Source organism: Streptomyces sp. CNS606 (genome assembly GCF_000426325.1).
Genome location: NZ_AUFD01000021.1, coordinates 1 through 56,439 on the forward strand (window position 1 = coordinate 1; position 56,439 = coordinate 56,439).

The 56,439-nt window shown below is 72.3% G+C and carries 53 protein-coding genes (1 of these 53 only partly in view); 15 read left to right on the forward strand and 38 right to left on the reverse strand.

The features are described from left to right. The 7 genes from K304_RS0115700 to K304_RS29330 all read left to right on the forward strand — a co-directional run. Nucleotides 1-648: histidine kinase (locus K304_RS0115700; RefSeq protein WP_027764521.1), on the forward strand; the 648-nt coding region annotated here is incomplete at its 5' end. 150 nt (nucleotides 649-798) lie between these two features. After that, entirely contained in the window at nucleotides 799-1,494 is a 696-nt protein-coding gene (locus tag K304_RS0115705) for a response regulator transcription factor (protein ID WP_037790666.1), read from the forward strand. A 145-nt stretch (nucleotides 1,495-1,639) separates the two neighbouring features. Beyond that, nucleotides 1,640-3,589: a 2-oxoacid:acceptor oxidoreductase subunit alpha gene (locus tag K304_RS0115710; protein WP_027764523.1), complete on the forward strand. Its 1,950-nt coding sequence runs from the start codon at nucleotides 1,640-1,642 to the stop codon at nucleotides 3,587-3,589. Between the two features lie 103 nt (nucleotides 3,590-3,692). After that, on the forward strand, nucleotides 3,693-4,709 hold the full coding sequence (locus K304_RS0115715) for a 2-oxoacid:ferredoxin oxidoreductase subunit beta (RefSeq protein ID WP_486591692.1): 1,017 nt from the start codon (nucleotides 3,693-3,695) through the stop codon (nucleotides 4,707-4,709). A gap of 133 nt (nucleotides 4,710-4,842) precedes the next feature. Then, nucleotides 4,843-5,853, forward strand: a complete 1,011-nt coding sequence (rarD, locus tag K304_RS29325) for an EamA family transporter RarD (RefSeq protein ID WP_051308505.1) — start codon at nucleotides 4,843-4,845, stop codon at nucleotides 5,851-5,853. Between the two features lie 355 nt (nucleotides 5,854-6,208). After that, nucleotides 6,209-6,667 carry a MarR family winged helix-turn-helix transcriptional regulator gene (locus tag K304_RS0115725; RefSeq protein WP_027764525.1) on the forward strand — a complete coding sequence of 153 codons (459 nt, stop codon included), beginning with the start codon at nucleotides 6,209-6,211 and terminating at the stop codon, nucleotides 6,665-6,667. A 159-nt stretch (nucleotides 6,668-6,826) separates the two neighbouring features. Further along, nucleotides 6,827-8,311, forward strand: coding sequence for an FG-GAP-like repeat-containing protein (locus K304_RS29330; RefSeq protein WP_051308506.1), 1,485 nt, complete (start codon nucleotides 6,827-6,829; stop codon nucleotides 8,309-8,311). Nucleotides 8,312-8,382: 71 nt separating this feature from the next. Here K304_RS29330 and K304_RS0115735 read toward each other — a convergent pair whose 3' ends face one another. The 13 genes from K304_RS0115735 to K304_RS0115795 form a co-directional block, all read right to left on the reverse strand. After that, nucleotides 8,383-8,799 carry an SRPBCC family protein gene (locus tag K304_RS0115735; RefSeq protein ID WP_027764526.1) on the reverse strand — a complete coding sequence of 139 codons (417 nt, stop codon included), beginning with the start codon at nucleotides 8,797-8,799 and terminating at the stop codon, nucleotides 8,383-8,385. Between the two features lie 5 nt (nucleotides 8,800-8,804). Next, nucleotides 8,805-9,404, reverse strand: coding sequence for an ABATE domain-containing protein (locus K304_RS0115740; RefSeq protein ID WP_027764527.1), 600 nt, complete (start codon nucleotides 9,402-9,404; stop codon nucleotides 8,805-8,807). 47 nt (nucleotides 9,405-9,451) lie between these two features. Continuing rightward, nucleotides 9,452-9,925, reverse strand: coding sequence for a hypothetical protein (locus K304_RS0115745; RefSeq protein WP_027764528.1), 474 nt, complete (start codon nucleotides 9,923-9,925; stop codon nucleotides 9,452-9,454). Continuing rightward, nucleotides 9,922-10,806, reverse strand: a complete 885-nt coding sequence (locus K304_RS0115750; protein ID WP_027764529.1) for an STM4011 family radical SAM protein — start codon at nucleotides 10,804-10,806, stop codon at nucleotides 9,922-9,924. Before K304_RS0115750 ends, K304_RS0115745 begins: the two co-directional genes overlap by 4 nt. A 14-nt stretch (nucleotides 10,807-10,820) precedes the next feature. Further along, nucleotides 10,821-12,215, reverse strand: a complete 1,395-nt coding sequence (locus K304_RS0115755) for an STM4012 family radical SAM protein (RefSeq protein WP_037790669.1) — start codon at nucleotides 12,213-12,215, stop codon at nucleotides 10,821-10,823. Further along, nucleotides 12,215-13,015: an STM4013/SEN3800 family hydrolase gene (locus K304_RS0115760; protein WP_199779623.1), complete on the reverse strand. Its 801-nt coding sequence runs from the start codon at nucleotides 13,013-13,015 to the stop codon at nucleotides 12,215-12,217. The genes K304_RS0115755 and K304_RS0115760 overlap by 1 nt, the downstream gene beginning before the upstream one ends. Before the next feature lie 64 nt (nucleotides 13,016-13,079). Then, the gene (locus tag K304_RS0115765) at nucleotides 13,080-14,219 is read right to left on the reverse strand and encodes an STM4014 family protein (protein ID WP_027764532.1); all 1,140 of its coding nucleotides are present in this window, start codon (nucleotides 14,217-14,219) and stop codon (nucleotides 13,080-13,082) included. After that, nucleotides 14,200-15,150 (reverse strand): STM4015 family protein, encoded by a 951-nt coding sequence (locus K304_RS0115770; protein WP_027764533.1) that lies wholly within the window; start codon nucleotides 15,148-15,150, stop codon nucleotides 14,200-14,202. Before K304_RS0115770 ends, K304_RS0115765 begins: the two co-directional genes overlap by 20 nt. A gap of 220 nt (nucleotides 15,151-15,370) precedes the next feature. Continuing rightward, the gene (locus K304_RS0115775; RefSeq protein ID WP_027764534.1) at nucleotides 15,371-15,877 is read right to left on the reverse strand and encodes a phospholipase; all 507 of its coding nucleotides are present in this window, start codon (nucleotides 15,875-15,877) and stop codon (nucleotides 15,371-15,373) included. Between the two features lie 191 nt (nucleotides 15,878-16,068). Beyond that, nucleotides 16,069-16,971: an ABC transporter permease gene (locus K304_RS0115780; RefSeq protein WP_027764535.1), complete on the reverse strand. Its 903-nt coding sequence runs from the start codon at nucleotides 16,969-16,971 to the stop codon at nucleotides 16,069-16,071. Beyond that, the gene (locus K304_RS0115785; RefSeq protein WP_027764536.1) at nucleotides 16,958-18,001 is read right to left on the reverse strand and encodes an ABC transporter ATP-binding protein; all 1,044 of its coding nucleotides are present in this window, start codon (nucleotides 17,999-18,001) and stop codon (nucleotides 16,958-16,960) included. Before K304_RS0115785 ends, K304_RS0115780 begins: the two co-directional genes overlap by 14 nt. Before the next feature lie 104 nt (nucleotides 18,002-18,105). Continuing rightward, on the reverse strand, nucleotides 18,106-19,461 hold the full coding sequence (locus K304_RS0115790) for an outer membrane lipoprotein carrier protein LolA (protein ID WP_027764537.1): 1,356 nt from the start codon (nucleotides 19,459-19,461) through the stop codon (nucleotides 18,106-18,108). Between the two features lie 449 nt (nucleotides 19,462-19,910). Next, complete coding sequence (locus tag K304_RS0115795; protein ID WP_027764538.1) at nucleotides 19,911-20,921, reverse strand: polyprenyl synthetase family protein; 1,011 nt, start codon at nucleotides 20,919-20,921, stop codon at nucleotides 19,911-19,913. A 238-nt stretch (nucleotides 20,922-21,159) separates the two neighbouring features. On the opposite strand from K304_RS0115795, the gene fahA reads away from it, so the two are divergent. The 3 genes from fahA to K304_RS29340 all read left to right on the forward strand — a co-directional run bounded on the left by fahA (nucleotide 21,160) and on the right by K304_RS29340 (nucleotide 23,655). Then, a complete protein-coding gene (gene fahA / locus K304_RS0115800; protein WP_027764539.1) occupies nucleotides 21,160-22,356 on the forward strand; it encodes a fumarylacetoacetase in 1,197 nt (398 codons plus the stop codon). Between the two features lie 126 nt (nucleotides 22,357-22,482). Then, nucleotides 22,483-23,076 carry a hypothetical protein gene (locus tag K304_RS31740; protein WP_051308507.1) on the forward strand — a complete coding sequence of 198 codons (594 nt, stop codon included), beginning with the start codon at nucleotides 22,483-22,485 and terminating at the stop codon, nucleotides 23,074-23,076. Between the two features lie 72 nt (nucleotides 23,077-23,148). Beyond that, a complete protein-coding gene (locus K304_RS29340) occupies nucleotides 23,149-23,655 on the forward strand; it encodes a hypothetical protein (protein WP_037790671.1) in 507 nt (168 codons plus the stop codon). A gap of 90 nt (nucleotides 23,656-23,745) precedes the next feature. Here K304_RS29340 and nuoN read toward each other — a convergent pair whose 3' ends face one another. The 15 genes from nuoN to K304_RS33650 form a co-directional block, all read right to left on the reverse strand. Next, nucleotides 23,746-25,395 (reverse strand): NADH-quinone oxidoreductase subunit NuoN, encoded by a 1,650-nt coding sequence (gene nuoN, locus K304_RS0115815; RefSeq protein ID WP_027764540.1) that lies wholly within the window; start codon nucleotides 25,393-25,395, stop codon nucleotides 23,746-23,748. A 5-nt stretch (nucleotides 25,396-25,400) separates the two neighbouring features. Continuing rightward, a complete protein-coding gene (locus K304_RS0115820) occupies nucleotides 25,401-26,996 on the reverse strand; it encodes an NADH-quinone oxidoreductase subunit M (protein WP_027764541.1) in 1,596 nt (531 codons plus the stop codon). Nucleotide 26,997: 1 nt separating this feature from the next. Further along, a complete protein-coding gene (nuoL, locus tag K304_RS0115825) occupies nucleotides 26,998-28,890 on the reverse strand; it encodes an NADH-quinone oxidoreductase subunit L (protein WP_027764542.1) in 1,893 nt (630 codons plus the stop codon). A 12-nt stretch (nucleotides 28,891-28,902) separates the two neighbouring features. Beyond that, nucleotides 28,903-29,202, reverse strand: a complete 300-nt coding sequence (gene nuoK, locus K304_RS0115830) for an NADH-quinone oxidoreductase subunit NuoK (RefSeq protein ID WP_027764543.1) — start codon at nucleotides 29,200-29,202, stop codon at nucleotides 28,903-28,905. Then, nucleotides 29,199-30,098, reverse strand: a complete 900-nt coding sequence (locus tag K304_RS0115835; RefSeq protein ID WP_027764544.1) for an NADH-quinone oxidoreductase subunit J — start codon at nucleotides 30,096-30,098, stop codon at nucleotides 29,199-29,201. The genes nuoK and K304_RS0115835 overlap by 4 nt, the downstream gene beginning before the upstream one ends. Then, on the reverse strand, nucleotides 30,095-30,823 hold the full coding sequence (gene nuoI, locus K304_RS0115840; protein WP_037790673.1) for an NADH-quinone oxidoreductase subunit NuoI: 729 nt from the start codon (nucleotides 30,821-30,823) through the stop codon (nucleotides 30,095-30,097). Before nuoI ends, K304_RS0115835 begins: the two co-directional genes overlap by 4 nt. After that, nucleotides 30,798-32,213 carry an NADH-quinone oxidoreductase subunit NuoH gene (nuoH, locus tag K304_RS0115845; RefSeq protein WP_078529193.1) on the reverse strand — a complete coding sequence of 472 codons (1,416 nt, stop codon included), beginning with the start codon at nucleotides 32,211-32,213 and terminating at the stop codon, nucleotides 30,798-30,800. Before nuoH ends, nuoI begins: the two co-directional genes overlap by 26 nt. Next, on the reverse strand, nucleotides 32,210-34,717 hold the full coding sequence (locus tag K304_RS0115850; RefSeq protein ID WP_027764547.1) for an NADH-quinone oxidoreductase subunit G: 2,508 nt from the start codon (nucleotides 34,715-34,717) through the stop codon (nucleotides 32,210-32,212). The genes nuoH and K304_RS0115850 overlap by 4 nt, the downstream gene beginning before the upstream one ends. Beyond that, on the reverse strand, nucleotides 34,714-36,063 hold the full coding sequence (gene nuoF / locus K304_RS0115855; protein ID WP_027764548.1) for an NADH-quinone oxidoreductase subunit NuoF: 1,350 nt from the start codon (nucleotides 36,061-36,063) through the stop codon (nucleotides 34,714-34,716). Before nuoF ends, K304_RS0115850 begins: the two co-directional genes overlap by 4 nt. After that, nucleotides 36,063-36,953 (reverse strand): NADH-quinone oxidoreductase subunit NuoE, encoded by an 891-nt coding sequence (gene nuoE, locus K304_RS0115860; RefSeq protein ID WP_027764549.1) that lies wholly within the window; start codon nucleotides 36,951-36,953, stop codon nucleotides 36,063-36,065. Before nuoE ends, nuoF begins: the two co-directional genes overlap by 1 nt. Beyond that, nucleotides 36,950-38,278 (reverse strand): NADH-quinone oxidoreductase subunit D, encoded by a 1,329-nt coding sequence (locus K304_RS0115865; RefSeq protein ID WP_027764550.1) that lies wholly within the window; start codon nucleotides 38,276-38,278, stop codon nucleotides 36,950-36,952. The genes nuoE and K304_RS0115865 overlap by 4 nt, the downstream gene beginning before the upstream one ends. Next, complete coding sequence (locus K304_RS0115870) at nucleotides 38,278-39,060, reverse strand: NADH-quinone oxidoreductase subunit C (RefSeq protein ID WP_051308509.1); 783 nt, start codon at nucleotides 39,058-39,060, stop codon at nucleotides 38,278-38,280. Before K304_RS0115870 ends, K304_RS0115865 begins: the two co-directional genes overlap by 1 nt. Then, nucleotides 39,057-39,611, reverse strand: a complete 555-nt coding sequence (locus K304_RS0115875; RefSeq protein ID WP_027764552.1) for a NuoB/complex I 20 kDa subunit family protein — start codon at nucleotides 39,609-39,611, stop codon at nucleotides 39,057-39,059. The genes K304_RS0115870 and K304_RS0115875 overlap by 4 nt, the downstream gene beginning before the upstream one ends. Before the next feature lie 12 nt (nucleotides 39,612-39,623). Continuing rightward, nucleotides 39,624-39,983 carry an NADH-quinone oxidoreductase subunit A gene (locus K304_RS0115880; RefSeq protein ID WP_027764553.1) on the reverse strand — a complete coding sequence of 120 codons (360 nt, stop codon included), beginning with the start codon at nucleotides 39,981-39,983 and terminating at the stop codon, nucleotides 39,624-39,626. Between the two features lie 606 nt (nucleotides 39,984-40,589). Then, the gene (locus tag K304_RS33650) at nucleotides 40,590-41,828 is read right to left on the reverse strand and encodes a BtrH N-terminal domain-containing protein (RefSeq protein ID WP_027764554.1); all 1,239 of its coding nucleotides are present in this window, start codon (nucleotides 41,826-41,828) and stop codon (nucleotides 40,590-40,592) included. A 550-nt stretch (nucleotides 41,829-42,378) separates the two neighbouring features. Between K304_RS33650 and K304_RS0115890 the strand changes: the two genes are divergently transcribed. Further along, entirely contained in the window at nucleotides 42,379-43,179 is an 801-nt protein-coding gene (locus K304_RS0115890; RefSeq protein WP_037790675.1) for a C40 family peptidase, read from the forward strand. Between the two features lie 129 nt (nucleotides 43,180-43,308). Here K304_RS0115890 and K304_RS0115895 read toward each other — a convergent pair whose 3' ends face one another. Further along, complete coding sequence (locus K304_RS0115895; RefSeq protein WP_027764556.1) at nucleotides 43,309-44,235, reverse strand: PhzF family phenazine biosynthesis protein; 927 nt, start codon at nucleotides 44,233-44,235, stop codon at nucleotides 43,309-43,311. A 130-nt stretch (nucleotides 44,236-44,365) separates the two neighbouring features. Here K304_RS0115895 and K304_RS0115900 point away from each other — a divergent pair, with 130 nt between their 5' ends. Beyond that, nucleotides 44,366-44,821, forward strand: a complete 456-nt coding sequence (locus K304_RS0115900; RefSeq protein WP_027764557.1) for an Lrp/AsnC family transcriptional regulator — start codon at nucleotides 44,366-44,368, stop codon at nucleotides 44,819-44,821. A 28-nt stretch (nucleotides 44,822-44,849) separates the two neighbouring features. Here the strand turns inward: K304_RS0115900 and K304_RS0115905 are convergent, their stop codons facing one another. From K304_RS0115905 to K304_RS0115935, 7 genes are all read right to left on the reverse strand, one after another. Beyond that, complete coding sequence (locus K304_RS0115905; RefSeq protein WP_486591689.1) at nucleotides 44,850-46,205, reverse strand: geranylgeranyl reductase family protein; 1,356 nt, start codon at nucleotides 46,203-46,205, stop codon at nucleotides 44,850-44,852. A gap of 116 nt (nucleotides 46,206-46,321) precedes the next feature. Beyond that, the gene (locus K304_RS0115910) at nucleotides 46,322-47,023 is read right to left on the reverse strand and encodes a demethylmenaquinone methyltransferase (protein WP_027764559.1); all 702 of its coding nucleotides are present in this window, start codon (nucleotides 47,021-47,023) and stop codon (nucleotides 46,322-46,324) included. 61 nt (nucleotides 47,024-47,084) lie between these two features. Further along, nucleotides 47,085-47,687, reverse strand: coding sequence for a Uma2 family endonuclease (locus K304_RS0115915; protein ID WP_027764560.1), 603 nt, complete (start codon nucleotides 47,685-47,687; stop codon nucleotides 47,085-47,087). A 102-nt stretch (nucleotides 47,688-47,789) separates the two neighbouring features. Further along, nucleotides 47,790-48,437, reverse strand: a complete 648-nt coding sequence (locus K304_RS0115920; RefSeq protein ID WP_027764561.1) for an imidazolonepropionase-like domain-containing protein — start codon at nucleotides 48,435-48,437, stop codon at nucleotides 47,790-47,792. Nucleotides 48,438-48,451: 14 nt separating this feature from the next. Beyond that, nucleotides 48,452-49,648, reverse strand: coding sequence for a cyclic dehypoxanthinyl futalosine synthase (gene mqnC, locus K304_RS0115925; RefSeq protein ID WP_027764562.1), 1,197 nt, complete (start codon nucleotides 49,646-49,648; stop codon nucleotides 48,452-48,454). A gap of 95 nt (nucleotides 49,649-49,743) precedes the next feature. Continuing rightward, on the reverse strand, nucleotides 49,744-51,669 hold the full coding sequence (locus K304_RS0115930; RefSeq protein ID WP_027764563.1) for a serine/threonine protein kinase: 1,926 nt from the start codon (nucleotides 51,667-51,669) through the stop codon (nucleotides 49,744-49,746). 85 nt (nucleotides 51,670-51,754) lie between these two features. Beyond that, a complete protein-coding gene (locus tag K304_RS0115935) occupies nucleotides 51,755-52,606 on the reverse strand; it encodes a menaquinone biosynthesis protein (RefSeq protein WP_027764564.1) in 852 nt (283 codons plus the stop codon). Nucleotides 52,607-52,901: 295 nt separating this feature from the next. Here K304_RS0115935 and K304_RS0115940 point away from each other — a divergent pair, with 295 nt between their 5' ends. From K304_RS0115940 to K304_RS0115950, 3 genes are all read left to right on the forward strand, one after another. Then, entirely contained in the window at nucleotides 52,902-53,105 is a 204-nt protein-coding gene (locus K304_RS0115940) for a cold-shock protein (RefSeq protein ID WP_027764565.1), read from the forward strand. Nucleotides 53,106-53,676: 571 nt separating this feature from the next. After that, nucleotides 53,677-54,552, forward strand: coding sequence for a TauD/TfdA family dioxygenase (locus K304_RS0115945; RefSeq protein ID WP_078529209.1), 876 nt, complete (start codon nucleotides 53,677-53,679; stop codon nucleotides 54,550-54,552). Nucleotides 54,553-54,680: 128 nt separating this feature from the next. Continuing rightward, nucleotides 54,681-55,283, forward strand: a complete 603-nt coding sequence (locus K304_RS0115950) for a Uma2 family endonuclease (protein WP_027764567.1) — start codon at nucleotides 54,681-54,683, stop codon at nucleotides 55,281-55,283. Nucleotides 55,284-55,346: 63 nt separating this feature from the next. On the opposite strand, the gene K304_RS0115955 is transcribed toward K304_RS0115950, so the two are convergent. After that, nucleotides 55,347-56,153, reverse strand: a complete 807-nt coding sequence (locus K304_RS0115955) for an endonuclease (RefSeq protein WP_027764568.1) — start codon at nucleotides 56,151-56,153, stop codon at nucleotides 55,347-55,349. A 159-nt stretch (nucleotides 56,154-56,312) separates the two neighbouring features. After that, on the reverse strand, nucleotides 56,313-56,439 hold the 3' portion of the coding sequence (locus K304_RS0115960; RefSeq protein WP_027764569.1) for a DUF397 domain-containing protein. It continues 89 nt past the right edge of the window; 127 of the gene's 216 nt are visible here — the last part of the coding sequence; its start codon lies beyond the right edge, outside the window — the gene reads right to left on this strand; it ends in the stop codon at nucleotides 56,313-56,315.

Genomic DNA, 56,439 nt, shown 5'->3' on the forward strand with positions numbered 1-56,439 from the left:
GAACTGGAGTCGGACCGGGGGGTGGTGGTCGACACCGCCGCCGCCGACCTGCGCCGCATCGAACGCGACCTGCACGACGGCGCCCAGGCCCGCCTGGTCTCCCTCGCCATGGAACTCGGCCTCGCCAAGGAGAAACTCCTGGAGGACCCCGAAGCCGCGGCGAAAATGGTCGGCGACGCACACGGCGAAGTGAAACTCGCCCTCCAGGAGCTGCGCGACCTCGCCCGCGGCATCCACCCCGCCATCCTCACCGACCGCGGCCTCGGCCCCGCCCTCACCACCCTCTCCCGACGCTGCACCGTCCCCGTCACCCTCACGGTGGACCTCGGTACGGCCCGCCCCGCTCCGGCGATCGAGGGGATCACCTACTTCACAGTGTCGGAACTTCTGCAGAACATCGGAAAGCACGCCGGCGCCGAGCACGCGGTCGTCGACGTGTGGTGCACGGCGGACCGGCTGCTGCTCCAGGTGACCGACGACGGCAGGGGCGGCGCACAGGCGTCCCCCGGGTCGGGACTGGCGGGGCTGGCGGAACGGCTGGACGCCGTCGACGGACTGCTCGTCGTCGACTCCCCCGCGGGCGGACCGACCACCGTCACCGCCGAGCTGCCCTGGCGGGACCCGGACCCGGACCCGGCGCCCCGCTGAGGCGCCCTGCGGGAACGCGTGGTCCGCGCCCTCGTACGGCCCGCGTGCGCAACCCTTCCGGAGCACGACGGCGTCCCCCCGGCGAGGAGGCCCGCTGGGATACTGGAACCGCCGGGATGCGCCCGGCGCGGGTGGGGGCCGGGGAGCCATATGGAGGACAGGGTGCGTGTCGTCATCGCCGAGGACTCGGTGCTGCTGCGGGAGGGGCTGACCCGACTGCTCACCGACCGTGGCCACGAGGTGGTCGCGGGCGTCGGCGACGCGGAAGCGCTGGTCAAGACGATCGACGAGCTGGCCTCGGACGATTCGGGGGGCGGGAGCGGGTCCGGCGGGCTGCCGGACGTGGTGGTGGCGGACGTGCGGATGCCGCCGACGCACACCGACGAGGGGGTGCGGGCGGCGGTGGCGCTGCGCCGGGCGTACCCGGACCTGGGGGTGCTGGTGCTGTCGCAGTACGTGGAGGAGCAGTACGCGACCGAGCTGCTGGCCGGCTCCAGTCACGGGGTGGGCTATCTGCTGAAGGACCGGGTGGCGGACGTCCGCGAGTTCGTCGACGCGGTCGTCCGGGTGGCGCGGGGCGGCACGGCGCTGGACCCGGAGGTGGTGGCGCAGCTCCTGGGCCGCAGCCGCAAGCAGGACGCGCTGGCCGGGCTGACGCCGCGGGAGCGCGAGGTGCTGGGCCTGATGGCGGAGGGGCGGACGAACTCGGCGGTCGCCGCGCAGCTCGTCGTCAGCCACGGCGCGGTGGAGAAGCACGTCAGCAACATCTTCATGAAGCTCGGACTCTCCCCGAGTGACGGAGATCACCGGAGGGTGCTGGCGGTTCTCCGTTACCTGAATTCCTAGGTCAGAAAGGGCGCTGGGGAATCCCGTCCCCGGTGAATCTGTTGTTTGTCTCAGAATCCGTTCCACTATGTGGCCGGGGCAAGGAAGGCGAACCTTACCCACGTACGATGTCGACGAGCCGCAGCCTCGAGGGAGGTCCGAATCCGTGACCAGTCAGGTCAACAGTCCAGCCGGCGCAGAGACCGGCGCCGGACAGCCGTCCCCGGCCGGGGCGGAGACCGTGAAGGAGGTCCGCCGACTGGACCGGGTGATCATCCGGTTCGCGGGTGACTCCGGCGACGGCATGCAGCTCACGGGTGACCGGTTCACCTCGGAGACCGCCTCGTTCGGCAACGACCTCTCCACGCTCCCGAACTTCCCCGCCGAGATCCGCGCCCCCGCCGGCACCCTGCCGGGCGTCTCCAGCTTCCAGCTGCACTTCGCGGACCACGACATCCTCACCCCGGGCGACGCGCCGAACGTGCTGGTCGCGATGAACCCGGCGGCGCTGAAGGCGAACCTCGGCGACGTGCCGCGCGGCGCGGAGGTGATCGTCAACACCGACGAGTTCACCAAGCGCGCGATGGCCAAGGTCGGCTACGAGGCCTCGCCGCTGGAGGACGGCTCGATGGACGGGTACAGCGTGCACCCGGTGCCGCTGACCACGCTCACCGTCGAGGCGCTGAAGAGCTACGACCTGTCGCGCAAGGACGCCGGTCGCTCGAAGAACATGTTCGCGCTCGGGCTGCTGTCCTGGATGTACAACCGGCCGACGGAGTCGACCGAGAAGTTCCTGCGCACCAAGTTCGCCAAGCGGCCGGATCTGGCGGAGGCGAACGTCGCCGCCTTCCGCGCGGGCTGGAACTTCGGCGAGACCACCGAGGACTTCGCGGTCTCCTACGAGGTGGCCCCGGCCACCTCGGCGTTCCCCGCCGGCACCTACCGGAACATCTCCGGGAACCTGGCGCTGTCCTACGGACTGGTCGCCGCGTCTCAGCAGGCGGACCTCCCGCTGTTCCTGGGCTCGTACCCCATCACTCCGGCCTCGGACCTGCTGCACGAGCTGTCCAAGCACAAGAACTTCGGCGTGCGCACCTTCCAGGCCGAGGACGAGATCGCCGCGATCGGCGCGGCCCTGGGTGCGGCCTTCGGCGGTTCGCTGGGCGTGACCACCACCTCCGGCCCCGGCGTGGCGCTGAAGTCCGAGACGATCGGCCTCGCGGTGTCGCTGGAGCTGCCGCTGCTGATCGTGGACGTGCAGCGCGGCGGGCCCTCGACGGGTCTGCCGACCAAGACCGAGCAGGCCGACCTGCTCCAGGCGATGTACGGGCGGAACGGCGAGGCGCCGGTGCCGATCGTCGCCCCTGCGACCCCGGCCGACTGCTTCACCGCGGCGCTGGACGCGGCGCGCATCGCGCTGACCTACCGGACCCCGGTCTTCCTGCTGTCCGACGGCTACCTCGCCAACGGCTCCGAGCCGTGGCGGGTGCCGGAGCCGGACGAGCTCCCGGACCTGCGCACCCAGTTCGCCACCACGCCGAACCACGAACTGGCGGACGGCACCGAGGTGTTCTGGCCGTACAAGCGCGACCCGCACACGCTCGCCCGCCCCTGGGCGGTGCCCGGCACGCCCGGCCTGGAGCACCGGATCGGCGGCATCGAGAAGGCCGACGGCTCCGGCAACATCTCCTACGACCCCGAGAACCACGACCGCATGGTGCGCACCCGCCAGGCCAAGGTGGACGGCGTCGAGGTCCCCGACCTGGTCGTGGACGACCCGACGACCGACGCCACCGACGGCCCGGCGCGCGTGCTGGTGCTCGGCTGGGGCTCGACGTACGGCCCCATCACCGCCGGCGTGCGGCGCGTGCGGCGGGACGAGGGCCGGATCGCGCAGGCCCACCTGCGGTACCTCAACCCCTTCCCGAAGAACCTCGGCGAGGTCTTGCGCCGGTACGACAAGGTGATCGTCCCCGAGATGAACCTCGGCCAGCTCACCGCCCTGCTCCGCGCGAAGTACCTGGTCGACGCGCAGTCCTACACCCAGGTCCGCGGCCTGCCCTTCAAGGCCGAACAGCTGGCGGACGTCTTCAAGGAGGCCATCGGAAATGCCTGAGCAGCAGCTCACCGCGGCCCCGGAGGCCGGGGAGAACCACCAGGGGAGCCACCCCGGAAACCCCCTGCTCTCCCTGGTGCCGAAGGCCGAGGCCAAGCAGTCCATGAAGGACTTCAAGTCCGACCAGGAGGTCCGCTGGTGCCCCGGCTGCGGTGACTACGCCGTGCTCGCCGCCGTACAGGGATTCATGCCGGAGCTGGGGCTGGCGAAGGAGAACATCTGCTTCGTCTCCGGCATCGGCTGCTCCTCGCGCTTCCCGTACTACATGAACACCTACGGGATGCACTCCATCCACGGCCGCGCTCCGGCCATCGCCACCGGTCTCGCGGCCGCGCGGCGCGACCTGTCGGTCTGGGTCGTCACCGGTGACGGCGACGCGCTGTCCATCGGCGGCAACCACCTCATCCACGCGCTGCGCCGCAACGTGAACCTCAAGATCCTGCTGTTCAACAACCGGATCTACGGTCTGACCAAGGGGCAGTACAGCCCGACCTCCGAGGCCGGGAAGATCACCAAGTCCACCCCTATGGGCTCGCTCGAGGCGCCGTTCAACCCGGTGTCGCTGGCGATCGGCGCCGAGGCGTCGTTCGTGGCCCGCACGGTCGACTCAGACCGCAAGCACCTCACCGAGGTGCTGCGGCAGGCCGCCGACCACCCGGGCACCGCACTGGTGGAGATCTACCAGAACTGCAACATCTTCAACGACGGCGCCTTCGAGGTACTGAAGGACAAGAAGCAGGCCCTGGAGGCGGTGGTCCGGCTCGAGCACGGACAGCCGATCCGTTTCGGCACCCCGGCGGAGGACGGCCTCGGCGCGAAGGGCGTCGTGCGCGACCCGGCGACCGGCGACCTGCGGATCGTGGACGTCACCGAGGCGGGAACGGACGGCGTGCTGGTGCACGACGCGCACGCCGAGTCGCCCACCACGGCCTTCGCCCTCTCCCGGCTGGCCGATCCGGACACGCTGCACCACACACCGATCGGCGTGCTCCGCAACGTGCGCCGGCCGGTCTACGAACAGGAGATGGAGGAGCAGTTGGAGGCCGCCGTCGAGCAGAACGGCAAGGGCGACCTCGGTGCGCTGCTCTCCGGCAGGGACACCTGGACGGTCGTCGGCTGACCCGGCCGGCGGGCCGCAGCTCCGCAGTCTCGACGGGACCCCGCGTGTCATGACCGTTACGCGAAAACGGGAATGACAGGCGGGGTCCCTCGGCGTTACCTTCGACGAATCGTTTCTCCCGGAGGTGTGCCCCATGTCGTCGTCGAGCGAGACCCGCGGCGGTCTGGTCTACGGAATCGCCGCGTACGGCCTGTGGGGGCTCCTTCCGCTCTACTGGCACCTCCTCAAGTCCACCGGCGCGACGGAAGTGCTCGCGCACCGCATGGTGTGGTCGCTGCCCACCGCGCTGCTGCTGCTCGCCGCGCTGCGCCGCTGGACGTGGATACGCGCCCTGGTGCGGCAGCCCCGCACGCTGGGACTGCTGCTGCTCGCCGCGATCTTCATCTCCCTGAACTGGGGCATGTTCATCTGGTCGGTCACCCAGGAGCGCGTCCTGGAGGCCTCGCTGGGCTACTTCATCAACCCGCTGGTCTCCATCGCCTTCGGCGTCCTCCTGCTCCGTGAACGCCTGCGTCCCGCGCAGTGGACGGCCGTCGGCATCGGCGCGATCGCCGTGGGCGCGCTCTCCGTCGGCTACGGCCAGGTGCCGTGGCTGTCCATCACCATGGCGTTCAGCTTCGCCACCTACGGGCTGGTCAAGAAGCACGTGAAACTGGAGGGAGTGGAGAGCTTCAGCGCCGAGACGGCCCTGCAGTTCCTGCCCGCGCTCGGCTTCCTGATCTACCTCGCCGCACAAGGCCAGGCCAGCTTCACCACGGAGGGCCCCGGCCACGCCGCGCTCCTCGCACTGTCCGGACTGGCCACCGCCGTGCCGCTGATCCTCTTCGGCAACGCGGCCGTTCGGCTGCCGCTGTCCACGATCGGGCTGCTGCAGTACACGGCGCCAGCGTTCATGTTCGTACTCGGGGTGACCGTGTTCCATGAGCCGATGCCGCCGGAGCGGCTGACCGGCTTCCTGCTGGTGTGGGCCGCGCTGGCTCTGCTCACCTGGGACGCGCTGCGGGCCGCCCGCCGGGGGCGGCGGGCGCTGCGCGAGGTGCGCGGTGCGGGGGCGGGGGCAAGGGCCGCGCGGCAGGCGGCGGGGGCGGGGGCGGAGCCGCTCGCGGCCTGCGGCGAGGGGCGGCGGGGACCGGGGCGGGGCTGACGCCGGGGCCGTTTGGGGCTGTTCGCGGTGGCTGGTGAGTGTGGGTGTGGGTCGGGGGCGTGGGCTGCGGTCCGGGCCGACGACCCGGAAACCCATGATTTACGGGCCGCGTTCTCGGCGATGTCGGAGGTTGGACCTTCATTTCGCGGCCCACACATCACGGGCAAGTGTTTCCGGGCGCATCGGCCCTGCCCTCCGCCCACGCCCCCTCACGTCCGTCGCGGCTCCCCGCCCACCCCCGCGCCCTTGAGAGGGAGGGGACGGGGGTCGGGGCGTGGCCCTGCCCTCGCGTCGCTGGGAAGGGTGAGGAAGTGAGGCTTGATTTGAAGTCATGTTGAACTTCTACGGTCGTCTCATGGAGTACTCACACAGCGACACCGACCTGATCAAGCAGCCCATCGGCTACTGGAGTTGGGCGGCCCACAAGGCCGTCATCGCGCGCACCCGGGCCGCTCTGGCCGGGATCGGCATCACCCAGCCGCAGTGGTGGGCCCTCGCGCAGGTGGCGAACGCCGAAGCCGCCAAGACTCGTGACGAGGTGTCCAGCCTCCTCCGGGGGTACCTCGACACCGGCCGGGAGGCCATGGACTCGGAGATCGACACGATCATCACCCAGGGCTGGATCACGGAGGATGCGGAGGGGCAGCTGAGCATCACGGCTGAGGGCCGGACGTTCTTCGACAAGGCCGCCGCCCTGCAGGGCGAACTCTGGGCGGAACGGCACGCGGGGATCTCCGACGAGGAGTACCTGACCACCCTCAAGGTGTTGCAGCGGTTCATCCGCAACACGGGCGGACACGCTTGGCACCACTAATGCGCGGCCACCCCAGGGGTGGAGGCGTGAAGGGGGTGTGACGGTTCGGGCGGGGCGGGTGGGCGGCGTACAACCGGGGCGGGCCGTCGTGGGTCCAGGTGGTTACGGATGGGCACACGCCCGGACTGACCAGCCGGGCCCCGACTCCGAGGAGAACGCATGTCCCGTCGTCACACCGCCGCGCGCGGCCTCGCGTGCGCCGTCGCGGTACTGGCCGTCACAGCCGGCTTTCAGCCGGCGCAGGCCGCGCCCGCCCGGCCCGGGGGGCCTGCGGCCGATCCGGGCCCCTCGGTCCCCGCGACGGGGTCCGCACCGTCCCGGGAGGTGCGCGAGGACTTCAACGGGGACGGCTTCGAGGACCTCGCTGTGGCGGCCCTTCGTCACGCGGAGAACACCGGGTACGTCGCCGTGGTGTACGGGTCGGCCACGGGCCCGGACCCGGCCACGGCGACGGTGATCGACCAGGCCACGCCCGGTGTCCCCGGCGAACCGGAGACGGGCGACTGGTTCGGCGCGGTTCTCGAAGCGCGCGACCTGGACGGCGACGGGTACACCGACCTCGCCGTTTCGAGCACGGGGGAGACCAGCGAGCGCGGGGGCGGCTCGGTGACCCTGCTCTGGGGGTCTTCGGACGGTGTCACCGGCGAGGGCGCGGTGCTGATCGCCGCGGAGGAGGGTGACTGGGGCGTCGGCACCCACCTGACGGGCGGCGACTTCGACGGCGACGGCCACGCCGACCTGCTGACCTACCGTGCCGGGGACGGCTACAGCGTGCTGCACGGCCCGTTCGGCCGGGACGGGCGGTGGGCGCGCGAGCAGCAGGTGGAGCTGGAGGGCGCGCTCAGCATCGTCGCGGGGGACATGAACGGCGACGGTGCCGACGACGTGGCGGCCTTCCGTTCGTTCGAGGAGATGGCCGAACCGGGCGAGCTCTTCTCGGGCGGGCCGGGCGGGCTGACGTATGAGCGGCGGCTCCCCAAGGGAGCGACGGGCGACGTCGCCGACTTCGACGGTGACGGCTACGGCGACCTGGCCTATCGCGAGGTGCCGGGCGGTGTGGTGGAGAACCTGCCCTGGGACTCCGGCACCGTGAAGGTGATGTACGGCGGTCCCGACGGGCCGGGCGCGCGCACTGCGTCCTTCACCCAGGCGACCCCGGGCGTGCCCGGCGCGAACGAGGAGGAGGACCAGTTCGGCGGCACCCTGACCGCCGGCGACGTGGACGGCGACGGTTTCGCCGACCTCGCGGCGGGGGTGCCGTACGAGGACATCGGCGACCTGGACTCCGCAGGCTCGTTCGTCGTGCTCAAGGGCGGGCCGAAGGGCCTGAGCGGCCAGGGGGCGCAGGCGATGAGCCAGAGCTTCGCCGGTGTGCCCGGGGCGGCGGAGGCCGGCGACCGGTTCGGGGGTGCGGTGCGGCTGCGGGACTTCGACGGCGACGGCTTCGCGGACCTGGCCGTCACGGCGCCGGACGAGAACGACGGCAGCGGCGCCGTCTGGTCCTTCCCCGGCAGCCCGGCGGGCCTGACGACCGACGGGGTGCGGTCGTTCGGCCCGGCGGTGCTCGGCGGCTCCGTGCCCGAGGCGGGGCTCGGCCTGCGGCTGTCCGGTACCTCGTACGCGCCGCTGTGGCAGTACGAGTGACACCGCACGGCTCCTGAACGGCCCGCCGCACGCGTCCGTGCGGCGGGCCGTCGCCGTTCCGGGGAACCGGTTCAGCCGGTGAGGGCGTCGGTGACGGCGTCCATCACGGAGCGCCAGTGGGCGCGCTGCCGTTCGCGTTCGACCGCGTCGGCGAGGTGCTCCTGGTGGAAGCGGAGCACCGTGCGGGCGCCGGCCGTGCCGGGGGCGGGCGAGACGGCGACCTGGAGGGTGGTGTCGTGTGCCCAGCCGGGCGGGCGCCAGGTGAGGCGGACCCGGTCGGCGGGCCGGAGGCTGCGCAGTTCGCCGCGGACGCCGTCGGGTGTCTCGTAGGCCGCACCCTTGTCGCGGGGCAGCCGCGCGCCCGGGCCCAGCCAGAGGGCGAGGCCCTCGTCGCAGGTGAGGAAGTCCCACACCGCCTCCGGCGGCAGGGGGAGGGTCTTCGAGACGCCGATCTGCCAGCCGGCGTCCCGGGTGAGTCCGGTGGGCATGGTGCTCACTCCTCGTCGTGGCGGGCGCGGTGAGCCCGCACCTTGTGGCGGTTGCCGCAGTTGCGCATCGAGCACCAGCGGCGGCGGCCGGGCCGTGAGGTGTCGACGAACAGAAGGAAGCAGTCGCCGGCCCCGCACTCGCGGATGCGGTCGGCGTGCGGGCCGGAGAGCAGGTCGACGGCGTCGCGGGCGACGGTGGACAGCAGGGCCTCGCCGGTGACGGGGGCGGCCCAGCGGCGCGTGCCGTCCCCGGCCAGGGCGGGGGCGAGTGGCGGTGCGGCGGCCGCGGCGTTGACGGTCTCCAGGTCGGCGGGCGGCGCCGCTCGGCCGTGGGCGCGGGCCTGGGCGAGCCGCAGGAGTGCGTTGCGGAGGGCGCGGGCGGCGGTGACGTCGCCGTCGGTGAGGCCGTCGGGCGCGGGTGGGGGCGTGAGCCTGCTGCGGGCCGCCCAGGCGGCCAGGTCCTCCGGCCGGTGCAGCACCTCCCAGCGGGCGAACGCACCCGGGCCGCCGGTGGGCAGCAGTTCCAGGCACAGAGCCCCGGGGTCGAAGAGATACGGCATTCCTTCGGGGGTCCGGAGCGTGAGTCCTGCGCCGACGGCATGCATGTAACCAGTATAGATGGTTACCGGTCGTCCGGCGAGGTCCGCGGTACCTACCGGACGGGTCCGTCACCGGCACCGTCACCCGTCGGCAGGTCGCCGCGCCGCGTGAAGACGCACCGCTCGTCCCAGTTGTCCGGGTCGCCGACGAGGTGGAGCATCACCAGCTCTCCGTCGTCGTCCCGGACGGCGAACTGCAGGGGCCGGGTTCCCCGGTCGACCTTGAAGTCGAAGGTCGGCGAACCGTCCAGGTCTTCGTCGAGCGTCCACGTGCCCTCCCCGGACATGCGGTGTACGCGGTCGTCGTCGCTCCACACGTCCTTGTACGGGAAGTTCGCGAACAGCACGACGCCGTCACGCGCGACGTCCAGCGAGGCTTTGCAGTCGGCTGCCTTCCACCGGCCCACCGCCTGGTCCGCCGTCACGGGCTCGGTCGGGAGGGACAGGCCGAGGCTGCACCCGGTCGCCGCGAGGAGCAGGAGGGCGACGGCGCCGCTGCGGCGGAAGGCGAAGGACGTGCGGGTCATCGGGCGGCTCCGGGGGCGCGGGGCGGGAGGGTGAGAGCCGCCGGGGTGGGGACGCGTTCGAGGACGCCGCCGGCGAAGGTGTCGTACAGGGGGAGGGAGGCGAGGTGGACGTAGCCGATGTGGCAGTCGCAGACGGCCAGCGGGCAGGTGCGGGGGCGGAGCGCGGCGCGGTAGGTGCCGTCGTAGAGGTTGCCGAGGACGTCGGGCACGAAGTGGCAGCGGCGCACGGTGCCCTCGCCGTCCACGGAGACGACCGACTCGCCCGTACGGCAGGGCAGTCCGGCGCTGCGGTGCGGGGTGCGGCTGTAGCCGAAGAGCGGGTCGATCCCCGTCCACACGGCGGCCTCCGCGTCGGTGTAGGTGTGTCCTTCGGCGGCGTTGACCCACAGGTAGACGTGGCCGGGCAGGTCCGCGCGGAGCCGGCGCGCGTGCGGCAGGTGCGCGGGCAGGCCGACGACGCCGACACTGAACCGGACTCCGCGCGCCGCGAGTTCGCGGCACCTGGCCAGGAACCGGTCGTACGGGGTCTGGCCGGGGTGGTAGGTGCACCACAGGGCGAGGGTGGCCGGGTCGGCGTCGTCGAGCCATCCGGTGCGGCAGCTGAGGTTGGTCTGGATCGCCACCCGGGCCACGTGCGGCATCCGGGAGAGGGCGACCAGGGCGCGCCGGTACCAGGAGCGCACCAGACCCTCGCCCCACGGGGTGAACAGCACCGAGAGCCGGTCGCCGTCCTGGGCCGCCGCCCAGGCGGTGAACCGTTCCAGGGCGGCGCGGTCGGCGTCGAGCTGGGCGCGGCTGTCGCGCCGCTTGGCGAACGGGCAGTAGGGGCAGTCGTAGTCGCACGAGGCGAGCGGGCCCCGGTAGAGCAGCGTCAGATCCATGGACGGCTCCGCGGTCACTTGGCGGAGTAGGCGGCCATGGCCGCGCGGACGGCGGGTGAGAAGAGCATCGGACCGAGCGCGTCGGAGTGGGCCAGACCCTCGGCGGACAGCCGCAGCCGCGTCACCGGTGCCGTGTCGTCCAGCCAGCCGCGGGCGGCGAACGCGGCCAGTTCGCGGGGGAAGTGGTCGTGCGGCGGTGCCCCGAACCGCTCGGCGTAGGCGGGCAGGTGCAGTCCGTCGGCCTGCAGCAGCGACTGGAGGAGGTGACGGCGGCGCGCCTCGTCCTCGTCGATGCGCCGGCCGTACTCGGCGTACGCGAAGTCGGCGGCGCGGCGCCCCACGTAGTCGTCGACCAGGGTGCGGATCTCCCGCATGTCGACCGCGTAGTCGAAGGAGTAGTGCAGGCCGGAGGTGTAGGACCGGGCACCGCAGCCGAGGCCGACCATGCCGTCTGTCTGGCAGGCGTGGTCGCCGGTCCCCGTGTCCGGGGCGTCGGCGCGGCGGAACATCCGCATCGAGACCTGTTGGTATCCGTGGGCGAGGAGGTGGTCCCGGCCGTGCCGGTACAGGCGCAGCCGGCGCTCGTCCCACTCCGGGTCCGTCTCCCCGGCGCGCCCGGCGCGGCCGAGGCCGGTGAGGGGGCGCACGTACAAGGGGTAGAGGTACAGCTCCTCGGGCCGCCAGGCGAGCGCGGCGTCCAGCGAGTGCGTCCAGCTCTGCTCGGTCTGCCCGTCGATGCCGTAGATCAGGTCGATGTTGAGCACGGGGATGCGGGTGCGGCGTATCCGCTCCAGCGCCGCGTCCACGTCGGCACGCCGCTGGGGCCGTACGGCTGCCCGGGCCTCGGACGGGTCGAAGCTCTGCACCCCGAGGGACAGGCGAGTGGTGCCGCGCGCCTCCAGCACGGCCAGCCGGTCCGCGGTGACGGTCGAGGGGGAGGCCTCCACGGAGAGCGGCACGTCCGGATCGGCCAGGCGGACGCCCGTACGGCGCTCGGCGAGGTCGCAGAGCCGGTCCAGTTCGGCGGCGGTGAGGAAGGTGGGCGTGCCGCCGCCGAACGCGGCGGCGGCGAACCGGACCGGCCGGTCGCCCAGCGCCTCGCGCACCGCACCGGCCTGCCGCTCCAGCGCGTCCAGGTAGGCGTTGGTCAGGCCGTCGGGGGCGCCGATCCGGGTGAAGAGGTTGCAGAAGCCGCAGCGCACCTCGCAGAAGGGGATGTGCAGGTAGAGGGAGAGGGCGTCGACCGGCTCGTCGGCCCACTCCGCGTGCAGCGCGGGGCGGGGGTCCAGCCGGCCGTAGGCGGTCTTGTGCGGGTAGGCGTAGACGTAGCTCGTGTACGGCCGTACGGGGTCGGGTGGGGTGTCGGCGCGGAGGCCGGGGGCCGGGGTGGGCGTGCCGGTGGTGAGCATCAGGGTTCCAGGAAGAAGTGGGCGTAGGGGACGGTCCAGACGACCTCGTGGCCGAGCCGGTGGCCGGTCCAGCCGTCGTCGCCGTAGGCCGTGCCGTGGTCGGAGCAGACGATGGCGAAGCACCGGCCGCGGCGGCGCACGGCGGCGAAGAGCCGTCCGATGTGGCGGTCGACGTACTCCAGGGCGGCGGCGTGGCTCTCGCGCGAGTCGCCCGACTCGGCTGTGCCGCCGGGGAGGTGGAACCAGTTCGGCTGGTGGAGGGCCGCGACGTTGACGAAGAGGAACAGTCGCCGGTCCGCCGGTACGGCGGCGGCGATCCGCTCGGCCCGCTGGACCTGCGCCTCGAAGGAGGTGGGCGAGGCGACGCCGAACTCCGGTTCCCAGTGGCTCTCCTGGAAGAGGCCGGGCAGGACCGAACCCAGGGCGCCGCGCTTGTTGAAGAATCCCGTGCCGCCGATGCACGCCGTGCGGTAGCCGGCCCGGGCGAGTCCGGAGACCAGGTCGGGCGCGTCGTGGACCCAGGTGTGCGGTGCGGTGGTCTCGCTGCCGGCGAAGGCGGCGGCGAACAGGCGCGGGTGCGGGCCCGGCGTCGCGGGAGTGGGCAGGAATCCCGCGAAGATGGCCTGATGGGAGGCGTAGGTGAAGCTGCCGGGGGCGTGCCGCTTCTCCCACCGGCCGCCGGGCAGATGGCGGGCGAGGTGCGGCAGGCGGCCTGAGGCGGCGAGTTCGGCGGCGACGTCGTACCGCAGGGTGTCGAGTGTGACGAGCAGCAGGTTGTGGCTGCCGACCACGTCGTTCATGTCGGGTGGGCCGCCGCCGGGCGGCGGCGCGGCGTCGCGCGGCGCGGCGTCCGGCGATCCGGTGTCAGGCGGCGGCATCGGCGGCCTCCTCGCGCCGGACGGCGGCGACCTGCGCCGCGTAGGCGTCCAGCCCCTCCGCGCCGCCGCCGGGGAACCCGGTGAGGCCGGGGAGCAGGTCACCGAAGGCGTTGACCTCGCCGACGGCGAAGCGGTGCCAGCCGGTGCGCGGGAGCAGGTCGACGCCCACGCACAGGGTGCGCGGGAAGCAGGCCGCGGCCCGCTCGCAGGTCTCCAGCGCGTCCCGCCAGCGTCCGCCGGCAGCCTCGACGGCCGTGCGGGCGCGGGCCAGGTCGCCGCGCCGCCCGCCGAGGTGCAGGTTCGTCATCGGGTGCCGACTGGTGCGGACGACCGCGTGGGTGGCGCGTCCACCGACGACCACCACCCGCAGGTCCGCCGCCCGGCCGTGCTGCGCGGCCTTGGGCAGCCACTGCTCGAGGTGGAGGCCGTCCGGGGCGAGGACATCGACCAGGCGGGCGATCTCCCGCTCGGTGCGCAGCGTCCGCACCCGTAGCGAGTTGAACAGCCTTCCGTCTCCGTCCTGTTCGGCGGAGGTGACGGCCTGCATGCGCCCCCCGGGGCCGCGTGCCCAGGCCACGACGCCGGACGCGGACGAGCCGTGCGCGGGCTTGAGGAAGGCCCGTCGCAGGCCGGCGCCGTCCAGCAGCCCGCGCACCTCCTCCCAGCAGGAGGGTCGGGGAGCCCGCGGCCCCGAGGTGGGCGACGCGGGCACGGTGACGCCCGCGGCCGCCGTCACACCGTGACACAGCCGCTTGTCGAACAGCACGGCCAGTTCGCCCGGGTCGTCGAGCAACCGGGCGCCCGCCTCCCGGGCGGCGCGGCCGATGCCGTCCACCGCCGCGGTGAAGGCCCGGTACCAGCGGGCGGTGCCCTCGACCCGGGCCCCGTCGGCCGTACCGCGCAGCAGCCGGTCGGCCTCGGCGTCCTCGCCGGGCGAGTCGATGCGCACGGTCTCCCCCGCACGGAACGACGCGCCCGCGCGCAGCACGTCGGCCCACGGCAGCACCCTCGGCGCCGGCAGGCCGGCGGCCCGTACGGCGTCGGCGAACAGCGTCACCCGGCGGTTGGCCGGATTCCCCACCACCGCGAACCGGGTGGCGCGGCCGCTACTCGGCGACGGCGACATAGCGGTAGGTCTCGCCCCGGTACTCGTCCGGCTTCGTCTGCTCGGACACGTCCACCCGGACACCCGGGAACGCCTCAGGAAGAGCCGCGGTCATCGCGTCGGAGAGGAAGTGGAAGTGCAGGTCGAGACGCCGCAGGTGGGACAGGGCCGCGCGTCCCTTGAGCAGCGCCTCGCCGCCGGTGTCGGTGAGTACGCCCATGGACAGGCTCAGCGAGGAGAGCCGCGCGAGGATCGGTGCGGCCACCACCGCTGGGGCGATCTCGTCCTGGATCGGGCTGTTCTGGATGCCGAGGTGACGCAGGCGCGGCAGCCGCTCGCCGCTCAGGACGGGCGCCAGGTCCGCCACCCCGGTGTCGCCGCCGTAGTTCGGGTCGCCCAGCCACAGTTCGAGGTGCTCCAGGGCGGGCAGGTCGCTCTCGCCGATGCCCCGCACCACTTCGCGGGGCAGCCCGCCGGTCTCGACTATCAGCGTGTGCAGCGCGTCGTGGCGCAGGGAGGGGAAGCGCAGGCCCGTGCCGCCGCGTATGCCCAGCACCTCGAGGCCGGGGAAGGCGTGCAGCAGCGGCGTCACGTCGTCGTGCTCGATCCAGGAGATCTCGTTCTGCTCCTGGTCCTGGTCGCCGAGGAAGAAGGCGCGCAGCGAGGTCAGGCGGTCCTTGGCGCCGGTGATCAGCCCGACCACGGCGGAGGAGTCGTTCTCGTAGCACTCACCCCACACGCCGACGAGGAGGGCGCGGACCGCCGACAGGTCGACCTGGCGGGTGAAGCGCTCCCAGCACTCCTGGAACGATTCGTCGTCGTCCCCGTACGGGTCGACCGACAGTCGCCAGGCCACCGCGTCGGCGGCGGGCAGTTCCTTCCGGTCGCCGGGCGCCGGGAAGTCCCATACCGGCAGACCGCCCAGCTCTTCCATGAGCCCCACTCCGGACATCGTGTCTCCGTTCGTACCCCGTGGCGAATGACGCTCTGTCTATCAGGCGGGTCTGACAGGCGGTTCGGCAGGCGTGGGCAGGGTCGGCAGCCTTCGGCAGGCGGCCGCAGACGAAGGAGGCGCGGGCGGTGGCCGGCGGGCGGGACGCGCGCCGGGGCACGCCGAAGCCCGGCGCGCCGTGTGGGGGTGCGGCGGGCCGGGCTCCGGGAGGTGTGCGGCGTCAGTGGGCCTCGGCGACCGCGGCGGGCACCTTGTCGGCGTACTGCGGGGCGTCGGCGGCGGAGATGCCGAAGATCGACACGGCCTGGTAGTAGGTCCACGCGGTGGCGTCGCAGGAAGCCTTCGTGGCCCCGGAGTAGCCGTTGCAGACGCGCTTCAGGTCCTCGTAGAAGGCGCTGTCGATACGCGACTTGTTGGCGTCGAACTGGCCCTCGGCCTTGTAGTTGCGGTAGCCGAAGTCATGACGGATGCACGAGTTCTCGAACGGGAAGCCGAACGGGTTGTCCGGCGAGCTGCTGCACTTGTCGGTGCCCCAGTCGAAGCCGTACTGGGCGTACGAGCCCTGGTTCGCCCGGGCGCTGTGGAACGCGGACGAGCTGGACGAGCTGGTCTGGCTCCAGTCCGACATGAGCTGGAGCTTGGTGGCCGCATTGGCGGGCGCGGCGAGAGCGAGCACGGCGGCAGCACTCGTTGCCACGGACATGCCAAAAATGGACCGACGACGCATCCGTTCCTCCGAGGGGGGGAAGGCGGCCCGATGAGGCCGCGGACGAAGGGAGTCACGCCTCTCCCGGCGTGCGGAGAAGCCCGGCCAGTGTCCACGGCCGCACTGTCACATCGCCGTCAACACACTGACACCGCAGGTCGGATGGGTGACGCGGGCCACTCCCCGGGATCCGCCGCGTTCCCGCCGGGGGCTCAGGCGGTGACGTCGCGCGCGGTGAAGCGGGCCCACGCGGCGGAGCCGAACACCGCGACGTACAGGGCCTGGAGGCCGAGGTTCCGCCACACCGGCTCCCACAGGACGGGGTCGCGCAGAAGGTCCGCGAAGGACAGCCAGTGGTGCGGGAAGAGGTAGGGGTGCACGGCGTCCAACTGCGGGATCTGGTCCAGGATCTGCACGGTGATCAGCAGCCCCACGGTCGTCGCCATCGCCGCGATGCCGCTGTTGGTCAGGGTCGAGACGAACAGGCCGATCGCCGCCAGGCCGAGCAGCGACGCCGCGACCACGAGCGCGATGGCCAGCGCCCGCAGCAGTCCCTGGGCCAACGGCACGGAGGTGCCGGACAGCAGCGTCACGTCGCCGAGCGGGAACAGCAGCGCGCCCACCGCCAGCGCGGAGAGCGCCACCACGAGGGTCGCCGCGATGCAGAACACCGCCACCGAGACGAACTTGGCCAGCAGCAACCGGGTGCGGCCCGCCGGCGCGACGAGCAGGTACCGCAGCGTCCCCGCGTGGGCCTCCCCCGCGACGGAGTCGCCGGCGATCACGCCGACCGCCATCGGCAGGAAGAACGGCAGGGTGGCGGCCAGCGCCGTGAAGACCAGGAAGAGGCCGTTGTTGGTGACCTGGGTGATGAACGCCGGTCCGCCCCCGCCGCTTCCGCCGCCCGAACCGTCGTCGCCCGTCTCGATCTTCACCGCGATACCCACCAGCGCGGGCACGGCGACGAGCACGCCGAGCAGTGCCAGGGTCCGCCAGCGGCGGAAGGTGAGGACGATCTCGCTGCGGAGCAGACCGGACGGCCGCAGCAGCCGCCGTCCGGGCGCCGGGGCGGCCGGCCGCGGCGTGCCGCCCCGGGTGAGTTCAGCCTGCGACATCGAAGCCCTCCCCGGTGAGTGCGACGAACGCGTCCTCCAGCGAGGCGTTCTCCTGGCCGAAGGCCCGGACGCGTACGCCCGCACGGACCAGTGCCGCGTTGAGGTCGGCGAGGTCGAGCGGGTCGCCGTCCGGGGCTCCCGCGCCCGCGCCGGCCGCGGCCCCGTCGGCTCCGGCGTCGCCGTGCGCCGGTGCCGGTGCCGGTGCCGGCAGTTCGCCGGTGACCCGGTTCTCCTCGACCGTGACGTCGGTGACGCCGTGCTCCTTCAGGAGGCGGGCGGCCTCCGCGGTGTCGGGGGTACCGACGGCCAGCCGGCCGCGTACGCCCGCCGACATCTCGGCGACCGTGCCCTGCGTGACGAGCCTCCCCCGGTGCATCACGGCGGTGTGCGTGCACACCTGCTCGATCTCGTCCAGCAGATGGGAGGAGAGGAAGACGGTGATGCCGCCCGCGGCCAGTTCGCGGACCAGGGCGCGGATCTCCCGCATGCCCTGCGGGTCCAGGCCGTTGGTCGGCTCGTCCAGCACCAGCAGTTCCCGCGGCTGGAGCAGGGCGGCGGCGAGGCCGAGCCGCTGCTTCATCCCCAACGAGTACGCCCGCGCCTTCTTGCCGGCCGCCGCCGCGAGGCCGACGCGCTCCAGCGCCTCCCCCACCCGCGCGGGCCGCGTACGGGGGTCGGCGTCCGGGTCGGCGGCGTCGTACCGCAGCAGGTTGTCCCGGCCGGAGAGGAACCCGTACAGGGCCGGACCCTCGATCAGGGCGCCGACGCGCGGCAGCACCCGGCGGGCGGCCGACGGCATCGGCTCGCCCAGCAGCCGCGCGGTGCCGCGCGTCGGCTCGATGAGGCCGAGCAGCATGCGGATGGTCGTGGTCTTGCCCGAGCCGTTCGGCCCCAGGAAGCCGAAGACGCTCCCGCGCGGCACGGCGAGGTCCAGGCCGTCGACGGCGAGCTGACCGCCGCGGTAGCGCTTGGTCAGCCCGGACGTCTCGACGACCGTGGCGGTTTCCGCCGCTCCCGCCGCGTCTGCCATCCCGCCTCCGCCCGCTTCCCCGAGAGTGGTCCGGTGAGTCGGCCCCGCGTGCCGCCGCCGGCCGGCCGTGGAGCGCCGGGCCGGCGGCGGCACGCGGGCCGGTGCTACTTCGCCTCGTTCGCGGCCTCGACGAGGCCCTCCTTGGTGACGGCACCCGCGTACACCGTGCCGTCGTCCGTGATCAGGACGTTGAACAGGCGCGTCTCGAAGACCCGGCCGGTCCCGAAGTCACCGTTCACCTTGTCGGTGAAGCCGTCCAGCATCCGCTGCGCGCGCGGGTCGCCCAGGTCGTCGAGACCGGACAGAGCCTTGCCGCCCTTGCCCTCGCCCTTCACCTCGGGCGCCTCGACGCGGGCCACCGTGCCCCAGCCGTCGCCCAGCATCTCCAGACCGCCGTCGCCGAACTCGGGCAGGGCGCCGTTCATCGGCCCGTCGAGGTCCTTCGGCTTCTGCGAGCCCTTCGCGCCGTGGTCGAGCTTCTTCTCCGTGACGTCCGCGCCCTTCGGGGGTTCGAAGGTGAAGGTGCCGGCGTCCGGCCGGGCGAAGTCGACCTCGGTGTAGGCGACGTCGACGATCGCCTTGCCGCCCTCGTCCGGCATCAGCCGGACGCTGAGCGGCGCGCCGTTCTCGGCGTCCACGGCGATGCGCAGCGAGCCGACCGTGGAGTGCGCGGCGTCCTTCGGCGCGACGACCAGCTGGTACGCGTCCCGGCCGGCCACCTTGGCGGTGCCGTCCACGGTCACCGACGTCGACTCGTCCGCGAGGTCGAGGGCCTTCTGTGCGGCCTCCTTCGGCGTGAGGTCGCCGAGACCGTCGGGCAGTTCGTGCTTCCCGCCGGCCTTTCCGCGGTCGTCGGCCCCCTCGGGGGCGACGGCGTGGAACGCGGAGTTCGACGCACTGTCGTACGCCCACAGTTCGTCACCGTTGCGGATCATGCTGTACTCGGCGGCGTCCTCCACGAGGGAGACGCGCTGCTTCTCGGGGCCGTCGGCGGCCACCCGCAGCGTGTGCTCGCCGGAGGCCAGCTCCATCAGCTTGGCGGTCGGCGCCGCGGGGCTCTTCTCCGCCCCCTCGCCCTGCTGCTGTCCGGCGTCGCCCTCCGAGGAGCGGTCGCCGCCGAACGGGCTCCCGCCCTGGTCGCCGCCACCGCCGCCGAGGCCGTCCGGCAGCGCCGGCAGGCCGAGGTCGGTCTGGACCCGTACGGTCCCGGACAGCTGGTCCACGTCGGAGGCGGCCATCTTGGCCACCAGCTCCTCGGCGGTGATCTTCGGCAGGTCGGGGGCGCCGCTGTCCGCGAGGGCCGGCACCAGGCCGATCGTCGCCGCGGCGAGGCCCGCCACGGCGACCGGTACGCCGTAGCGGACGGCCTTGCGGCGTGGTCCCCGCGTGCCCGGGACGCCCGGTACGGAGTCCTCCCCCTGGCCGTCGTCGGCCGGGTTGTGCGGTTGGATCTGTGCCATGTGAGCCCTACCTCCGTCGTCGGCGGCGGTCGTGCGGGTCATGCGGGTCGCGCCCGGTCGCACGGGTCCATCCCAGCCGCCATTGTCACCCGAGTCGGTGCGGGATGGTCACTCCATACGACCAGATCCACTGAGGGTGGGACGTCCGCCGAGGGGAGCAAGTTCCCGTACGCCCACGGGAGGAGACGGGTACCCCCGCGGGGCGGCTTCTCCCGTGTGCGTGTGCGGGCCACGGGTTTCCGGGGCTCCGTCCTTCCGGCCCGGGCACGGGCACCGGTCCTCCCGCGCCACGGGCGTCCGCGCCCGGAGGAGGGCTGCGGAGGCGTAGGGGAGCAGCCGGGGGTGGTGGAGGTCGCCGTCCCGGCCGGGCCGGAGGTGGGACCGGCCCCGGTCCCGGTCACGACGGAGTACGAGGGCTCCGGAGGCGGTGGGCCCCGAGGGGGAAGCGCTCAGCCCGCGCGGTGGACGACCGCGGCGCAGAGGTCGGACAGGGCCGCCCTGGCCGGTCCCTCCGCCAGGGGCTCCAGCATGGCCCGCGCCTCGTCCGCGTACCGCACGGTGTCCCGCCGGGCCTGCACCATCGCCGGGTGCGCCCGCAGCCCCGCCAGGGCGTCCGCGAGACGGGCGTCGTCGTCGAGGTCGCCCTCGAGCAGCGCCAGCAGGGCGCGGTCCTCCGGCGAGCCGCCCGCCTCGGCGAGGGCCCGCAGGTGCAGCACGGGCAGCGTGGCGATGCCCTCGCGCAGGTCCGTGCCGGGCGTCTTGCCGGACTCGTGGGAGTCGCTGGCGATGTCCAGGACGTCGTCCGCCAGCTGGAACGCGGTGCCGATCCGCTCGCCGTACTGGGTGAGGACGGAGATCGTCCGCTCGTCGGCCCCCGCCATCATGGCGCCGAAACGGCAGGCCACGGCGATCAGCGAGCCGGTCTTCCCGGAGAGGACGTCGAGGTAGTGGTCGATGGCGTTCTGACCGGCAGACGGGCCGGCGGTCTCCAGGATCTGGCCGGTGACCAGCCGCTCGAACGCCTGGGCCTGGATGCGTACGGCCTCCGGACCGAGGTCGGCGAGGACCTGGGAGGCGCGGGCGAAGAGGAAATCACCGGTGAGCACGGCGACGGAATTGTCCCAGTTCGCGTTGGCGCTGGCCACGCCGCGGCGCACGGCGGCCTCGTCCATCACGTCGTCGTGGTAGAGGGTCGCGAGGTGGGTCAGCTCGACCACCACCGCTGAGGGGACCACGCCCGGCGCGTGCGGGTCGCCGAACTGCGCCCCGAGCATCACCAGCAGCGGCCGGAACCGCTTGCCGCCTGCCCGTACGAGGTGCTGGGCAGCACCCGTTATGAACGGCACGTCGCTCTTGGTGGCCTCGAAGAGGCCCTCTTCGACGGCCGCCAACCCCGCCTGGACATCGGCTTCGAGGGCCGTGTCCCGCACGCTCAGCCCGAAGGGCCCGACGACGGTCACGAGGGGTACTCCTGTCTACGCGGCTTGTTCGCATCATCCGCACCGGCGCGGCGGCAGTTGCCGCCGTCACGGGCAGCGTAGCCGGTCGCGGAACGATCACGACCGGCGCGTACCCCCCGCGCGCCCGGCCGGGCGGACGGCTGCGCCCGCCCGGTCGATACGCTGCCCGGTGGGCGCCTCCCCGGACGTGCCCGAGCCCTGACCGGCGACGAACCTCGAAGGCGAGGCACCTGAGACGATGACCGAAGCCATCCCGTTCGACCTGCCCGGAGACGACCTCTTCGGCCTCGACAACCTGCCGTACGGCGTCTTCACCACCTCCGACGCCCCGGACCTGCGCCGCATCGGGGTGCGCTTCGGCTCGCACGTGCTGGACGCCGGCGCCGCCGCCGAGGCGATGGGCTCCGCGCACGCCGAGCTGCTGAAGGCCCCCACCCTGAACCCGCTGATGGCCGCGGGACGGCCGGCCTGGCAGGCGGTCCGCGCGGACCTGCAGAACTGGCTGGGCGACCCCGGGCACCGCGCGACGGTCGGCGGCCACCTCGTTCCGCTGGCCGACGTCACGCTGCACCTGCCGTTCGAGGTCGCCGACTACGTCGACTTCTACGCCAGCGAGCACCACGCCACCAACGTCGGGAAGATCTTCCGGCCCGACGGCGACCCGCTCACCCCGAACTGGAAGCACCTGCCGATCGGGTACCACGGCCGGTCCGGCACCGTCGTGGTGTCCGGCACGCCTGTGGTGCGACCGCTGGGGCAGCGCAAGCCCAAGGACGCGCCCGCACCCTCCTTCGGCCCCTCGCAGCGGCTGGACATCGAGGCCGAGGTCGGTTTCGTCGTCGGCACCCCCTCGGCGATGACGACGCGCGTGGGCCGGGAGGACTTCCGCGAGCACGTCTTCGGCGTGTGCCTGCTCAACGACTGGTCCGCGCGCGACCTGCAGGCCTGGGAGTACGTGCCGCTGGGGCCGTTCCTCGGCAAGTCCTTCGCCACCTCCGTCTCCGCCTGGATCACGCCGCTGGAGGCGCTGGAGCAGGCCCGCACCGAGCCGCCGGCCCGCGACGTCCCGCCGCTCCCCTACCTGGACGACAGCGGGGAGAAGGACGGCCTGGACATCCGGATCACCGTGACGCTGAACGGCGAGGAGGTCTCCGAGCCGCCGTTCTCCGCGATGTACTGGACGGCCGCGCAGCAGCTCGCGCACATGACGGTGAACGGCGCCTCGCTGCGCACCGGAGACCTCTTCGCCTCCGGCACGGTCAGCGGCCCGGAGCCGGACCAGCTCGGCTGCCTGCTGGAGCTCACCGCCGGCAAGGGCCCCTTCCTCTCCGACGGCGACGAGGTCGTCCTCACGGCCTGGGCGCCGGGCCCGAACGGCACCCGCATCGGCCTGGGCGAGGTCTCCGGAACGATCGCCGCGGCCCCCGCGGAGTAGCCCGTCCGGACCGCTGTCCAGCCCCCGGGAGAGCGTTCGTCGTCACAGCCGCGCACGCGCGCCCCCTGCTAGTTTGTCGTGACCCTGCACACACTCGGGTACGGCATTCGTATGGGAGGGGCGCGCGTGCGCAGAACACGGCTCGGCCTCGGCGCGGCCGCGGGCACCGCGGCGCTGGCACTGCTGATAGGCGGCTGCGGCAGCGACGGCGGCGACGGCTCCGACGGCGGCAAGGACAAGGACCAGGGCTCCACGTCCACCGGCGGTGGCTCGGGCGACGGCGGTTCCGGGGGCGGCGACGGCGGCAAGGACGACGGCGGCTCCGACGGCGGCACCACCCAGGGCGAATCCTCGGGGGGCGGTGCGGACACCGGCGGGGACGGCGGCTCGGGCGACGGCGGATCAGGGGGCGGCGACGACGCGGCGGCGCCCTTCCAGGGCCCCTGGGCCTCCGGAATGAAGGGCGCCGAGGGCGAACTGCTGGTCCTCATCTTCAACGGCACCGAGGTCTCGCTCGCCGGCCCCGAAGTGGCCTGCCAGGGCACGCTGAAGGCCGGCGACGGCCCGGCGAAGCTGGACCTGAAGTGCCGCGACGCGAACGCCGGCTACACCTCCGGTACCGTCACCGAGATCGACGACAAGGGCCTCACAGTGAAGTGGGGGTCGGGCAGGACCGCGGAGTTCGTGAAGGGCGCCGCCCCGGTCGGTCCCCCCGAGTGACGCCGTGACGCCGAGCTGTCACCCCCGCCTGTTAGGTTGCTCCGTGACCTGATCACTACGGAGGGGAACCACGTGCGCACAACGGCACGCGTGTCGGGGGCGGCCGCGGTCGTCGCGGCCGCCCTGTTGCTGACCGGCTGCGGCAGCGACGGCGGCGGGGAGAACAGCGACAAGGGCGGCGCGGAGCAGTCGTCCGGCGAGGGCGGCGCGTCCGCGCTGAAGGGCGCCTGGCTCTCCGGCGAACTCACCGACCGGGACCACAAGATCCTCGTGTTCGTCGAGACGGGCGGCAACGTCAACCTCTCCGCCGAGGACGCCGCCTGCACCGGCACCTACGCCGCGGACGCCGACCCGGTGACGCTGGAGATGGTGTGCGCGAAGGGCTCCGGCTTCGAGAAGGGCACCGTCGAGAGCGTCGACGGCGACACCCTCACCCTCGCCTGGGAGTCCGGCGGGAGCGACACCTTCACCCGCGCGGAGAGCTCCCTGGAGGACCTGCCGACCGAGATGCCGTCGGACCTCCCCACCGCGGAGATCCCGGACCTCCCGTCGGACCTGCCCAGCGGCCTGCCGGAGTAGCGGCCCCGGGGCAGGCGCCCGCACGAACGCCGGACGGCCCGCCACCCCCGAAGGGGTGGCGGGCCGTCCGGCGTTCACGTCGCAACAGCGCTACCGAACGAAGACGCTCGCCTGGCCTGCCAGGTCCAGGAAGTACTGCGGCGCCACACCGAGCACCACGGTCACCGCGACGCCGAGGCCGATGGCCGACATCGTCAGCGGGCTCGGCACGGCGACGCTCGGCCCGTCCGCCTTCGGCTCCTGGAAGAACATCAGCACGATCACGCGGACGTAGAAGAACGCCGCGATGGCCGAGGAGATGACGCCGACCACCACGAGCGCGCCCGCGCCGCTCTCCGCCGCGGCCTTGAACACCGCGAACTTGCCGGTGAAGCCGGAGGTCATCGGAATGCCCGCGAACGCCAGCAGGAACACCGCGAACACGGCCGCGACCAGCGGCGAACGGCGGCCCAGCCCGGCCCACTTGGACAGGTGCGTGGCCTCGCCGCCCGCGTCGCGCACCAGCGTCACGACGGCGAACGCGCCGAGCGTGACGAAGGAGTACGCCAGCAGGTAGAAGAGCACCGAGGAGACGCCGTCCTCCGAGGTGGCGATCACACCGGCGAGGATGAAGCCCGCGTGCGCGATGGAGGAGTACGCCAGCAGCCGCTTGATGTCGGTCTGGGTGATGGCGACGATCGCGCCGCCCAGCATGGTGACGACGGCGACGCCCCACAGCACCGGCTCCCAGTCCCAGCGCAGGCCCGGCAGCACCACGTACAGCAGCCGCAGCAGGGCGCCGAAGGCGGCGACCTTGGTGGCGGCGGCCATGAAGCCGGTGACCGGGGTCGGGGCGCCCTGGTAGACGTCCGGGGTCCACATGTGGAACGGCACCGCGCCGACCTTGAAGAGCAGGCCCATCAGCACCATCGCCCCGCCGATCAGCAGCAGCACGTCGTTGCCCATGGTGCCCGCCAGCGCGGGGTCGGTGGTCGGGTTCGCGTTGCCGACGACCCGCGCGATGCTCGCGTAGTCCACGGCGCCCGCGTAGCCGTACAGCAGCGCGATGCCGAAGAGCATGAAGGCGGACGAGAAGGCTCCCAGCAGGAAGTACTTCACCGCCGCCTCCTGCGACAGCAGGCGGTTGCGGCGGGCCAGCGCGCACAGGATGTACAGCGGGAGGGAGAAGACCTCCAGCGCGATGAAGAGCGTCAGCAGGTCGTTGGCGGCCGGGAAGACCAGCATGCCGCCGATCGCGAACAGGGCGATCGGGAACACCTCGGTGGTGGTGAACCCGGCCTTCACCGCGTCCCGTTCGCCCTGCCCGCCCGGAACGGCGGCGGCCTGCGCGGCGAACGAGTCCACCGGCCGGCCGTGGGCGGACGGGTCCAGCCGTCGTTCGGCGAAGGTGAACACCGCGACCAGGCCGACCAGCAGCACCGTGCCCTGGAGGAACAGCGCCGGGCCGTCCACCGCGATGGCGCCCATCGCGGCGAGCTGGGCCTGGTCGGTGGCGAAGCCGTTCAGCCCCAGCGCCAGCACCGCCGCGAAGGCGGAGGCCAGCGCGGCCACGGTCAGCAGCGCCTGTGCGCCGTACCGGAACCTGCGGGGCAGGAACGCCTCGATGAGGATGCCGACGATCGCCGCGCCGAGCACGATCAGCGTCGGGGAGAGCTGGGCGTACTCGATTTTCGGTGTCGGGATGCTCCCGGGTTCGGCCGCCTGTGTCCACAGGCTGTGGACGGCGTGCGTCGTACTCAGAGCGCTCACTTGGCGGCCTCCACCTCAGGAGCAGGGTCCTTCTTCTGCACGTCGGACATGGTGTGCTCGACCGCGGGGTTGACGATCTCGGTCAGCGGCTTCGGGAAGACGCCGAGGAAGACCAGCAGCGCGATCAGCGGCGCGGCGACCACGAGTTCCCGGACCTTGAGGTCCTTCATACCGCTGACCTCCGGCTTCACCGGCCCGGTCATGGTGCGCTGGTACAGCACCAGCACGTACAGCGCGGCGAGCACGATGCCGGCGGTCGCGATGATCCCGATGACCGGGTAGCGGCTGAAGGTGCCGACCAGCACCAGGAACTCGCTGACGAACGGCGCCAGTCCGGGGAGCGACAACGTCGCCAGACCGCCGATCAGGAACGTGCCCGCCAGTACGGGGGCGACCTTCTGCACACCGCCGTAGTCCGCGATCAGGCGCGAGCCGCGGCGGGTGATGAGGAAGCCGGCGACGAGCAGCAGCGCGGCCGTGGAGATGCCGTGGTTGACCATGTACAGCGTCGCGCCGCTCTGCCCCTGGGTCGTCATGGCGAAGACGCCCATGATGATGAACCCGAAGTGCGAGATGGACGCGTACGCGATCAGCCGCTTCATGTCGCGCTGGCCGACGGCGAGCAGCGCGCCGTAGATGATGCTGACCAGGGCCAGCACCAGCACCACCGGAGTGGCCCACTCGCTGGCGTTCGGGAACAGCCCGAGGCAGAAGCGGAGCATCGCGAAGGTGCCGACCTTGTCGACCACGGCGGTGATGAGAACGGCCACCGGTGCGGTGGACTCCCCCATCGCGTTGGGGAGCCAGGTGTGCAGCGGCCACAGCGGCGCCTTCACCGCGAAGGCGAAGAAGAAGCCGAGGAAGAGCAGCCGTTCGGTGCCGGCCGACATCTCCAGCTCGCCGTTCGCCCGGGCCTCGATGATCGCCTGGAGCGAGAAGGTGCCCTCGCCGAGCTGGTCGGCGGTGACCGCGTACAGGCCGATCACCGCGGCCAGCATGATCAGACCGCCGGCCAGGTTGTAGAGCAGGAACTTGACCGCCGCGTACGACCGCTGCCGTGACGCCTCCTCCTCGCCCGCCGCGTGGGCGCGGTCGCCGAAGCCGCCGATGAGGAAGTACATCGGGATGAGCATGGCTTCGAAGAACAGGTAGAAGAGGAAGACGTCCGTGGCCAGGAACGAGACGATCACCATCGCCTCGACGGCCAGGATCAGCGCGAAGAAGCCCTGGGTGGGCCGCCAGCGGCGGTTCGCCTGCTCGCCCTCCAGAGCGTCCGCGTCGTGCCAGCCGGCGAGGATCACGAACGGGATCAGCAAGGCGGTCAGGGCGACCAGCACGGCGCCGATGCCGTCCACGCCCAGCTCGTAGCGGACGCCGAAGTCGGCGATCCAGGCGTGGCTCTCGGTCAGCTGGTACCGGTCGCCGCCGGGGTCGAAGCGGACCAGGACCACGGCCGCGAGCACGACCGTGGCGAGCGAGAACAGCAGCGCCAGCCACTTGGCGGCCGTCCTCTTCGCGGCGGGCACGGCGGCGGTGGCGATCGCACCGATCGCCGGGACTGCGGCCGTGACCGTCAGCAGGGGAAATGACATCTCAGACCGCCCTCATCAGCAGGGTGGCGGCGACGAGCACCGCCGCACCGCCGAACATCGAGACCGCGTAGCTGCGCGCGAACCCGTTCTGGACGCGGCGCAGCCGGCCGGAGAGACCGCCGAACGTGGCGGCGGTGCCGTTGACGGCCCCGTCGACCACCGAGTGGTCGAGGTAGACCAGGCCGCGCGTCAGGTACTCGCCGGGCTTGACCAGGGCGACGTGGTTGAAGTCGTCCTGGAGCAGGTCCCGGCGGGCCGCACGGGTGAGCAGGCTGCCGCGCGGCGCCGTGACGGGCACCGGACGGCGGCCGTACTGGAACCACGCCACGGCGACGCCGATCACCATGCAGGCGACGGTGGCCGCGGTGATCGACCAGATCGGGATCGGCGGGTGCGGGTGCTCGAAGCCGGTCACCGGCTCCAGCCAGTGCACGAACCGCTCGCCGATGGCGAAGAACGCGCCGCCGAACACCGAACCGACGGCCAGCACGATCATCGGGATGGTCATCGTCTTCGGCGACTCGTGCGGGTGGACGGCGTTCTCGCCCTCCTCGCTCCAGCGCTTCTCGCCGAAGAAGGTGAGCAGCATGACCCGGGTCATGTAGTACGCCGTGAGGGCCGCGCCCAGCAGGGTCACCGAACCGAGGATCCAGCCCTGCGCGCCGCCCTTGCCGAAAGCCGCCTCGATGATGAGGTCCTTCGAGAAGAAGCCGGACAGGCCGGGGAAGCCGATGATGGCCAGGTAGCCCAGGCCGAAGGTGATGAAGGTGATCGGCATGTACGTCCGCAGGCCGCCGTAACGCCGCATGTCGACCTCGTCGTTCATGCCGTGCATCACCGAGCCGGCGCCGAGGAACAGCCCGGCCTTGAAGAAGCCGTGCGTCACCAGGTGCATGATGGCGAACGCGTAGCCGATCGGGCCGAGCCCGACCGCCAGCATCATGTAGCCGATCTGCGACATGGTCGACCCGGCCAGGGCCTTCTTGATGTCGTCCTTGGCACACCCGACGATCGCACCGAACAGCAGCGTCACCGCGCCGACGGTCACCACGGCGGTCTGCGCGGTGGGGGTGGCGTCGAAGAGCACCCCGGAGCGGGCGATCAGGTACACGCCGGCGGTGACCATGGTGGCGGCGTGGATGAGGGCCGAGACCGGGGTCGGGCCCTCCATCGCGTCGCCGAGCCAGGACTGCAGCGGCACCTGCGCGGACTTGCCGCAGGCCGCGAGCAGCAGCATCAGGCCGATGGCCGTGAGCGTGCCCTCGCTCGCCCCGTCCACGCTGCCCAGCACCGGCCCGAAGGCGAAGGTGCCGAAGGTGGTGAACATCAGCATGATCGCGATGGACAGGCCGACGTCACCGACGCGGTTGACGAGGAACGCCTTCTTCGCCGCGGTCGCCGCGCTGGGCTTGTGCTGCCAGAAGCCGATCAGCAGGTACGAGGCCAGGCCCACGCCCTCCCAGCCGACGTACAGCAGCAGGTAGTTGTCGGCGAGCACCAGCAGCAGCATCGCCGCGAGGAACAGGTTCAGGTAGCCGAAGAACCGGCGCCTGCGCTCGTCGTGCTCCATGTAGCCCACCGAGTACAGGTGGATCAGCGAGCCGACGCCCGTGATGAGGAGGACGAACGTCATGGACAGCTGGTCGAGCTGGAAGGCGACGTCGGCCTGGAAGCCGTTCACCGGAATCCAGCTGAACAGGTGCGAGGTCAGGGTGCGGTCCTCGGCGTCCCGGCCGAGCATGTCGGCGAAGAGCACCAGCCCGAGCACGAACGAGGCACCGGCCAGGGCGGTGCCCAGCCAGTGTCCCGTCCGGTCGAGCCTGCGTCCTCCGCAGAGCAGGACGGCCGCGCCGAGGAGCGGAGCTCCGACGAGCAGCCCGATGAGTGATTCCACTTACTGAACTCCTTACAGCTTCATCAGGCTGGCGTCGTCGACCGAGGCCGAGTGGCGGGAGCGGTAGAGCGTGACGATGATCGCCAGGCCGACGACCACCTCCGCGGCGGCGACGACCATGGTGAAGAAGGCGATGATCTGGCCGTCGAGGTTGCCGTGGATCCGGGAGAACGCGATCAGCGCGAGGTTCGCGGCGTTGAGCATCAGCTCCACGCACATGAACACCACGATGGCGTTCCGCCGGATGAGTACGCCCGACGCGCCGATGGTGAACAGCAGCGCGGCGAGGTAGAGGTAGTTGACCGGGTTCACTTCGCCTCCTCCTTCTCGCCGTCGCGGTCGCCGTCACGGTCGCGGTCTCGGTCGCCGTCGTCCGCGCGCCCGGCCTGGCGGCCCGCCTCGCGGGAGGCGTCGTTGTCCCGGCCCAGGTACGCGTCGGTGCGCTGTTCCAGCTCCGCCAGGTCGCGGAGCGCCTCGCCGGACACGTCGCGGACCTGGCCGCGGCTGTGCAGGGTGTCGCTGACCGTGAGCGCGGACGGGGTGCCGTCGGGCAGCAGGCCGGGGATGTCCACGGCGTTGTGCCGTGCGTACACGCCCGGGGCCGGCAGCGGCGGCACGTGCTTGTTCTCCCGCACGCGCTTCTCGGCGAGTTCGCGCTGCGTCAGACGGCGCTCGGTGCGCTCCCGGTGCGTGAGCACCATCGCGGCGACGGCCGCGGTGACCAGCAGGGCACCGGTGATCTCGAAGGCGAACACGTACTTGGTGAAGAGCAGGGCGGCCAGGCCCTGTACGTTGCCGCCCTCGTTGGCCTGCGCCAGGCCGTTGAAGCTGGTGACCGACGCGTTGCCGAGGCCGCCGATCAGCAGGACGCCGAAGCCGAGGCCGCAGAGCGCGGCCATCCAGCGCTGACCCTTGATGGTCTCCTTCAGCGAGTCGGCGGCGGTGACGCCGACGAGCATCAGCACGAAGAGGAAGAGCATCATCACGGCGCCGGTGTAGACGACGACCTGCACGACGCCCAGGAAGTAGGCGCCGTTGGAGAGGTAGAACACCGCGAGGACGATCATCGTGCCGGCGAGGCACAGCGCGGAGTGCACCGCGCGCTTCATCAGCACGGTGCCCAGCGCGCCCAGTACGGCGACCGTGCCGAGCACCCAGAACTGCGCGGCCTCGCCGGTGGAGGTGATGGTGAGTGCCAGCTCGTTCATCGCGCGCCCTCCGCGCCCTGCGGGCCGGCTGCCTGACCGCCGGAGGCGGAGGCCGTCTGTGCCGGCGCCGTGTCCGTCGGGTCGCCCTCGGGGCGGTCCGCGTCGGAGACGGGGGCGGAGGCGGCGGGCTCCATGGGCCCGAAGGTGTCGGCGGACGCCTGGGGTGCGCCGCCCGCGTGCACCTCCTGCGGCACGGTGCCCGGGGCGGCCTCGGTGACCAGGCCGCTGTAGTAGTCCTTCTCCGTCATGCCCGGGTAGATCGCGTGCGGCGAGTCGACCATGCCCTCCTGGAGTCCCGCGAGCAGCTCCTCCTTGGTGTAGATGAGCGATTCGCGGGAGGAGTCGGCGAGTTCGTAGTCGTTGGTCATGGTCAGCGCGCGGGTGGGGCACGCCTCGACGCACAGGCCGCACAGGATGCAGCGCAGGTAGTTGATCTGGTAGACGCGGCCGTACCGCTCGCCCGGGGAGTAGCGCTCCTCGTCGGTGTTGTCCGCGCCCTCCACGTAGATCGCGTCGGCCGGGCAGGCCCAGGCGCAGAGCTCGCAGCCGACGCACTTCTCCAGCCCGTCCGGGTGGCGGTTGAGCTGGTGCCGACCGTGGAAGCGGGGCGCCGTGGGCTTCTTGTACTCGGGGTACTGCTCGGTCAGCCGCTTCTTGAACATGGCCTTGAAGGTCACGCCGAAGCCGGCCACGGGGTTCTCAGGCACCGTCGGCCTCCCTTCCATCGTGATTCCCGTCCTGGGCGTCGCCGGACTCCGCGGCCGTGCCGACCAGTTCGCGGTCCGCGCGGGACCTGCGCCGGGGCACGGGCGGGAGGGTCTGGCCGGGCAGCGGCGGCACGGGGTAGCCGCCGGCCATCGGGTCGAAGCCGGTTTCCTCGGCGGCGCGTTCCTCCTGCTCCTCCGCCTGCTTGTCGGCGCGGTCGCGGAAGACGTCGACGACGAAGGAGAGCAGCAGCAGGACCAGGACGCCGCCGCCGACCCAGTACACGATGTCGGTGAAGGCGTAGTTCTCGTTCCGCATCGCGCGGACCGCGGCGACCAGCATCAGCCAGGCCATCGAGACCGGGATGAGGACCTTCCAGCCCAGCTTCATGAACTGGTCGTAGCGGACGCGCGGCAGGGTGCCGCGGAGCCACACGAAGCCGAACAGCATCAGTACGAGCTTCCCGGTGAACCAGAGCAGCGGCCACCAGCCGTGGTTGGCGCCCTCCCACACCGTGGAGATCGGCGCCGGGGCCCGCCAGCCGCCCAGGAAGAGGGTGACCGCGAGCGCGGAGACGGTGACCATGTGGATGTACTCGCCGAGCATGAACATCGCGAACTTGATCGACGAGTACTCGGTGTTGAAGCCGCCGACCAGGTCGCCCTCGGACTCCGGCATGTCGAACGGGGCACGGTGCGCCTCGCCGACCATCGCCACCATGTAGATGAGGAACGACACGGGCAGCAGCACCGCGAACCAGCGGTCGTCCTGCGCGTCCACGATGGCCGAGGTGGACATCGAGCCGGAGTGCAGGAAGACGGCGGCGAAGCTCAGGCCCATGGCGACCTCGTAGGAGATCACCTGGGCGGTGGCGCGGACGCCGCCGAGCAGGGGGTAGGTCGAGCCGGAGGACCAGCCGGCCAGCACCGTGCCGTAGGCCGCGATGGAGGCGGTGGCCAGGATGTAGAGCACGGCCACCGGCATGTCGGTGAGCTGCATCGCGGTGCGCGTGCCGAAGATCGACACCTCGTTGCCGGGCGGGCCGAACGGGATGACCGCGATGGCCATGAAGGCCGGGATCGCGCCGATGATCGGGGCCAGGATGAAGACGGCCTTGTCGGCGCGCTTGACGACGATGTCTTCCTTGAGCATCAGCTTGATGCCGTCGGCCAGCGACTGGAGCATGCCCCAGGGGCCGTGCCGGTTGGGGCCGATGCGCAGCTGCATCCAGGCGACGACCTTGCGCTCCATGACGATGGAGATCAGCACGGTCAGCATCAGGAAGGCGAAGCAGAAGACCGCCTTGAGGCCGATCAGCCACCACGGGTCCGTGCCGAAGGGCGACAGGTCCTCGGCGGCGAGCAGGACGCTCCCCTCCGGGCCCGACGCGATGTGGGCGAGGGTGTTCACGCGTCCACCTCCTGGCGGCCGGCGCCGCCTGCGGCACCGATCTTGACGAGGTCGCCCGGGCGGGCGCCGGTGTCGGGCGTCACGCCGCGGCCGGCGGAGTTCATCGGGAGCCACACCACGTGGTCCGGCATGTCCGGGGTGACCCGGAGCGGGAACTCCACCGTTCCGGCCGGTCCGGTGACGGCCAGGACGTCGCCGTCCTTCACGCCGGTGGCCTCGGCCGTGGGGGCCGAGAGCCGGGCGAGCGCCGCGTGCCGGGTACCGGCCAGTGCCTCGTCGCCCTCCTGGAGCCGGCCCTGGTCGAGCAGCAGCCGGTGGCCGGCGAGCACCGCCTCGCCCTTGCCGGGCTGCGGCGCGGACGCGGACCGTTCGTTCGGCGCGGTGGCCTGCGCGTCGCCCGACGCGCCGCCGAGGCGGTCGAGTTCGCGGCGCGCGGCCCGTACGTCGGGCAGGCCGAGCGGCTTGCCGAGCGCGTCGGCGAGCATGTGCAGCACCCGGCCGTCCGGCGTCACGTGGCGGCGGGTCATCTGGTCGGGCTTGATGGCCGCCTCGAACATCCGGGCCCGGCCCTCCCAGTTGAGGAAGGTGCCGGACTTCTCGACGACCGCCGCCACCGGCAGCACCACGTCGGCGTGCTCGGTGACGTGCGACGGCCGCAGTTCCAGGCTGACCAGGAAGCCGACCTCGTGCAGCGCGTCGGCGGCACGGGCCGGGTCGGGCAGGTCGGCGACCTCGACGCCGCCCACGACCAGCGCGGACAGTTCGCCGGTCGCGGCGGCCTCCACGATGGCTCCGGTGTCCCGCCCGTAGGCGCTGGGCAGGTCGTCCACGCCCCAGGCGCGGGCGACCTCCTGGCGGGCGCGCGGGTCGGTGGCGGAACGGCCGCCGGGCAGCAGCGACGGGATGGCGCCGGCCTCGACCGCGCCGCGTTCGCCGGCCCGGCGCGGAATCCACATCAGGGCGGCGCCGGTGGCGGTGGCGGTGCGCAGGGCGGCGGTCAGGGCGCCCGGCACGGCGGCGAGCCGTTCGCCGACCAGGATGACCGCGCCCTCGGTGCGCAGCGCCTCGGCGGCCTGCTTGCCGGCGCTCTCCAGGCCGACTCCGCCGGCCAGGCCGTCCAGCCACTCGGTCTCGGTGCCGGGCGCGGCGGCCAGCAGCGTGCCGCCCGCCTTCTCCAGGCCGCGGGTGGCGTGAGTGGCGAGCGCGAAGGTGCGCTGGCCGTGCTTGCGGTGGGCCTTGCGCAGCCGGAGGAAGACGCCGGGCGCCTCCTCCTCGGCCTCCAGCCCGGCGAGCAGGACGACGGGGGCCTTCTCCAGCGCGGTGTAGGTGACCCCGAGGCCGTCCAGGTCGCGGCCGTGGCCGGCGACGTGGGCGGCGAGGAAGTCGGCCTCCTCGGCGGAGTGGACGCGGGCCCGGAAGTCCACGTCGTTGGTGCCGAGCACGGCGCGGGCGAACTTGGCGTACGCGTAGGCGTCCTCGACGGTGACGCGTCCGCCGGTCAGCACGCCGACCCGGCCCTGCGCCGCGGCCAGGCCCTTCGCCGCCGCCTCCAGCGCCTCGGGCCAGCTGGTGGCCTCCAGTTCACCGGTCTCGGCGTCGCGCACCAGAGGCGCGGTGAGCCGGTCGTGGCGCTGACCGTAGCGGAAGCCGAAGCGGCCCTTGTCGCAGATCCACTCCTCGTTGACCTCGGTGTCCTCCGCGGCCATCCGGCGCATGACCTTGCCGCGCCGGTGGTCGGTACGGGTGGCGCAGCCGCCGGCGCAGTGTTCGCAGACGCTGGGGGTGGAGACGAGGTCGAACGGGCGGGAGCGGAACCGGTAGGCGGCCGAGGTGAGGGCGCCGACCGGGCAGATCTGGATGGTGTTGCCGGAGAAGTACGACTCGAAGGGGTCGCCCTCGCCGGTGCCCACCTGCTGGAGCGCGCCGCGTTCCAGCAGCTCGATCATCGGGTCGCCGGCGACCTGGTTGGAGAAGCGGGTGCAGCGGGCGCACAGCACGCAGCGCTCGCGGTCCAGCAGGACCTGCTTCGAGATCGGCACCGGCTTCTCGAAGGTGCGCTTCCTGCCCTCGAAGCGGGACTCGGCGGAGCCCGCGGACATCGCCTGGTTCTGCAGGGGGCACTCGCCGCCCTTGTCGCAGACCGGGCAGTCCAGCGGGTGGTTGATGAGCAGCAGCTCCATCACGCCGCGCTGTGCCTTGTCGGCGACCGGGGAGGTGAGCTGCGTCTTCACCACCATGCCGTCGGTGCAGGTGATCGTGCAGGACGCCATCGGCTTGCGCTGGCCCTCCACCTCGACGATGCACTGCCGGCAGGCGCCGACCGGGTCGAGCAGCGGGTGGTCGCAGAAGCGGGGGATCTCGATGCCGAGCTGTTCGGCGGCGCGGATGACCAGGGTGCCCTTGGGCACGCTGATCTCGACGCCGTCGATGGTCAGCGAGATCAGGTCCTCGGGGGGAGGGGCCTGGCCGCCCCCGGAGGCGGGAGCGTTGCTGGTGACGGTCACGCGTTCACCTCCAGGTGAGCGGTCTTGCCGGTGGAGCCGTCGGCCCAGAGGGTCGACTTGGCCGGGTCGAAGGGGCAGCCGCCACCGGTGACGTGCTGCTCGTACTCCTCGCGGAAGTACTGCAGCGAGGAGAAGATCGGCGAGGCGGCGCCGTCGCCGAGGGCGCAGAACGACTTGCCGTTGATGTTGTCGGCGATGTCGTCGATCTTGTCGATGTCGTCCATCGACGCCTTGCCGGCCTCGAAGTCGCGGAGCAGCTGGACGAGCCAGTAGGTGCCCTCGCGGCAGGGCGTGCACTTGCCGCAGGACTCGTGGGCGTAGAACTCGGTCCAGCGGGTGACCGCCCGTACGACGCAGGTGGTCTCGTCGAAGCACTGGAGCGCCTTGGTGCCCAGCATCGATCCGGCCGCTCCGACGCCCTCGTAGTCCAGCGGCACGTCCAGGTGCTCGTCGGTGAGGATCGGGGTGGAGGAACCGCCGGGCGTCCAGAACTTCAGCCGGTGACCGGGCCGCATGCCGCCGCTCATGTCGAGGAGCTGCCGCAGCGTGATGCCGAGCGGCGCCTCGTACTGGCCGGGGCGGGCGACGTGGCCGCTGAGCGAGTAGAGCGTGAAGCCGGGGGACTTCTCGCTGCCCATCGAGCGGAACCACTCCTTGCCCTTGTGCAGCAGGGCGGGAACGGAGGCGATGGACTCCACGTTGTTCACCACGGTGGGGCAGGCGTACAGGCCGGCGACCGCGGGGAAGGGCGGGCGCAGCCGGGGCTGGCCGCGGCGCCCCTCCAGCGAGTCGAGCAGCGCGGTCTCCTCGCCGCAGATGTACGCGCCGGCACCGGCGTGGACGGTGATGTCCAGCGGCTTGCCCTTGCCGAGGGCGTCCTTGCCGAGGTAGCCCGCCGCGTACGCCTCGCGTACCGCCTCGTGCAGGCGGCGGAGGACGGGGACGACCTCGCCGCGCAGGTAGATGAAGGCGTGGTGGGACCGGATCGCGTGGCAGGCGATGATCATGCCCTCGATGAGGGAGTGCGGGTTGGCGAAGAGCAGCGGGATGTCCTTGCAGGTGCCCGGCTCCGACTCGTCGGCGTTGACGACCAGGTAGTGCGGCTTGTCGTCGCCCTGCGGGATGAACTGCCACTTCATGCCCGTGGGGAAGCCCGCGCCGCCGCGGCCGCGGAGGCCGGAGTCCTTGACGAAGGCGATGAGGTCGTCGGGGTCCATGGCCAGCGCCTTGCGCAGGCCTTCGTACCCGTCGTGCCGCTTGTAGGTCTCCAGCGTCCAGGCGTCGGGCTGGTCCCAGAAGGCCGAGAGCACCGGGGAGAGGAGCTTCTCGGGGGACTCGGTGGTCATCACTTGCCCTCCTCGGCGACCGGCCCGGTCGGATTGTCGGGGTCGGACTCGGCACTCGGCTGCGGGGCGTCATGCGAGCTTTCGTGGCCGGCGGGGGGTTCGGGGCCGCGCGGCGTGGTGCCGCCGGGGCCGGACGCCTCGGTGCCTGCGTCGCGGCCTGCCGCCTTGCCGCCGCCGTTCCGCGGGGAGACGACGCGGGCCGGGGCCTCGGTCTCGCCCTTGGCGAGCCGGAGCCCGGCGAGCGAGGCGGGGCCGGCGCCGCCGGACTCGGCGACGGCGCCCTCGCGCTCGTCGGGGAAGCCGGCCAGGATGCGCGCGGTCTCCTTGAAGGTGCACAGCTTCGCGCCGCGGGTGGGGTGCACGTCGCGTCCGGCGCGCAGGTCGTCGACGAGGCGCTTGGCGGACTCGGGCGTCTGGTCGTCGAAGAACTCCCAGTTGACCATCACCACGGGCGCGAAGTCGCAGGCCGCGTTGCACTCGATGTGTTCGAGGGTGACCTTGCCGTCGTCGGTGGTCTCGTTGTTGCCGATCTCCAGGTGCTCCTGGAGCTCCTCGAAGATCGCGTCACCGCCCATGACCGCGCAGAGCGTGTTGGTGCAGACGCCGACCTGGTAGTCGCCGCTGGGCTTGCGCCGGTACATGCTGTAGAAGGTCGCGACCGCGGCGACCTCGGCGGTGGTGAGGGCGAGCATCTCGGCGCAGAAGCGCTGTCCGGTGCGGGTGACGTGGCCCTCTTCGGACTGCACCAGGTGCAGCAGCGGCAGCAGCGCGGACCGGCTGTCGGGGTAGCGGGCGATGACGTCCTTCGCGTCCTTCTCCAGCCGTGCCCGGACGTCCGCCGGGTAGTCGGGGGCGGGCATCGCGGGGATGCCCAGTTGCACGTCGGTCATCGGTCGACGCCTCCCATCACGGGGTCGAGGGACGCGACGGCCACGATGACGTCGGCGACCTGGCCGCCCTCGCACATCGCCGCCATCGACTGGAGGTTGGTGAAGGACGGGTCGCGGAAGTGCACCCGGTAGGGCCGGGTTCCGCCGTCGCTCACCGCGTGCACTCCGAGTTCGCCCTTGGGTGACTCGACTGCCGCGTACGCCTGGCCGGGCGGTACCCGGAATCCCTCGGTCACCAGCTTGAAGTGGTGGATGAGGGCCTCCATGGAGGTGCCCATGATGTTCCGGATGTGGTCCAGGCTGTTGCCCAGGCCGTCGGGGCCGAGCGCCAGCTGCGCGGGCCAGGCGATCTTCTTGTCGCCGACCATGACCGGGCCGGGCTCGAGCCGGTCGATGCACTGCTCGATGATGCGCAGCGACTGCCGCATCTCCTCGACGCGCAGCAGGAAGCGGCCGTAGGAGTCGCAGGTGTCGACGGTCGGGACGTCGAAGTCGTAGGTCTCGTATCCGCAGTACGGGTCGGTCTTGCGCAGGTCGTGCGGGAGGCCGGCGGAGCGGAGGATCGGGCCGGTGGCGCCGAGCGCCATGCAGCCGGCGAGGTCCAGGTAGCCGATGTCCTTCAGGCGTCCCTTGAAGACCGGGTTGCCGGTGCAGAGCTTGTCGTACTCCGGCAGGTTCTTCTTCATCTTCTTCACGAACTCGCGCAGCGCGTCGATGCTGCCCGGGGGCAGGTCCTGGGAGAGCCCGCCGGGCCGGATGTACGCGTGGTTCATGCGCAGGCCGGTGATCAGCTCGTAGAGGTCCAGGACCAGTTCGCGGTCGCGGAAGCCGAAGATCATGACGGTGGTGGCGCCGAGCTCCATGCCGCCGGTGGCGATGCACACCAGGTGGGAGGAGAGACGGTTCAGCTCCATCATCAGCACGCGGATGACGTTGGCGCGGTCCGGGATGTCGTCGGTGATGCCGAGCAGCCTCTCGACCGCCATGCAGTACGCCGTCTCGTTGAAGAACGGCGTCAGGTAGTCCATGCGCGTCACGAACGTGGTGCCCTGCGTCCAGGTCCGGTACTCGAGGTTCTTCTCGATGCCGGTGTGCAGGTAGCCGATGCCGCAGCGGGCCTCGGTCACGGTCTCGCCGTCGATCTCCAGGATGAGCCGGAGCACGCCGTGCGTGGACGGGTGCTGCGGGCCCATGTTGACGATGATCCGCTCGTCGTCGCTCGCTGCGGCGGCGGCGGCGAGCTCGTCCCAGTCGCCGCCGGTGACGTCGTAGACGGTGCCCTCGGTGGTCTCGCGGATTCCCGCCGTGGAATGTGTGGTGCTCATCAGCTGTACGACCTCCGCTGGTCGGGAGCGGGAATCTGGGCGCCCTTGTACTCCACGGGGATGCCGCCCAGGGGGTAGTCCTTGCGCTGCGGGAAGCCCTGCCAGTCGTCGGGCATCATGATCCGCGTCAGCGCCGGGTGGCCGTCGAAGACCAGGCCGAAGAAGTCGTACGTCTCACGCTCGTGCCAGTCGTTCGTCGGGTAGACCTCGACGACCGAGGGGACGTGCGGATCGGCGTCGGGTGCGGTGACCTCCAGCCGGATGATTCGGTTGTGCGTCAGCGAACGCAGGTGGTACACGGCGTGCAGCTCGCGGCCCTTGTCCTCGGGGAAGTGCACGCCGGAGACGCCGGTGCAGTACTCGAAGCGCAGCGCGGGGTCGTCCCGCAGGGTGCGGGCGACGCGCAGCAGGTGCTCGCGGGCGATGTGGAAGGTGATCTCGCCGCGGTCGACGACGGTCTTCTCGATGGCGTTCTCGGGGAGCAGGTCCTGCTCCTCCAGGGCGCCTTCGAGCTCGTCGGCGACCTCGTCGAACCAGCCGCCGTAGGGGCGCGCGCTCGCACCGGGGAGCCGCACGGTGCGCACCAGGCCGCCGTAGCCGGAGGTGTCGCCGCCCTGGCGGGGGCCGAACATGCCGCGGCGGACGCCGATGACCTCGCCGGAGTCGCCGCGGTGGCCGGGCAGGTTGTGCGCGTTCACGTCCTGGTCCGGGTTCGGTCCGTGGTCGCCGGCGGGCGTGCCGTCGGCCGAGTTGCCGTTGGCGGACTTGCCGTTGGCGGTCATCGCAGGAGCCCCTTCATCTCGATCGTCGGCAGGGCCTTGCGCGCCGCTTCCTCGGCCTCACGGGCCGCCTGCTCGCGGTTGACTCCGAGCTTCTCGTTCTGCACGTGCTCGTGGAGCTTGAGGATCGCGTCCATCAGCATCTCGGGCCGCGGCGGGCAGCCGGGCAGGTAGATGTCGACCGGGACGACGTGGTCCACGCCCTGCACGATCGCGTAGTTGTTGAACATGCCGCCGGAGGAGGCGCAGACGCCCATGGAGATGACCCACTTGGGGTTGGGCATCTGGTCGTACACCTGCCGCAGCACCGGGGCCATCTTCTGGCTGACCCGTCCGGCCACGATCATGAGGTCCGCCTGGCGCGGTGAGCCGCGGAAGACCTCCATGCCGAACCGGGCGAGGTCGTAGCGGCCCGCACCCGTCGTCATCATCTCGATGGCGCAGCAGGCGAGTCCGAACGTCGCCGGGAACATCGACGACTTGCGGACCCACCCGGCGGCCTGCTCGACGGTGGAGAGCAGGAAGCCGCTCGGCAGTTTCTCTTCGAGTCCCATTTACCTATGCCCCTAGTCCCATTCCAGGCCGCCACGACGCCACACGTAGGCGTAGGCGACGAAGACCGTCAGCACGAAGAGCAGCATCTCCACGAGCCCGAAAATCCCCAGGGCGTCGAAGGAGACCGCCCAGGGGTAGAGGAAGACGATTTCGATGTCGAAGACGATGAACAGCATCGCCGTCAGGTAGTACTTGATCGGGAAGCGTCCGCCGCCCGCCGCCTGCGGAGTCGGCTCGATCCCGCACTCGTACGCCTCGAGCTTGGCCCGGTTGTAGCGCTTGGGACCGATGATCGAGGCCATGACCACGGAGAAGATCGCAAAGGCCGCTCCCAGGCCCGCTAGCACAAGGATGGGCGCGTACGCGTTCACCGCTCCTCGCTCCTTTCGGTCGCCCCCACAGTCGAAGATCACTTCTATGTGAGGCAGTTCACAAGCCCTAGTGGGAGGCATCCTATGCCCGCCGCTCTGTGATCTGCGACACGGGGTACACAAGCTACTTTGTGATCTTCACCACCTGACCAGTGATCATGGAACCGCGAGTGGAACGATCTTCATACGCGAAGCTTCCGACTGTTCACGTTTCGTGAGCCTCGACCGGATTCCGACCTGCTGAGCTTAGGGTTCCCTTAACACCACGATAATGCGAAAGCAAATTCGCGCGGGACATCGATGGCTGCTACACGACTCCGGCCGCACGCGACCCGCACTCCGCGGACCGCCGTGCGGCACCGACGCGCGGTCGTGAAAACCGGCACAAGCCCGGGGCGCGCATCCGCTGCGTTGCCGGTCGTCGACAGGGGCAGGACCGGACCCCTCGGTAACGGGCCCGTCACCGGTGGTTCGCTCCCGTCCCCGACCGGCCCCCTAGGGCCGCACGATCGGCGTGGCCGGCATCTTCCGGCCGGGCGGTGACACCGCGGCGACGGGTCGCCCTCCCGCACGGCGGGGGGGCGACCCGTCGCGTTCCCGCGGACGTCAGAACGCGGCCACGGCCCGCCGTTCCCGATCCGCGCACTCCTCCACGAGCGCCGCCATCTCGTCGAACAACGCCCTGCGCTCCTCCCGGCCGGGCACCTCGGACCCGGCCGCAAGGCGCTCGGCCTCCGCGCCCAGCGCGCGGATCTCCTCCCCGGCGGCGTCTCCGCCCGCCATGAGCAGCGCCATCCGCCGCTCGCACAGCTCGGTGTACTCCCCCAGACCCGCAGCCGTCCGTGCGGCCAGCGCCGCCAGCCGTTCCCAGCCGCGCCCCGACTCCGCGACCAGCTCCGCGGCCTCGGAACGGCCCTGCCCGGCCAGGAAGTCGGCGTACAGCGGACGCGTCGCACCCGGCGCGGTGTACTCGACCTCCAGGCACTCGTACAGCCGGCGCATGCCGTGGAAGAACGGCACCGGAGAGCCGAACCGGCGCTCCCAGCCCGTCTTCGTGCGGCTGTCGCGGAGCTGTGCCGCGAGCCTCGCCATGCCGGACAGGCCGAAGTTGACGTCGAAGCGGTTGCCCAGCACCGGCCCGGTCAGGTGCGCGGCGGTCGTGGCGAGCGCGCCGTCCACGTCGGGCACGCCCGCGGGCGGTCCGGTGGGCACGAGCATGGCGTGCCGGCCCTTGCGGTGCGCGGACCAGGCCGCGCCGAACTCCTCCGTGCCGATGCGGTGCGGTGCCGCCGACTCGTCGTCGACGTAGAGGGTGTCGCCGTCGTACCCGGCCACGGCGACCGTGTACGGGTCCGCGCCGGGACCCGGCTCCAGCCCGTGCCACGGCAGGCGCGACCGGTCCACGGTGCACAGCACCGGATACCCGGCGTCCAGCGCGGCCCGCACCCGGTCCCAGCGCGGCCGGGCGGAGTGCTCCTCGGTGAAGGGAACGCCGAGCCGGGTCAGCGCGGCGGGCGCCCACGGCTCCGGGTGGTGCTGGGCGACGAGGGTGAGGAGCGGCGGGGTGCCCTCGTACGCGAACACGAAGTACATGAAGCCGATGCCGCCGGCCAGCCCCGCGACGACCGCCTCGTCCGGCGCCCCGGCGCCGAGGGCGTTGCGGACCAGGGACGCGTCGTGGTGCTGGTCGGTGCCGAACCGGTCGTACACCAGCCCGGGGGGCGGTGCCGGGGCCTCGTGCCGTGCGGACTGGGCCAGCACATGCCGGCGGGCGGTGGTGTACGACTCGCCGGTGCGCGCCATGCGGGCGCGCACGCGCTGCTTCAGTCGTCGGTGCTCCGTCATGATCCGTCTCTTCCGGATGCCCGACGCCGTTCCTCACGCGAAGCGGCGCGGTCACCCGTGAGGACGTACGGGCTGCGACGCGACATGTCCTGCCGTCCTGTGACGACAGCGGTCACCTTCGCCCCCGCGGGGCCGGGCGGCGTGAGCGCCCGGTCTGGAGGTCCGGCGCACAGGCGGCGCCGGTTCCCAGTATAGGAGCGCACGGGTTCCGCCGGGCGACCCAGCGGCGACTTGGGGCGGAATCGGCAGCCTTGCCTGCTAATTGTCCGTTTGGCGGGAGTAGTTCACCTCTCGCACGTGAAGTGCGCCACGCCCCGCATCCGACAGGGACTGCCACCTTTGCGCCTCGTTACGGGCGCGTGATATGCACCGGCGGCAGCTCCTCCGCGACCACCAACTCGCAGGACAGAGACGGCTATTGGAGCGAATCCGGCGCCCCGGGACACCGCCCCGCAAGCGACGGAAGGTGCCCAACAGGCCCCGAAGAAGGCGAGTGTGGCGCATCCCACCGCATTTGAAGGCAACCCGGCGGCCCTGCTCCACTGGCGCCATGGCCTCGAACGCTCACATACCCAGCCACCGGAAGCCCCGGTCGCGCGCCAGAAACCTGGCCGTGCGCGCCGGTGTGGCCGGTGGCGTCCTCGGCACCCTCGCCCTGACCGCGGGCTCCGCCTCCGCCGTCGGCGAGGAGGCGGCAGACTCGGCCGCCGGCACCACCACCGCCCAGCTCCCCGTCATCACCGGCGACATCGCCACGACGAGCGAGCGGACCGCGACGTCCCTGGAGATGTCCGCCGCCCAGTACGAGCTGGAAGCCGCACAGCAGGCCGCCGCGAAGAAGGCGGCCGAACACGCCGCCGACGAGGCGGAGAAGAAGGCGAAGGCCGAGGAGCGCCGCCGGGCCGAGGAGGCCCGCCGCGCGGCCGCCGCCCAGGCCGCCGAGGAGCGTGCCTCCCGCTCGTCCGAACGCACCGCTCTTGCCGCGGCTCCGGCCTCCGGCACCGTCGGGGAGCTGGTCTCCTTCCTGCGCGGGCAGGTCGGCAAGGCGTACGTGATGGGCGCGTCCGGCCCCAGCTCGTACGACTGCTCCGGCCTGGTGCAGACCGCGTTCGGGCAGATCGGCGTCAGCCTGCCGCGCGTCTCGCAGTCCCAGTCCAGCGCCGGCACCCAGGTGTCGGTGAGCGCCCTCCAGCCGGGCGACATCCTGTACTGGGGTGGCGCGGGCAGCGCCCACCACGTCGCCGTGTACGTCGGCGGCGGGCAGTACATCGACGCGGCGAACCCGGAGAAGGGCGTCGTCGTGCAGAACGTCTCCGACTGGCCGCCGGACGGCGCGACCCGCGTGCTCTGACCGCGCCCCGCGGGCTCCGGCACCCGCCCCCGCGGCCTCCCGGCCATCGGGCACCCTGCGGAAGGGGCCCCACCGTGACACTGCGCTCGCGGTGGGGCCCCTTCTCTCGTTCTCTCCCTCGCGGTGCGCTCACTCCGGAAGCGTGAGCTCGCCGGAGGCGGCGAGGGCGGCACGACCGGTGAGCTGCGGGGTGTCGCCGTCGAAGTCGAGACGCAGCCGCGAAGGACGGCCGAGCGCGTGCCCCTGGGCGACGACCGCCCCGTCTGTGCGCAGCAGCCCGTGGCGCCGCAGCAGACAGGCCAGCGGCCCGGCCGCCGTTCCCGTGGCCGGATCCTCGGTGATGCCCGCGACCGGGTTGAAGAACCGGGCGTGCGCGTCGGCGTCCGCCTCCCGGGGGTCGAGGGCGTAGAGGTAGACGCCCTCGCCGCCGAGTCCGGGCAGCACGGCCCGCAGGCGGGCGGCGTCCGGCCGGGCGGCGTCGACCGCGGCACGGTCCCGCAGCCCCACCATCAGGTGGGCCGCCCCGGTGAACACCACCTGCGCGACGGGCAGCCCGGAGCCCGCCCCCAGCTGGGACGGGTCCACACCCAGTGCGCCCGCGAGTTCGGCCGGGCGGGCGGGCTCGGCGCCGAAGCGGGGCGCCTGCTGCCGCATCGTGACCTCGCTCCGGCCGTCGGCGTCCGTGCCCACGGTGACGGGCAGGACCTCCTCCCCGAGCTGCTGGTGACGACGGCCCGCCGCGCCGGGGCCTCCCCCGCGACCGTGCAGCCGGTCCGTGCAGGCCGCCAGCCACCACCACGCGCCGAGCGCGTTGTGGCCGGCGCCGAAGACCTCGGTGCCCTCGGGCGTGAAGGAACGCAGCCGGTGGTCCGCCCCCGGCACGGTCGGCCGCAGCAGGAACGTCGTCTCCGCCTGGTTGAACTCCCGCGCGATGCGCGGCAGCAGCGCCTCGGGGATGCCGTCGGCGTCGGGGAGGAGGGCGAGCGGATTGCCGTCGAGCGGACGGTCGGTGAAGACGTCCACGAGGACGAAGGGCACGCGGCGTCGAACGGCCATGGTCGACTCCTTGTCGAGTGGGCGCCGGGCTGGAACGACCCCGAGGCTACGATCCGCGCACCCCCGCCTCCCAGCGGAAACCTGCCGCCCCGAGCCCGGATCGCCGTGGATCGGGCGGTAGGTTGCCACGATGGCCGACCGATCCACGGCATCCCTGGACGACCAGGACTGGGCCGTCCTCGCCGAGCTGCAGAACGACGCCCGCATCTCGTACGCCGAACTCGCCCGCCGGGTCGCGCTCAGCCCGTCCGCGGTCACCGAGCGGGTGAGGCGGCTCGAGAGCCTGGGGGTGATCACCGGCTACCACGCCGTGGTCGATCCGGCCCGTGTCGGGCGGGGCGTGCAGGCGGTCGTCCGCCTGAAGTACCCGGGCACGGCGCATCAGCCGCTGCGCCGGCTGATCGCCGACCGTCCCGAGATCCTGCAGTGCGACCGGGTCACCGGCGAGGAGTGCTACGTCATCCGGCTGGCGACCCGCGACATGCAGCATCTCGAGGACGTCGTCGACGCACTGGCCCGGCTCGGCTCCCTCACCACGAACGTCGTCTACTCGACGCTCCTGCACCGCCGGACGATCGGCCCCTGAGCCGTGCCCGGCCGGGTACGGGTGGCCGTCACGCCTTCGGCGCGACCTTGGAGAGGCCGTTGATGATGCGGTCCATGGCGTCGCCGCCGTTGGGGTCGGTGAGGTTGGCCAGCATCTTGAGGGTGAAGCGCATCAGCAGCGGGTGGCTCAGGCCGCGTTCGGTGGCCAGCTTCATGACCTTCGGGTTGCCGATGAGCTTCACGAAGGCGCGGCCCAGCGTGTAGTAGCCGCCGTAGGTGTCCTTGAGCACCTTCGGGTACGACCGCAGCGCCAGCTCCCGCTGCCGTCCCGTGGCCCGTGCCTGCGCCTGCACGATGACCTCGGCGGCGATCGCGCCGGACTCCATGGCGTAGGCGATGCCCTCGCCGTTGAACGGGTTCACCAGGCCGCCGGCGTCGCCGACGAGCAGCAGGCCCCTGGTGTAGTGCGGCTGCCGGTTGAACGCCATCGGCAGCGCGGCGCCGCGGATGGGGCCGGTCATGTTCTCCGGGGTGTAGCCCCACTCCTGGGGCATCGACGCGCACCAGGCCTTGAGCACCTCACGCCAGTCCAGGTCCTGGAAGGACTCCGAGGTGTTGAGCACGCCGAGGCCCACGTTGGAGGTGCCGTCGCCCATGCCGAAGATCCAGCCGTAGCCGGGCAGCAGCCGGTCCTGTTCGCCGCGCCGGTCCCACAGCTCCAGCCACGACTCCAGGTAGTCGTCGTCGTGGCGGGGCGAGGTGAAGTACGTGCGCACGGCGACGCCCATCGGACGGTCCTCGCGGCGGTGCAGGCCCATCTTCAGCGACAGGCGCGTGGAATTGCCGTCCGCGGCGACCACGATCGGGGCGTGGAAGGTGACCGGCTTCTTCTCCTCGCCCAGCTTGGCGTGCACGCCGGTGATGCGGCCGGTGCGGGAGTCGAGGATCGGCTCGCCCACGTTGCACCGCTCGTACAGCCGGGCGCCGGCCTTCTGGGCCTGGCGGGCGAGCTGGTCGTCGAAGTCGTCGCGCTTGCGGACCAGTCCGTAGTCCGGGTAGCTGGCCAGCTCGGGCCAGTCGAGCTGGAGGCGCTGGCCGCCGCCGATGATGCGCAGCCCCTTGTTGCGCAGCCAGCCGGCCTCCTCGGAGATGTCGATGCCCATCGCGACGAGCTGTTTGGTCGCGCGCGGCGTCAGCCCGTCGCCGCACACCTTCTCGCGCGGGAAGGCGGTCTTCTCCAGGAGGAGGACGTCGAGACCGCTGCGGGCCAGGTGGTAGGCGGTGGCGGAACCGGCCGGTCCGGCACCCACCACGATCACGTCGGCACGGTGCTCGGAAGGGGCCTGCGCTGGCGCGGCCTTCGTCAGGGGCTCGGTCACGACGGTCTCCCGCGAGTTCGGTTGGCCGCGCGTTGGGCCGGCCATGCGTGCCGGGCGCGGATCGCGACCAGTCTAGGAGGCGCTCCCGCTCCGCCCTGGGCGGGTACGCGCCCTCGGGCCGCGAGCGGCGGGCCGGGAGCAGGAGGCAGGGGCCTGCGCGGTCAGCCGGTCTCGGTGCGGAACCCGCGGTGCAGCGCGACGATCCCGCCGGAGAGGTTGCGCCAGGCGACCCGCTTCCAGCCCGCGCCCTGGAGCCGGGCGGCCAGACCCGGCTGGTCCGGCCAGGAGCGGATCGACTCGGCCAGGTACACGTAGGCGTCCGGGTTGCTGGAGACCGCCTCGGCGACCGGGGGCAGCGCACGCATCAGGTACTCGGTGTAGACCGTGCGGAACGGCGCCCACGTCGGATGGCTGAACTCGCAGATCACGACCTTGCCGCCGGGCCGGGTCACGCGCAGCATCTCGCGCAGCGCGGCGTCCGTGTCCTGCACGTTCCGCAGCCCGAAGGAGATGGTGACGGCGTCGAAGGCGCCGTCCCGGAACGGCAGTCTCGTCGCGTCCCCCGCGGTGAACGGCATCCAGGGGTGCCGTCGCCGTCCCTCGCCGAGCATCCCCGTCGAGAAGTCGCACGGCACGGTGTACGCGCCCGCGTCGGCGAACGGCAGCGACGAGGTGCCCGTACCGGCGGCCAGGTCGAGCACCCGGTCGCCCGGCTGCGCGTCCACGGCACGGGCGACGGCACGCCGCCACAGCCGGGTCTGCCCCAGGGACAGCACGTCGTTGGTCAGGTCGTAGCGCGCGGCGACGTCGTCGAACATCGCGGCGACTTCGTGCGGCTGCTTCTCCAGGGATGCGCGAGTCACGCCCCCATTGTTCACCGCGCCCTCGACGGACGGGCGGCGGGGGCTCGCGGACACCCGGCCGTCAGGACTCGAGCAACGTCAGGAGATCGATGTCCACGGGAAACGGAACGTCCGTCGTCAGCTTTCCCTCGTGAACCGGCCGGTTCGGGGAAGGGGCAAAGGTCCGCATCTCGTGGTGGCGCCAGAACTCGTGCACGACGGGTGCGTCGCCCACGGATCGCTCGATGCGCCAGTAGTGCGGAACACCCCGTTCCGCAAGCAGCCCCGGTTTACGGAAGCGGTCGTCGCCGCGAGAGCCGGGGGAGACCACCTCCACCGCGAGTCTCACCGCACTGGCAGGCAGGCACTCGAGAGAGAGAAGATCGAGGCCGGTCCGCTCATAGACGACGAGGTCAGGCTTGATCACCGCATGCTCGTCGACCAGCACACAGCGCTCGACATTGACGCCGAACGCCTGCGGCCTGGCCTGGCGCAGCGCGACGAGCAGCCCGTCGCGCACCTGGTCGTGCCAGAAATGGGTCATGCCCCGAACCACGATCGCTCCGTCCACCAGCTCCCAGTCGTACGGCAGCTCGAGGTCCTTGACCTGGTCGTAGGTCCAGCCGCCGTCGGGCGGGAACATCCAGTTGTCCGGTGTGGCCCGGGCGAGCCGGTCGGCGGTCATCGTTGCTCCCATGCGCGCCAGAGTGAACGGGAAACGTGCCGGTGTCCTGGGAACGACGTTACCGTCACCCGAAGTGAGGCACGGCCGCCACGCCGTTGACGGTCAGCGGCCGCGGTAGGCCAGGCGGCCTGCGAGGACGGTGGCGCGGCAGGCGGCGGCGCCCGTCGCGGCGAGGGCGGCGAGGTCCGGGACGGCGAATGCGGCGAGGTCGGCGCCTGCGCCGGGGACGAGCGCACCCGCGAAGGCGCGCTGCGGATCGGTGCCGGCCGGAGGGTCGAGCGGGTCCAGCGGCGGAACCGGCGCGTCCGGGTTGCCGCCGGCGACCGTGGCCAGGCCCGCGCGGGCGACCGCCGTACGGACCGCGGGGCGCGGGAACGGCCCGGCCACCGCCGTCACGCCGTGCCGCAGCAGGCGTTGCAGCCCGCGCCGGGCACTGCCGCCCCAGCGGGCGTCGTCCATGGCGAGGGCGTCGAGGGCGGCGCCGGTCAGCGGCTCGGTGCCCAGTTCGTCCGCCTCGCGCGGATCGGGGTGGTAGGCGCGGCCCAGCAGCGGGCCCGCGCCCCGGTGCACGAGCCCCGGCGTGAGCACGCCCGCCCAGCGCCGGGTACGCGCCCCCGGGTACGCGGCGGACACCTCGTCGTACGGCCCGACGGCCGCGACCGTCCCGCCCTCGACGGCGACGGCCCCGTCCGCGATCGGCTCCGTGCCCGCGCCGGGCACGACGAGGTCCGCGGAGTGCAGCGTGAGCAACGGCGGACCGGCGCTCAGTCGGCCTGCACGAGCGTCAGCTCGGGGTGCGCGCTGCCGCCCGCGATCGCAGTGGAGGAGAGGTGCGACACGACCTTGTCGTCGACCGGGTCGTGCGCCGGGTCGTCGTGCACGCGCAGGTGCTCGTAGGTCGTGGCGCGCTGCGCCGGTACGCGCCCGGCCCCGCGGATGAGACCGATGATCTCGTGCAGGTTGGAGCGGTGCTTGGCGCCGGCCGAGGAGACGACGTTCTCCTCCAGCATCACCGAGCCGAGGTCGTCGGCGCCGTAGTGCAGGGTGAGCTGGCCGACGTCCTTGCCAGTGGTCAGCCAGGAGCCCTGGATGTGGGCGACGTTGTCGAGGAAGATCCGCGCGAGGGCGATGAGCCGCAGGTACTCGAAGAGGGTGGCCTGCGTCTGCCCCTTCAGCGTGTTGTTCTCCGGCTGGTAGGTGTACGGGATGAACGCGCGGAAGCCGCCGGTGCGGTCCTGCACGTCGCGGATCATGCGCAGGTGCTCGATCCGCTCCGCGTTCGTCTCGCCCGTGCCCATCAGCATGGTGGAGGTGGACTCGACGCCGAGGCCGTGCGCGATCTCCATGATCTCCAGCCAGCGTTCGCCGGACTCCTTCAACGGCGCGATCGCCTTCCGCGGCCGCTCCGGCAGCAGCTCCGCGCCCGCACCCGCGAACGAGTCCAGACCCGCCTCGTGGATGCGGCGGATGGCCTCCTCGGGCGTCACGCCGGAGATGCGGGCCATGTGCTCCACCTCGGACGCGCCGAGCGAGTGGATGACGAGCTGCGGGAACGCCTCCTTGATGGCGGCGAAGTGCTTCTCGTAGTACTCCACGCCGTAGTCCGGGTGGTGGCCGCCCTGGAACATGATCTGCGTGCCGCCCAGCTCGACGGTCTCGGCGCAGCGCCGCAGGATGTCGTCGAGGTCGCGGGTCCACACCTTGTCACTCTTCGGCGCGGCGTAGAACGCGCAGAACTTGCACGCCGTCACGCAGGCGTTGGTGTAGTTGATGTTCCGCTCGATGATGTACGTGGCGATGTGCTCCGTACCCGCGTACCGGCGGCGGCGCACCGCGTCGGCGGCCTGCCCGAGCGCGTGCAGCGGGGCGTGCCGGTAGAGGTCGAGCGCCTCCTCGGGCGTGACGCGACCGCCCTCGGCGGCGCGGTCGAGTACGGACTGGAGGTCGGCGTTCTCGGGCACCGGGGCATCCCTTCACCTCACGCGGATACGGCCGCTCCAGCGTACGTCAGCGCTCCCGGCCTCCCCGGGGCCGCCCCGAGGCCGCCCCCGGGCCGTCAGCGGCGCTCCTCCAGCGTCCCGGCCGCGTTGCCGCCCGCCTCGTCGTGCGACTCGTAGCGCAGCCGCCCGTCGGCGCGGAGCCGGAACGTCTCCTTCTCGCTGCCGTCGGAGCACAGCACCCCGCCGCCGGGCGAGGAGCCGATCACGACGAGTGCGTCGCCGCCTCCGGTCACGTCCTTCAGCGTCCAGGCCCCGGGGCAGGTCACGCCCGCGAGGTCCACCTCGACCTCGCCGGTGGCGATCTCGTCGCCGGTCTTCCCGGGCGTGATGGTCAGCGTCATCGTGCCGGCGGGCAGCCCGTCGTCGGTGGTGAGGTTCCCGGTCCAGGTCCCGACGAACGCCTCGGGCACGGCCTGCGGCGTCTCCTCGCCGTCGCCGGGTTCGCCGGACGCGTCGGGCTCGCGGGACGGCTTCGGCTCACCGGCCGCGGGCGGGTTGTCGTGGTCCCCGGCCGTCTGGTCGCTCCCGCCACCGGGCATCAGGTCGAGGACGAGGCCCAGCGAGAGCAGTGCGGCGGCCAGCACGCCCGCGACGGAGAGCACCAGCGTGCAGCTGACCTGCCGCGCGTCACGCTTCGCCCCCGCCGACACGGACACCCCGCGACGGCCCCGTTCGGGGGCGGGGGCGGGCGCGGGCAGCCCGCCGCCGTACGAGGGGTCGGGCGGCCCGAACACGCCCGGCCCGCCTGCGCCGCCGCCCTCCGGCGCCCCGGCACCGGTCGCGGCCCGTGCCGCCGTTCCGGGGCGGCTGCCTCGCGCCTCGTCCGGTACCGACGGCGCACGCGCGGGGTGCGGCGGGCCGGGTGGTCCCCACGGGGCCGTCCCGTCGGGGTCGCCCGACGACCCCGACGAGTTCGCCCCCTCGGCTACCGACCCCGCCGCGCCGGAGGCGGCGGGGTCGGTGAACGGCACCAGGCCGGAGGCCGGGCCGTCCGGGTCGCCGTGATCCCCGCGGCTCCCGGGTGCGGCGGGTGCGCGGGGCGCGTCCGTGGGGGCCGCCGCGACCGGTTCGCCAGGTTCCGCATCCAGGTCGAGGAGGGCGACGGCGCTCCGGGAGGCGGCCTCCATCAGCGGGGCGGGAAGCCACCCGGCGGCCGTGAGCGCGGCGGCACCCTTCTCGCCCGCGAGCGCACGGGCCACCGCCGCCGGCTCCGGCCGGTCCGCGGGCGCCTTCGCCAGACACGCGGCGATCAGCTGCCGCAGCGCCCCGTCCGGCAGTCCGTCGAGATCCGGGTCCTCGTGCACCACGTGGTAGAGCAGCGCCGCCGAACTGTCCCCGGGGAACGGCGCGCTGCCCGTCGCCGCGTACGCCAGGACCGCGCCCAGCGAGAACACGTCCGAGGCCGGTCCGACGCCGCCGCGTCCGAGTACCTGCTCGGGCGCCATGTAGCCGGGCGAGCCGATGGAGGCGCCCGTCGAGGTCAGCGCGGAGGTGCCGTCGGTGGCCCGTGCGATGCCGAAGTCGATGAGCCGCGGTCCGTCCAGAGTGAGCAGCACGTTCGACGGCTTCACGTCCCGGTGCACCAGCCCCAGGGCGTGTACCGCGCCGAGCGCCTCCGCCAGCCCGGCGCCCAGCGCCCGCACGGCGGTCTCCGGCAGCGTGCCGTGTGCGGTCACCGCCTGCTGGAGGGAGGGTCCGGCGACGTATCCGGTGGCCACCCAGGGCACCGGGGCGTCCGGGTCCGCGTCCAGCACGGGCGCCGTCCACGTGTCCCCCACGCGCCGGGCGGAGGCCACCTCGCGGCGGAAGCGGACACGGAACTCGGGGTCGGCGGCGAAGTGCGGGTGGACGACCTTGACGGCGACCGTACGGCCGCCGGGGCTGCGGCCGAGGTACACGCGGCCCATGCCGCCGGACCCGATCCGGCGCAGCATCCGGTACGCGCCGATCGTCCGCGGGTCGTCGGTCTCCAACGGCTGCATCGCGGGCCCCCTGTCCCCCTGCGCTCCCGGCACACCGGCCGGCGGCTCCCAGGCTACGGTGCGCCGGGCCGTCGGCGCCCGGGCTTCACCGGGTCAGCAGATCCACCCGTACGTCGGTGGGGAACCCGTTCGTGTCTCCGGTGCGGCGGGCGAACTCGGCAATTCCGGCGAGCTGTTCGGCACCCAGCCGGAAGTCGAGGGTGGTGAAGTAGCGTTCCAGCACCGGGGCGTCGAACGGCTCCCAGCGCGCGGCCTGTTCGGCGACCTTGCCGACCTCCTCCAGCGACAGGTCGCGCGAGGCGAGGAACGCCTCGTGCACGGCGTGCACGATCTCCGGTTCGCGGGCCAGGTAGTCGCGCCGCACGGCCCACAGGGCGAACACGAACGGCAGCCCGGTCCAGTCCTTCCACAGCGTGCCGAGGTCGTGCACGTCCAGCTCCGGTTCGGGCATCGCGCGGAGGAAGGCACGCAGGCCGACATCGCCGATCACGACGGCCGCGTCCGCCTCCCGCAGCATCGCCGGGAGGTCGGGCGGGCAGGTGAAGTACTCCGGCCGCACCCCGTACCGCTCGGCGAGCAGCAGCTGCGCCAGCCGTACGGACGTCCGCGACGTGGAGCCGAGGGCGACCGGCCGGCCGTCCAGCTCCTCGAGCGGGACCCGCGAGACGATCTCGCAGGACATGACGCTGCCGTCGCACCCCACGGCGATATCCGGGAGGGCGACGAGGTCCTCCGCATTGCGGAGGAATTCCACCAGGGTGACCGGGCCGATATCGAGATCCCCGTTCACCAGCTGTTCGCTCAGCTTTTCGGGGGTGTCCTTGGTGAGCTCGAGATCCAGCAGCGTGCCCGTCCGGGCCAGCCCCCAATAGAGCGGCAGGCAGTTGAGGAACTGGATGTGCCCCACGCGCGGGCGGGACGTCGGCTGTGCTGTCACCCTCCGGAGGGTACGCCCGGCCCGACGGCGCTCCGTCACCCCTCCCGCCGTCGCCCGCCGGGCCGGGCGTCGACCTGCACGGACGCCGTGACGCACCCCCGGCGGACCTGCTCGGGTGAACGCGGCAGAAGTCACTTCCCCGGGGGACCGGCAGCGTGCTAGGCTCCAGGCAAGTTGCAGTTAGGTTTCCCTTGCAGTACCAGAGCCTGCGGAGCATGTGACCGCGGGCTCTCGTCGTTTTCAGGCTTCTCGAGGTTCTGGAACAGGGCGACCCTTATAGGCCCAAGGAGGGCTTATGGCTACCGGAACCGTCAAGTGGTTCAACGCTGAAAAGGGCTTCGGCTTCATCGCCCAGGACGGCGGCGGTCCCGATGTCTTCGTCCACTACTCCGCGATCAACGCCACGGGCTTCCGCTCCCTCGAGGAGAACCAGGCCGTGACCTTCGACGTCACCCAGGGCCCGAAGGGCCCGCAGGCGGAGAACGTCGTCGCCGGCTGATCGCCCTGTTTCGCAGTACCCAAGGAGCCCCCCGCCCTCTCCGGGCGGGGGGCTCCTGCCTTTGCCCGCGCGGGCGTCCCGCGTTCCCGCGTCGCACGCAAAGCCCGCATCGCCCGTGTGGGAACGGCAGCCTCCCTGCCCTTTCCAAGCATGCCCCTGCCGGGGGCGGCCCGCCCCCGCGCCCCTTCCCCGCAGGGCACGGCGCTACCATGCACTGCATGACCTTCACGCACACGTCCGGCGCCACGGGAGCTCTCCGCATCCCCGAGCGCGACGGGTGCGAGCGCTCCGGCCGATAGCACGGCGGCCACCCGAAGCCGCCCCGCACCGCCCGCCGCGGCGCCACCGTCCGGCCGTCCACGGCCGGTCGAGCCACGCGTCACCGCGTCCTTTCTTCTGATCTCCGCGCCCGTCCGGCGCGGTGCGAGGGCGACCCCAGCGCACGCGCGCCCGTGATCCGCTCCGCACCGTTTCTGGAGGAGAACCGACCGTGACCGTCACCGCATCCACCACCCCTTCGACCACTCCCGCCGCCCCCGCCCTGCGCGAGGCCCGCGTGCCCGCCGACGGCATGTACGAGGGCCGGCGCACCCTGCGCCGCGTGCCCGACGGGTGGCAGGACCGCCCGTACGAGCTGTTCACCCTCGTCCCGCAGGGCCGCCTGATCGGCGCCGAGATACGCGACGTGGACCTGACCCGCCCCCTGGTCCCCGCCCTGCGCGAGGAGCTGAACCGTGCGCTGCTGGAGTGGAAGGTGTTGTTCTTCCGCGGCGCCCACCTCACCCCCGGGCAGCAGGCCGCGTTCGCCCGCCACTGGGGGGAGCTGGAGACCAACCCGCTGCTCGCCCGCGGCTCCTCCGACGAGGTGGTCCGCTTCGACAAGGGCGACAGCGCCGTCCCCACCTTCGAGAACGTCTGGCACGCCGACGTCACCTTCCGCGAACGGCCCGCGCTGGGCGCCGTCCTCCAGCTCCGCGAGGTGCCCCCGGTCGGCGGCGACACGATGTGGGCCGACATGGCCGCCGCGTACGACAACCTTCCGGACGAGGTGAAGGCGCGCATCGACGGCGCGACGGCCGTGCACGACTTCCTCCCGGGCTTCGCCCGCTTCTACGGACCGGAACGCCTCGCCCCGCTCCAGGACGCGTTCCCGCCCGTCGAGCACCCGGTGGTGCGCACCCATCCCGAGACCGGACGGAGGATGCTGTTCGTCAACACCTCCTTCACCACGCACCTCACCGGCATGCCGCGGGAGGACAGCGACCGGCTGCTGGCGTACCTCGTGCGGCAGGCGCACGTGCCGGAGTACCAGGTGCGGTTCCGCTGGCAGCCGGGCGACGTCGCGTTCTGGGACAACCGGTCCACCCAGCACTACGCGGTCGACGACTACTTCCCGCACCGCCGCCTCGCCGAACGCGTCGCCATCGCCGGCGACCGCCCGTTCTGACACCGTCCCGGTTCCGGCCGCCGCGCCGTCAACGGCGTGGCGGCCCGCCCTCCCTTCGGGCGAAGGTACGGTCATATATGGGACCGCACGCCACGCTCTCCTCCACGCTCGGACGTATGGGAGTACCGATGACCAGGGACCGGCTGGACCAGGCCACCCCGGACACGTGGATGTACCCGCCCCCCGCCGGGTGGACGTACGACCAGGTGAAGGACCTGGATCTCCCGTTCGACTGGGAGCTGGTGGACGGAGCGATCGTGGTACGCGGGATGACGAACGTCTGGCACAACCGCGTGCGCGATCGCCTCTACTTCGCGCTGGAGAGCGCACGCCGGACGCCGTACGCGGTGGCTTCCGAGCAGTGCGTGCTGGTGGACGACTTCAACCCGCCGAAGCCGGATGTGCTCGTCTACGACGAGCGGGATCTCGACGTCTTCGCCCTGGAGTGCATTCCGGTGGAGAAGGCGACCGTCGTGCTGGAGGTCGTCTCGCCCGGCTCCCGCCGGGAGGACCGCGTGCGGAAACCGGCGATGTTCGCGGACGCACGAGTGCCGTACTTCTGGCGGGTCGAGCGGGGGGACGACGACTTCCCCGTCGTCCACGAGCTCTGGTTCCACCACGACATGGGCATGTACGTGCCCGCTCCGGAGCGTCCGGTGCACACGGGCAAGCTGGTGACGGAGAGGCCGTTCCCCGTCGAGATCGACCTGCGGGCGCTGGTCACCGGCTGAGCGGACACGGCTCGTGCTCCGGTACCGCCCTCGCGACGGCACCGGAGCACGAACGGCGCGGCGTCACCAGATGGACTCGACCCACTCCGGGTGGTCGATGAACGGGTTCCGGTTGCCCTGGAACTGGTCGAATATCGCCTGGTTGCGGTTCTCCTCGAAGGAGTCCACGGGGTCCTGGGCGTGCCACTGCTTCAGCACAGACAGGCGGCCCATGTAGGGCGCGGAGCCGTTGTCGACCTGGTCGTTGAGCTCCAGATCCGGGCCGTCCGAGCCCTCGTAGCGGGTGGCCATGTAGAAGATCATGCGGGCCACGTCGCCCTTGACCGCGTCGCGCGGCTCGAAGGAGTCGGAGTCCGTGGAGCTGTCCGGCGCCTCGTCGACGGGCGAACCGCCGTTGTCGAAGTCCTTGTTGCCCCGGGCGCCGTTCACCGACACGTCGGTGGGACGCAGGTGGTGGATGTCCGTGCCCGGGCCCGGGCTGGTGCCGAAGTCGCCGTGCGACTTGGCCCAGACGTGCTCACGGTTCCAGTCGTCCTGGTCTCCGCCATGCTGGGAGCCGCTGCGGGTCTGGCCGCTGTAGAGCAGGACGACGCTGCCGGAGTCGGACGGCGCGGCGTCGGTGACCTGGAGCGCGTCCCACACGTCGTCGTAGCTGAGGACCTGCTGGTCGCTGATGATGGTGTGCAGCGCGGACTTGAGGGCGTCGCCCTCCTTGCCCAGCGCGTCCTGGTAGTAGTCGGCCGCCGGTGCTCCGGGGGTGGGGGCGGGCGCGGCGGTGGCCGCGCTCTGCGCGGTCATCCCGGCGAGCAGCGCACCGGCGGCGGCGAGCATGACCGCCTTGCGGCGGCGAGTGAAGTGTGGGGCGGGCATGTGGGGCTGTCCTCTCCCATCGACGTCTCGGTGAGAGCAGTGTCCCCGCCAGATCGGGAGATCATGTGAACATGACAAGTCCATCCCGTGACAGTCAACCCGCGTAGCGCGGGTCCGCTCGCGCGGGGCGAACCGACATTCCCGGCGAAACCGCGCGTTCTACGGGCGCGCCCCTTCACCCGTCACGTACGCGACGAACCCCCGCCACGCGGCTTCGCCTACGGCGAGCTGTGGCCCTCCCCTCCGCTTGGAGTCCCGCACCCGGACCATGGGCGTGACGGCGGCG

Coding starts and splice junctions, on each gene's coding strand:
- K304_RS0115705 (WP_037790666.1), top strand. CDS start 799: ATGGAGGACAGGGTGCGTGTCGTCATCGCCGAGGACTCGGTGCTGCTG.
- K304_RS0115715 (WP_486591692.1), top strand. CDS start 3,693: ATGAAGGACTTCAAGTCCGACCAGGAGGTCCGCTGGTGCCCCGGCTGC.
- rarD (WP_051308505.1), top strand. CDS start 4,843: ATGTCGTCGTCGAGCGAGACCCGCGGCGGTCTGGTCTACGGAATCGCC.
- K304_RS0115725 (WP_027764525.1), top strand. CDS start 6,209: ATGGAGTACTCACACAGCGACACCGACCTGATCAAGCAGCCCATCGGC.
- K304_RS29330 (WP_051308506.1), top strand. CDS start 6,827: ATGTCCCGTCGTCACACCGCCGCGCGCGGCCTCGCGTGCGCCGTCGCG.
- K304_RS0115735 (WP_027764526.1), bottom strand. CDS start 8,799: ATGCCCACCGGACTCACCCGGGACGCCGGCTGGCAGATCGGCGTCTCG.
- K304_RS0115740 (WP_027764527.1), bottom strand. CDS start 9,404: ATGCATGCCGTCGGCGCAGGACTCACGCTCCGGACCCCCGAAGGAATG.
- K304_RS0115745 (WP_027764528.1), bottom strand. CDS start 9,925: ATGACCCGCACGTCCTTCGCCTTCCGCCGCAGCGGCGCCGTCGCCCTC.
- K304_RS0115750 (WP_027764529.1), bottom strand. CDS start 10,806: ATGGATCTGACGCTGCTCTACCGGGGCCCGCTCGCCTCGTGCGACTAC.
- K304_RS0115755 (WP_037790669.1), bottom strand. CDS start 12,215: ATGCTCACCACCGGCACGCCCACCCCGGCCCCCGGCCTCCGCGCCGAC.
- K304_RS0115760 (WP_199779623.1), bottom strand. CDS start 13,015: ATGAACGACGTGGTCGGCAGCCACAACCTGCTGCTCGTCACACTCGAC.
- K304_RS0115765 (WP_027764532.1), bottom strand. CDS start 14,219: ATGTCGCCGTCGCCGAGTAGCGGCCGCGCCACCCGGTTCGCGGTGGTG.
- K304_RS0115770 (WP_027764533.1), bottom strand. CDS start 15,150: ATGTCCGGAGTGGGGCTCATGGAAGAGCTGGGCGGTCTGCCGGTATGG.
- K304_RS0115775 (WP_027764534.1), bottom strand. CDS start 15,877: ATGCGTCGTCGGTCCATTTTTGGCATGTCCGTGGCAACGAGTGCTGCC.
- K304_RS0115780 (WP_027764535.1), bottom strand. CDS start 16,971: ATGTCGCAGGCTGAACTCACCCGGGGCGGCACGCCGCGGCCGGCCGCC.
- K304_RS0115785 (WP_027764536.1), bottom strand. CDS start 18,001: ATGGCAGACGCGGCGGGAGCGGCGGAAACCGCCACGGTCGTCGAGACG.
- K304_RS0115790 (WP_027764537.1), bottom strand. CDS start 19,461: ATGGCACAGATCCAACCGCACAACCCGGCCGACGACGGCCAGGGGGAG.
- fahA (WP_027764539.1), top strand. CDS start 21,160: ATGACCGAAGCCATCCCGTTCGACCTGCCCGGAGACGACCTCTTCGGC.
- K304_RS0115820 (WP_027764541.1), bottom strand. CDS start 26,996: ATGTCATTTCCCCTGCTGACGGTCACGGCCGCAGTCCCGGCGATCGGT.
- K304_RS0115835 (WP_027764544.1), bottom strand. CDS start 30,098: ATGAACGAGCTGGCACTCACCATCACCTCCACCGGCGAGGCCGCGCAG.
- nuoI (WP_037790673.1), bottom strand. CDS start 30,823: ATGGAAGGGAGGCCGACGGTGCCTGAGAACCCCGTGGCCGGCTTCGGC.
- nuoF (WP_027764548.1), bottom strand. CDS start 36,063: ATGACCACCGAGTCCCCCGAGAAGCTCCTCTCCCCGGTGCTCTCGGCC.
- nuoE (WP_027764549.1), bottom strand. CDS start 36,953: ATGACCGACGTGCAACTGGGCATCCCCGCGATGCCCGCCCCCGACTAC.
- K304_RS0115865 (WP_027764550.1), bottom strand. CDS start 38,278: ATGAGCACCACACATTCCACGGCGGGAATCCGCGAGACCACCGAGGGC.
- K304_RS0115870 (WP_051308509.1), bottom strand. CDS start 39,060: ATGACCGCCAACGGCAAGTCCGCCAACGGCAACTCGGCCGACGGCACG.
- K304_RS0115875 (WP_027764552.1), bottom strand. CDS start 39,611: ATGGGACTCGAAGAGAAACTGCCGAGCGGCTTCCTGCTCTCCACCGTC.
- K304_RS33650 (WP_027764554.1), bottom strand. CDS start 41,828: ATGACGGAGCACCGACGACTGAAGCAGCGCGTGCGCGCCCGCATGGCG.
- K304_RS0115890 (WP_037790675.1), top strand. CDS start 42,379: ATGGCCTCGAACGCTCACATACCCAGCCACCGGAAGCCCCGGTCGCGC.
- K304_RS0115895 (WP_027764556.1), bottom strand. CDS start 44,235: ATGGCCGTTCGACGCCGCGTGCCCTTCGTCCTCGTGGACGTCTTCACC.
- K304_RS0115900 (WP_027764557.1), top strand. CDS start 44,366: ATGGCCGACCGATCCACGGCATCCCTGGACGACCAGGACTGGGCCGTC.
- K304_RS0115905 (WP_486591689.1), bottom strand. CDS start 46,205: ATGGCCGGCCCAACGCGCGGCCAACCGAACTCGCGGGAGACCGTCGTG.
- K304_RS0115915 (WP_027764560.1), bottom strand. CDS start 47,687: ATGACCGCCGACCGGCTCGCCCGGGCCACACCGGACAACTGGATGTTC.
- K304_RS0115930 (WP_027764563.1), bottom strand. CDS start 51,669: ATGCAGCCGTTGGAGACCGACGACCCGCGGACGATCGGCGCGTACCGG.
- K304_RS0115940 (WP_027764565.1), top strand. CDS start 52,902: ATGGCTACCGGAACCGTCAAGTGGTTCAACGCTGAAAAGGGCTTCGGC.
- K304_RS0115945 (WP_078529209.1), top strand. CDS start 53,677: ATGTACGAGGGCCGGCGCACCCTGCGCCGCGTGCCCGACGGGTGGCAG.
- K304_RS0115950 (WP_027764567.1), top strand. CDS start 54,681: ATGACCAGGGACCGGCTGGACCAGGCCACCCCGGACACGTGGATGTAC.
- K304_RS0115955 (WP_027764568.1), bottom strand. CDS start 56,153: ATGCCCGCCCCACACTTCACTCGCCGCCGCAAGGCGGTCATGCTCGCC.